The sequence below is a fragment of the Providencia hangzhouensis genome (assembly GCF_029193595.2).
Lineage (GTDB): Bacteria > Pseudomonadota > Gammaproteobacteria > Enterobacterales > Enterobacteriaceae > Providencia > Providencia hangzhouensis.
Map to the genome: position 1 here is coordinate 3,748,645 of NZ_CP135052.1, position 57,671 is coordinate 3,806,315.

General features: G+C 40.7%; 52 protein-coding genes (2 of these 52 only partly in view). 19 read left to right on the top strand and 33 right to left on the bottom strand.

Annotated features, from left to right (window positions below; genetic code table 11):
- Positions 1–185 carry the 3' portion of a DNA-binding transcriptional regulator Fis gene (fis, locus tag PZ638_RS17120; RefSeq protein WP_004258438.1) on the top strand. Its footprint begins 112 nt before the window's first position, so only the last 185 of its 297 coding nucleotides appear in the window; the start codon falls outside the window, past its left edge; it ends in the stop codon at positions 183–185.
- A 78-nt stretch (positions 186–263) separates the two neighbouring features.
- On the opposite strand, the gene PZ638_RS17125 is transcribed toward fis, so the two are convergent.
- Positions 264–1,820, bottom strand: a complete 1,557-nt coding sequence (locus PZ638_RS17125; RefSeq protein WP_094961487.1) for a methyl-accepting chemotaxis protein — start codon at positions 1,818–1,820, stop codon at positions 264–266.
- 472 nt (positions 1,821–2,292) lie between these two features.
- Between PZ638_RS17125 and PZ638_RS17130 the strand changes: the two genes are divergently transcribed.
- Both PZ638_RS17130 and PZ638_RS17135 read left to right on the top strand, forming a co-directional pair.
- Positions 2,293–4,428: a TonB-dependent receptor gene (locus tag PZ638_RS17130; protein ID WP_232368723.1), complete on the top strand. Its 2,136-nt coding sequence runs from the start codon at positions 2,293–2,295 to the stop codon at positions 4,426–4,428.
- Between the two features lie 20 nt (positions 4,429–4,448).
- The gene (locus PZ638_RS17135; protein ID WP_164456027.1) at positions 4,449–5,426 is read left to right on the top strand and encodes an energy transducer TonB; all 978 of its coding nucleotides are present in this window, start codon (positions 4,449–4,451) and stop codon (positions 5,424–5,426) included.
- A 91-nt stretch (positions 5,427–5,517) separates the two neighbouring features.
- Here the strand turns inward: PZ638_RS17135 and PZ638_RS17140 are convergent, their stop codons facing one another.
- The 7 genes from PZ638_RS17140 to PZ638_RS17170 form a co-directional block, all read right to left on the bottom strand.
- Positions 5,518–6,699 carry an aromatic amino acid transporter gene (locus tag PZ638_RS17140; RefSeq protein WP_239442687.1) on the bottom strand — a complete coding sequence of 394 codons (1,182 nt, stop codon included), beginning with the start codon at positions 6,697–6,699 and terminating at the stop codon, positions 5,518–5,520.
- A gap of 129 nt (positions 6,700–6,828) precedes the next feature.
- Entirely contained in the window at positions 6,829–8,232 is a 1,404-nt protein-coding gene (locus tag PZ638_RS17145) for a tryptophanase (protein ID WP_004908186.1), read from the bottom strand.
- Between the two features lie 531 nt (positions 8,233–8,763).
- Positions 8,764–9,420 (bottom strand): DUF799 domain-containing protein, encoded by a 657-nt coding sequence (locus PZ638_RS17150; protein WP_094961484.1) that lies wholly within the window; start codon positions 9,418–9,420, stop codon positions 8,764–8,766.
- Positions 9,417–9,770 (bottom strand): DUF4810 domain-containing protein, encoded by a 354-nt coding sequence (locus PZ638_RS17155; RefSeq protein WP_094961483.1) that lies wholly within the window; start codon positions 9,768–9,770, stop codon positions 9,417–9,419. Before PZ638_RS17155 ends, PZ638_RS17150 begins: the two co-directional genes overlap by 4 nt.
- Positions 9,771–9,779: 9 nt before the next feature.
- Complete coding sequence (locus PZ638_RS17160) at positions 9,780–10,454, bottom strand: CsgG/HfaB family protein (protein WP_094961482.1); 675 nt, start codon at positions 10,452–10,454, stop codon at positions 9,780–9,782.
- Positions 10,455–10,969: 515 nt separating this feature from the next.
- A complete protein-coding gene (locus tag PZ638_RS17165) occupies positions 10,970–12,100 on the bottom strand; it encodes a hypothetical protein (RefSeq protein ID WP_094961481.1) in 1,131 nt (376 codons plus the stop codon).
- Positions 12,097–13,350 (bottom strand): hypothetical protein, encoded by a 1,254-nt coding sequence (locus PZ638_RS17170; protein ID WP_242439594.1) that lies wholly within the window; start codon positions 13,348–13,350, stop codon positions 12,097–12,099. Before PZ638_RS17170 ends, PZ638_RS17165 begins: the two co-directional genes overlap by 4 nt.
- 276 nt (positions 13,351–13,626) lie before the next feature.
- Between PZ638_RS17170 and PZ638_RS17175 the strand changes: the two genes are divergently transcribed.
- Positions 13,627–14,340 carry a UTRA domain-containing protein gene (locus PZ638_RS17175; protein WP_004258469.1) on the top strand — a complete coding sequence of 238 codons (714 nt, stop codon included), beginning with the start codon at positions 13,627–13,629 and terminating at the stop codon, positions 14,338–14,340.
- Positions 14,341–14,428: 88 nt separating this feature from the next.
- On the opposite strand, the gene PZ638_RS17180 is transcribed toward PZ638_RS17175, so the two are convergent.
- The 7 genes from PZ638_RS17180 to hutU form a co-directional block, all read right to left on the bottom strand.
- Positions 14,429–16,111, bottom strand: a complete 1,683-nt coding sequence (locus PZ638_RS17180) for an electron transfer flavoprotein-ubiquinone oxidoreductase (protein ID WP_206277784.1) — start codon at positions 16,109–16,111, stop codon at positions 14,429–14,431.
- A gap of 11 nt (positions 16,112–16,122) precedes the next feature.
- Complete coding sequence (locus tag PZ638_RS17185) at positions 16,123–17,073, bottom strand: electron transfer flavoprotein subunit alpha/FixB family protein (protein WP_144139727.1); 951 nt, start codon at positions 17,071–17,073, stop codon at positions 16,123–16,125.
- Between the two features lie 15 nt (positions 17,074–17,088).
- On the bottom strand, positions 17,089–17,844 hold the full coding sequence (locus tag PZ638_RS17190) for an electron transfer flavoprotein subunit beta/FixA family protein (RefSeq protein ID WP_094961478.1): 756 nt from the start codon (positions 17,842–17,844) through the stop codon (positions 17,089–17,091).
- Between the two features lie 152 nt (positions 17,845–17,996).
- On the bottom strand, positions 17,997–19,436 hold the full coding sequence (locus PZ638_RS17195) for a purine-cytosine permease family protein (RefSeq protein WP_096864389.1): 1,440 nt from the start codon (positions 19,434–19,436) through the stop codon (positions 17,997–17,999).
- 275 nt (positions 19,437–19,711) lie between these two features.
- On the bottom strand, positions 19,712–20,851 hold the full coding sequence (locus PZ638_RS17200) for an acyl-CoA dehydrogenase family protein (RefSeq protein ID WP_094961476.1): 1,140 nt from the start codon (positions 20,849–20,851) through the stop codon (positions 19,712–19,714).
- The gene (locus PZ638_RS17205; RefSeq protein ID WP_094961475.1) at positions 20,848–22,032 is read right to left on the bottom strand and encodes a CaiB/BaiF CoA transferase family protein; all 1,185 of its coding nucleotides are present in this window, start codon (positions 22,030–22,032) and stop codon (positions 20,848–20,850) included. The genes PZ638_RS17200 and PZ638_RS17205 overlap by 4 nt, the downstream gene beginning before the upstream one ends.
- A gap of 57 nt (positions 22,033–22,089) precedes the next feature.
- The gene (gene hutU, locus PZ638_RS17210) at positions 22,090–23,757 is read right to left on the bottom strand and encodes a urocanate hydratase (RefSeq protein WP_112307611.1); all 1,668 of its coding nucleotides are present in this window, start codon (positions 23,755–23,757) and stop codon (positions 22,090–22,092) included.
- Positions 23,758–24,254: 497 nt separating this feature from the next.
- On the opposite strand from hutU, the gene PZ638_RS17215 reads away from it, so the two are divergent.
- Positions 24,255–25,145, top strand: coding sequence for a hypothetical protein (locus PZ638_RS17215; protein WP_112307612.1), 891 nt, complete (start codon positions 24,255–24,257; stop codon positions 25,143–25,145).
- Between the two features lie 198 nt (positions 25,146–25,343).
- Here PZ638_RS17215 and livF read toward each other — a convergent pair whose 3' ends face one another.
- The 5 genes from livF to PZ638_RS17240 all read right to left on the bottom strand — a co-directional run bounded on the left by livF (position 25,344) and on the right by PZ638_RS17240 (position 30,227).
- Positions 25,344–26,045, bottom strand: a complete 702-nt coding sequence (gene livF, locus PZ638_RS17220) for a high-affinity branched-chain amino acid ABC transporter ATP-binding protein LivF (protein ID WP_094961472.1) — start codon at positions 26,043–26,045, stop codon at positions 25,344–25,346.
- Positions 26,045–26,824, bottom strand: a complete 780-nt coding sequence (gene livG / locus PZ638_RS17225) for a high-affinity branched-chain amino acid ABC transporter ATP-binding protein LivG (RefSeq protein ID WP_004258513.1) — start codon at positions 26,822–26,824, stop codon at positions 26,045–26,047. The genes livF and livG overlap by 1 nt, the downstream gene beginning before the upstream one ends.
- Positions 26,821–28,092, bottom strand: coding sequence for a high-affinity branched-chain amino acid ABC transporter permease LivM (locus PZ638_RS17230; protein WP_094961471.1), 1,272 nt, complete (start codon positions 28,090–28,092; stop codon positions 26,821–26,823). Before PZ638_RS17230 ends, livG begins: the two co-directional genes overlap by 4 nt.
- On the bottom strand, positions 28,089–29,015 hold the full coding sequence (livH, locus tag PZ638_RS17235; RefSeq protein ID WP_004258523.1) for a high-affinity branched-chain amino acid ABC transporter permease LivH: 927 nt from the start codon (positions 29,013–29,015) through the stop codon (positions 28,089–28,091). The genes PZ638_RS17230 and livH overlap by 4 nt, the downstream gene beginning before the upstream one ends.
- A 102-nt stretch (positions 29,016–29,117) precedes the next feature.
- Positions 29,118–30,227 carry a branched-chain amino acid ABC transporter substrate-binding protein gene (locus PZ638_RS17240; RefSeq protein WP_004908157.1) on the bottom strand — a complete coding sequence of 370 codons (1,110 nt, stop codon included), beginning with the start codon at positions 30,225–30,227 and terminating at the stop codon, positions 29,118–29,120.
- A gap of 379 nt (positions 30,228–30,606) precedes the next feature.
- Between PZ638_RS17240 and panM the strand changes: the two genes are divergently transcribed.
- Both panM and gloA2 read left to right on the top strand, forming a co-directional pair.
- Complete coding sequence (panM, locus tag PZ638_RS17245; RefSeq protein WP_004258529.1) at positions 30,607–31,020, top strand: aspartate 1-decarboxylase autocleavage activator PanM; 414 nt, start codon at positions 30,607–30,609, stop codon at positions 31,018–31,020.
- Positions 31,007–31,393, top strand: a complete 387-nt coding sequence (gene gloA2, locus PZ638_RS17250) for an SMU1112c/YaeR family gloxylase I-like metalloprotein (RefSeq protein WP_004258531.1) — start codon at positions 31,007–31,009, stop codon at positions 31,391–31,393. Before panM ends, gloA2 begins: the two co-directional genes overlap by 14 nt.
- Before the next feature lie 109 nt (positions 31,394–31,502).
- Here gloA2 and rpoH read toward each other — a convergent pair whose 3' ends face one another.
- The 4 genes from rpoH to ftsY all read right to left on the bottom strand — a co-directional run bounded on the left by rpoH (position 31,503) and on the right by ftsY (position 36,215).
- On the bottom strand, positions 31,503–32,381 hold the full coding sequence (gene rpoH / locus PZ638_RS17255; protein WP_004258535.1) for an RNA polymerase sigma factor RpoH: 879 nt from the start codon (positions 32,379–32,381) through the stop codon (positions 31,503–31,505).
- 257 nt (positions 32,382–32,638) lie between these two features.
- Positions 32,639–33,616, bottom strand: a complete 978-nt coding sequence (gene ftsX / locus PZ638_RS17260) for a permease-like cell division protein FtsX (protein WP_004258540.1) — start codon at positions 33,614–33,616, stop codon at positions 32,639–32,641.
- Positions 33,609–34,274, bottom strand: a complete 666-nt coding sequence (gene ftsE, locus PZ638_RS17265) for a cell division ATP-binding protein FtsE (RefSeq protein ID WP_004258545.1) — start codon at positions 34,272–34,274, stop codon at positions 33,609–33,611. Before ftsE ends, ftsX begins: the two co-directional genes overlap by 8 nt.
- A 6-nt stretch (positions 34,275–34,280) precedes the next feature.
- The gene (ftsY, locus tag PZ638_RS17270; RefSeq protein ID WP_206277521.1) at positions 34,281–36,215 is read right to left on the bottom strand and encodes a signal recognition particle-docking protein FtsY; all 1,935 of its coding nucleotides are present in this window, start codon (positions 36,213–36,215) and stop codon (positions 34,281–34,283) included.
- A 276-nt stretch (positions 36,216–36,491) separates the two neighbouring features.
- On the opposite strand from ftsY, the gene rsmD reads away from it, so the two are divergent.
- Positions 36,492–37,073: a 16S rRNA (guanine(966)-N(2))-methyltransferase gene (gene rsmD, locus PZ638_RS17275; protein WP_004258577.1), complete on the top strand. Its 582-nt coding sequence runs from the start codon at positions 36,492–36,494 to the stop codon at positions 37,071–37,073.
- Between the two features lie 10 nt (positions 37,074–37,083).
- Complete coding sequence (locus PZ638_RS17280; protein WP_004258582.1) at positions 37,084–37,380, top strand: DUF1145 family protein; 297 nt, start codon at positions 37,084–37,086, stop codon at positions 37,378–37,380.
- A gap of 6 nt (positions 37,381–37,386) precedes the next feature.
- Here PZ638_RS17280 and PZ638_RS17285 read toward each other — a convergent pair whose 3' ends face one another.
- A complete protein-coding gene (locus tag PZ638_RS17285) occupies positions 37,387–37,737 on the bottom strand; it encodes a DUF2500 family protein (RefSeq protein WP_004258585.1) in 351 nt (116 codons plus the stop codon).
- Between the two features lie 121 nt (positions 37,738–37,858).
- Here PZ638_RS17285 and PZ638_RS17290 point away from each other — a divergent pair, with 121 nt between their 5' ends.
- The 3 genes from PZ638_RS17290 (at position 37,859) to PZ638_RS17300 (ending at position 42,217) form a co-directional block, all read left to right on the top strand.
- Entirely contained in the window at positions 37,859–38,488 is a 630-nt protein-coding gene (locus PZ638_RS17290) for a lysoplasmalogenase (RefSeq protein ID WP_004258589.1), read from the top strand.
- A 153-nt stretch (positions 38,489–38,641) separates the two neighbouring features.
- Entirely contained in the window at positions 38,642–41,044 is a 2,403-nt protein-coding gene (locus tag PZ638_RS17295; protein ID WP_144139714.1) for a zinc/cadmium/mercury/lead-transporting ATPase, read from the top strand.
- Between the two features lie 198 nt (positions 41,045–41,242).
- Entirely contained in the window at positions 41,243–42,217 is a 975-nt protein-coding gene (locus PZ638_RS17300) for an Rpn family recombination-promoting nuclease/putative transposase (RefSeq protein WP_004258594.1), read from the top strand.
- Positions 42,218–42,271: 54 nt separating this feature from the next.
- Here the strand turns inward: PZ638_RS17300 and tusA are convergent, their stop codons facing one another.
- On the bottom strand, positions 42,272–42,520 hold the full coding sequence (gene tusA, locus PZ638_RS17305) for a sulfurtransferase TusA (RefSeq protein WP_004258596.1): 249 nt from the start codon (positions 42,518–42,520) through the stop codon (positions 42,272–42,274).
- 168 nt (positions 42,521–42,688) lie between these two features.
- On the opposite strand from tusA, the gene PZ638_RS17310 reads away from it, so the two are divergent.
- Positions 42,689–43,357 (top strand): 7-cyano-7-deazaguanine/7-aminomethyl-7-deazaguanine transporter, encoded by a 669-nt coding sequence (locus PZ638_RS17310; RefSeq protein WP_004258598.1) that lies wholly within the window; start codon positions 42,689–42,691, stop codon positions 43,355–43,357.
- A gap of 94 nt (positions 43,358–43,451) precedes the next feature.
- Here the strand turns inward: PZ638_RS17310 and glpC are convergent, their stop codons facing one another.
- From glpC to glpA, 3 genes are read right to left on the bottom strand one after another with little or no spacing between them, the layout of a single operon-like run.
- Positions 43,452–44,645, bottom strand: coding sequence for an anaerobic glycerol-3-phosphate dehydrogenase subunit GlpC (gene glpC, locus PZ638_RS17315; RefSeq protein ID WP_144139711.1), 1,194 nt, complete (start codon positions 44,643–44,645; stop codon positions 43,452–43,454).
- Positions 44,642–45,937: a glycerol-3-phosphate dehydrogenase subunit GlpB gene (gene glpB / locus PZ638_RS17320; RefSeq protein WP_144139708.1), complete on the bottom strand. Its 1,296-nt coding sequence runs from the start codon at positions 45,935–45,937 to the stop codon at positions 44,642–44,644. The genes glpC and glpB overlap by 4 nt, the downstream gene beginning before the upstream one ends.
- Positions 45,927–47,582 (bottom strand): anaerobic glycerol-3-phosphate dehydrogenase subunit A, encoded by a 1,656-nt coding sequence (glpA, locus tag PZ638_RS17325; protein ID WP_004258606.1) that lies wholly within the window; start codon positions 47,580–47,582, stop codon positions 45,927–45,929. The genes glpB and glpA overlap by 11 nt, the downstream gene beginning before the upstream one ends.
- Positions 47,583–48,018: 436 nt before the next feature.
- Here glpA and glpT point away from each other — a divergent pair, with 436 nt between their 5' ends.
- Entirely contained in the window at positions 48,019–49,368 is a 1,350-nt protein-coding gene (gene glpT / locus PZ638_RS17330) for a glycerol-3-phosphate transporter (RefSeq protein WP_110591189.1), read from the top strand.
- A gap of 103 nt (positions 49,369–49,471) precedes the next feature.
- A complete protein-coding gene (glpQ, locus tag PZ638_RS17335; RefSeq protein ID WP_004258611.1) occupies positions 49,472–50,545 on the top strand; it encodes a glycerophosphodiester phosphodiesterase in 1,074 nt (357 codons plus the stop codon).
- A gap of 69 nt (positions 50,546–50,614) precedes the next feature.
- Here glpQ and epmA read toward each other — a convergent pair whose 3' ends face one another.
- Positions 50,615–51,592: an elongation factor P--(R)-beta-lysine ligase gene (gene epmA, locus PZ638_RS17340; protein ID WP_004258613.1), complete on the bottom strand. Its 978-nt coding sequence runs from the start codon at positions 51,590–51,592 to the stop codon at positions 50,615–50,617.
- A gap of 800 nt (positions 51,593–52,392) precedes the next feature.
- Between epmA and frdA the strand changes: the two genes are divergently transcribed.
- The 4 genes from frdA to frdD are packed head-to-tail and all read left to right on the top strand — an operon-like array spanning position 52,393 to position 55,695.
- Entirely contained in the window at positions 52,393–54,189 is a 1,797-nt protein-coding gene (gene frdA / locus PZ638_RS17345; protein WP_272674661.1) for a fumarate reductase (quinol) flavoprotein subunit, read from the top strand.
- Entirely contained in the window at positions 54,182–54,916 is a 735-nt protein-coding gene (locus tag PZ638_RS17350) for a succinate dehydrogenase/fumarate reductase iron-sulfur subunit (protein ID WP_004258616.1), read from the top strand. Before frdA ends, PZ638_RS17350 begins: the two co-directional genes overlap by 8 nt.
- 14 nt (positions 54,917–54,930) lie before the next feature.
- On the top strand, positions 54,931–55,326 hold the full coding sequence (frdC, locus tag PZ638_RS17355; RefSeq protein ID WP_004258617.1) for a fumarate reductase subunit FrdC: 396 nt from the start codon (positions 54,931–54,933) through the stop codon (positions 55,324–55,326).
- A 15-nt stretch (positions 55,327–55,341) separates the two neighbouring features.
- Positions 55,342–55,695, top strand: coding sequence for a fumarate reductase subunit FrdD (frdD, locus tag PZ638_RS17360; protein WP_004258620.1), 354 nt, complete (start codon positions 55,342–55,344; stop codon positions 55,693–55,695).
- 63 nt (positions 55,696–55,758) lie between these two features.
- Here frdD and PZ638_RS17365 read toward each other — a convergent pair whose 3' ends face one another.
- From PZ638_RS17365 to PZ638_RS17375, 3 genes are all read right to left on the bottom strand, one after another.
- Complete coding sequence (locus PZ638_RS17365) at positions 55,759–55,896, bottom strand: TetR family transcriptional regulator (protein ID WP_141240673.1); 138 nt, start codon at positions 55,894–55,896, stop codon at positions 55,759–55,761.
- A gap of 159 nt (positions 55,897–56,055) precedes the next feature.
- On the bottom strand, positions 56,056–57,240 hold the full coding sequence (locus tag PZ638_RS17370; protein ID WP_094961466.1) for an MFS transporter: 1,185 nt from the start codon (positions 57,238–57,240) through the stop codon (positions 56,056–56,058).
- Positions 57,241–57,291: 51 nt separating this feature from the next.
- Positions 57,292–57,671, bottom strand: partial view of a helix-turn-helix transcriptional regulator gene (locus PZ638_RS17375; protein WP_144396009.1) — the end only. The gene runs 403 nt beyond the window's last position; the window shows 380 of its 783 coding nt (coding positions 404–783); its start codon lies beyond the right edge, outside the window; it ends in the stop codon at positions 57,292–57,294.

Here is a 57,671-nt window from a genome sequence, read left to right on the forward strand (position 1 = left end):
ATTTTGCTCAATTAAATAATCAAGATGTTAATGATTTATATGAGCTGGTATTGGCTGAAGTAGAACAGCCTTTGTTGGACATGGTTATGCAATATACCCGTGGAAACCAGACCCGTGCAGCCCTGATGATGGGTATCAACCGCGGCACTCTGCGTAAGAAACTGAAAAAATACGGCATGAACTAATCCTAGTCGGTTAATGCAGTGTTTTTGTGAGCCCTCACTGTGATGCAGTGAGGGCTTTTTATTTGCAAAAATAATGTGCTAGACCGTTTGTATGGATAAATTGAACTGCTGAACCGCTTGTTGTAATTCTTGCGTTTGCCCCGCTAATGAACTAGCTGCAGTTGCCACTTGTTCAACTAAAGAGGCATTTTGCTGTGTAACGCCGTCCATCTGTGTAATCGCGACTCCAACTTGGGCTATTCCTTTGCTCTGCTCTTCTGAAGCCACTGTGATTTGCTCCATAATTGCTGTTACCTCATTAATTCCCTGTAAGATATTCTCCATCGTTTTTCCCATTTCATTCACCAAACCCGTTCCTTTCTGAACGCAAGCTCCTGAATCGGCAATTAGTCGTTCAATTTCCATCGCGGCTTCCGCACTGTGGCTCGCTAACTTGCGCACTTCCGCAGCGACTACCATAAAACCGCGTCCATGCACACCAGCACGAGCCGCTTCGATAGACGCATTGAGCGCTAAGATATTCGTTTGAAAACTAATATCGTTAATCATGTTGATAATATCTGCTATTTTTTGTGAGCTTTGGGAGATTTCAGTCATGGTCACGACAACAGAATCAACAATGCTATTCCCTTTATTAGCGACCACGAACGCTTCGCCTACTAATTGATTAGCTTGGTGTGTGTTTTCCATATTCAGTTGAACTGCAGCGGTAATTTCCTCCATACTCGCAGCCGTCTCTTCTAAAGCGGCGGCCTGCTCTTCTGTTCGAGATGAAAGATCGCTATTACCGTTTGAAATCTCACTTGCCCCCAGATAAATATTTTCACTTCCTTGTCGGATTGTATTGACCGATTCACTTAAATCTTTTCTCATCCCTTCAAGTATTGGAAATAATTTTCCTACACAGCTATTTCCGAACGGCTGTACAGGATGGCTTAAATCCCCTTTCGCAATTTGAGTAAAATGTTGCCTCAGTAGCCCTAATGGTTTTTGCATCATCTCTGCCATATAGCGATCCGTAAAAATGAGCATGAAGATCCCTAATATAGCTGTAACGATCATGACCACTTGTGTAATATCTATCACGCTATCGACATTCTGCCGAGTATGGCTGATCAATTCATCAGCCGTCTGATTAAATTGCTGAATTGAAGCGCCAAAAGCTCGGCTTAATGCAGGTGTTACATTATGGGCATGCGCTAAATATTTGTCCGAATCGTTGTCCATACTCAATGCGAGTTGAGGCGTGACGCCATCATCTAGCAGTGATTGCCAATTATTGATCACCAAATCTGATACTTCAGGATCCATCGGTCCAGGAGAAATCGACTTCATTTGCTCTAAATATTTCCCCATATTGGACATCGCTTCTTTTACAGGGGCATAATCCACATCTTTCCCTTGGCTTTTACTTTCCATGACTCGAGTTAGTCGTGTGACAAAACGAAAATACTGATCATTTCCTTGACTAAGGACGGTCATTTGTTGCACCAATTGCCTATCAATATCATTTCCATCAGCAATGCGTGATAATGACCAACCACTGTATACATTCGTTCCCCCCAAGATCAGGCACAAGATACTTAATAATACGAAGACCACAGTGCGGATTGAGTAATTTCGAAGTTTCTGCATAGAATTTCTCTTTCGCTGGGATAAAATAAGGATATTTAACTTTATCGGCACTATAGAGAAATATTTTAACCACTGTATTTGGTTGATTTTTACCCAAAATAAGTAAAAGCACTTATATTTCAAAAGGGTTACTATTTGATTTTGGAAATCAAAGAATAATAAAAATTTGAGATTAATATGAGGAATTTGAAGTAGATCGCTAAATGCAAACATCCAACCTGGGTAAATGAACCATCCTTATCGCTATTATCACACCTAACCTAGCGCAAAAATTGCTACCCACTCAATTAGACACTCCGCTAAGTCAACAGCTTATTTTCACTTAAATCAAATAATTAGCTACAGAATAAATTTGTTTAAATTAATTGATCTTGAAACTAACAATAATATAATAAGATTGATTATCATTTGCATTATCATTACAAAAGGCAAGCCTACTCCAATGAAAAACATTTCCTCCGTTGGAAACAATATGGTTAAATTTAAGCCAAGTTTTATTTGTTTCATTATTTTATCAACACTTTCTTTTACGACACATGCAGCCAATAAAGAACTTGAATCACCACAACTTCAAGAAACAACTGATGCTATTGAGCTACAAGATAGTTATGCACGACCTGACTATGTTGAAATAGAACGTTTACGAGACACCAAACAAATTATTGTTATTTCAAAAGAAGATATTCAAGGCAAAGGAAACCGCACAATCTCTGATGTGCTTAAATCCGTTCCTGGTATTAGTGTCGATACCTCTGGACAAGGTAATATTGACTTGCGGGGACAAGGGGCTGAAACCTCACAACGTAATCTACAAGTGTTACTTGATGGGGCTCCAATTACCACATTAGCAAATCACCCTTATACCACTAACTACGATATTATTCCCGTTGAACAACTTGAGCGTATTGAAATCATTCCCGGTGGCGGAAGCGTTATTTACGGCTCAGGGACTGCAGGTGGAGTCATTAATATAACGTCAAACCTGAGAAGTATGGCTAATCCCAAAACAAGTGTTTTATCTGAATGGAACTCAGAAGGATATCGCTTAAATGCTAATTTGGGAGCTCGGGTGAGTGATACCTTTTCAATTTTAGGTACTGCCAGTAAACTAAACCGTGATCTTTACTATAAAGATACCTACCGTAATTCAGAATATTATTCACTAGGCGGTAGATGGGATCTGACTCCAGATCAAAGCCTCATGTTGAGAGGAAGTCATCTCACTGAAAGTTCTCAGTACGTAAAAACGCTCACATCACGTAATATCAAAAAGTATGGTAAAGACTACGTTCCACCAGACAAAACCGTCACTGTCGGTATTGATGAGAATGGTAAACTAATTAAAAAAACGATCAGTGGTTATTTGATCGGTGACCGCGAAGTCGATAGCTATAATTTAAGTTACCAAAATGCATTTACGGAAAAACTCAATTTTGCTACAGATGTTTTCTACACTGATGGTTTTTATACTAATAATGCCAACTGGGAACAAAAAGTTAATCAAAAAAGCCACGGAACAAAAATCAAATTAGATATCGGCTATCTCGATGATAGCAATCTACTTTTTGGCGTAGATTATGCCAAACAAAAGGCTTCTATTCATTATATTGGGAGCTATAAAAAAGATAGTAAAGGCCGATATTATGGGGTTCCTCATAATTTTGATTATGATAAAACAACAAAGGCAATTTATGCTCTTAACAGTCTTAAATCAGATCAATTTGTATTTACTCAAGGGTTGAGACGTGAATTGTCGGAATGGTCATTTGATAAAAGTGGCACAGTAAATGGGTCTGGCACTTCAGACCGTTGGAATACGGCAGCTGAACTTTCTCTTGCTTACCTTTATCGCGATACTGGCCGAATTTATGGGCGATATGAACGAGGCTACACCCTTCCCGATGGCTTGCAAATCAGCGACCAATCTGTCGTTAATGGTGAGAAAATTTATACTCCGACTAAGGCCGAAGATGAGAAATATGACTTATTTGAGGTCGGTTTAAGAGATAAATTAGCATTTAGTACTGTCAATATCACATTCTGGACATCTAATACGAATAACCAGCTAAATCGTATTTATCTCACTAGTGTCAATGATGCTAAGACAATGAATTTGTTGAAAACTCGCCGTTGGGGAGCCGATGTTGACTTCCAACAAACGCTCGGTAATTTCACCTTCCAAGAATCATATTCATGGCTCAGAGGACGTTCTGATTATAACAATCATGGCCGCCAGTTTTTGGAAGAAAACGGCAAAAATACCATTGATTACACGAAAAGTGGTTTAACTAAAGTGCCAGAGCACTCCGTTAAACTAAAAGTAAAATACGATTTTACCGATGATTTATCGGGAGACATTCAGTATACCTATTATGGTTCGTACAATAATTTCCTTTCTGATGCCAATAAAGAAGAAGATGGCGTAGTTAAATCACGTGAACTCATTGACCTCAGTGTTCGTTACGCGCCGATTGAACACATCGAATTATATGGCGGGGTCACTAACTTAATGAACAAAACTTACTACGACTATGTTACCGCAGGTTATGGCTCATTAATTCCTGGAAATGAGCGCTCATTTTTTGCAGGCATTAAAGCTACCTATTGATTAAAACAGGAAATGTTTCAGTGACTATAAACCCGTTTTTTCGTTATAAACTTGCTTTAGCACTGTCACTCGTTATCCATATTATTGCCATTATGTTTATCGCCCTACAAACAGGTAGGGCGGTACCTATAGTCGAGGGTGTGGAAACGATAACTCTATCTCTAGGGGGACAAATGGGCTCCTCAGGGGGCACAGGAGAGCAGAGTAATAAAAAACAAGTGCAATCACATGAAGTTATATCAGAATCCCCTTCAAGGGCTGAAGCTGCTTCCCAACAGAAGCAGATGAGCAAGTCTCAACCTAATGAAAGTGAAATACCTTCAAAAACTCAACTTAAAAATTCATTGATTCCTGTGAATGTTCCCGTTGATAACACGGTTGAATCGCCTTTACTCACACAAAAAACAAAAGAAAAAACAAAACCGGAAATCAGTCAGTCCGTACAAGGGAAAAAGCCAAAAGAACAAAGTAAGCTACTGAACAATAACACTAAAAATAACACAGAAAATCAACTTATTGCCAATAAGATAAGCCATGAAACGCAGCAAGGCTCACAAGAAGCAGCTAAAGAAATACCACTCCATTCAACTGCTGAAAATCAATCTTCCACAAGCCCATCAGCTTCAGAAAGTGGTCAAAGTGGTAAAGGGAATAATAGATTATCTGGTAATAGCCAATTTGCTGCTAATGGTGATGGCAGCTATACCGCACTCGGTTCGAGTGGTATTTCCTATACAATTTTACAGGATGCGGCTCCTAGGTATCCGAAAGAGGCTCGTTCCTTAGGCTATACAAAAGTTGTTAAAGTGCAAATTCGGTTATTAGTTGGATTAGATGGTCAAATTGAATCCGTTGAAATACTAAATAACAAAATTCCTGATTTAGGTTTTAGAGAAGAAGCGGTTAAAGCAATTAAAAAAATGGCCTTTAAACCCATTATTTATCAAGGTCAAAATATTAAAATGTACTTTAAAAAAACCGTTATATTTCAATATTAGCCTACAATCCGCCATATCGTTGGATAGAAAAAAGGTACAGCGAACCCTCACTGTACCTTTGCAGTTATTTTACAGCTTGTATTTTGAAAAATTAACGGTATATCGGTAACAAATTAAACTGCGCTAACAATTGGCAAATAATGCCGACTACTCCAAAGGCGATAACGGCATAGATTAACCCTTTTCCGCCCCACACTTTGAATCTCGAATCAGGAAAACGCTCTCTTACCTTTAATGCCATAACTGCAGGGCAAATAATCGCCCAGATACATGCAGCCATACCTGCATATGCTATTGCGATTAAAAAACCATTTGGGAATAACATGCAAAGAATAAGAGGAGGCAAGAAGCATAATAATGCAGATTTCATTCTACCTGATGGGTTGTCCTTAAAATTCAACGAAGCAAGAATGTAATCAAATAACCCAATTGCAACACCTAAGAATGAGCAAAATACAGCACTAATAGAGAACCACAGTAAGAATGTCGCAATATTTTTGCTATTCAGTACCGCATATAGTGATTCAATAAAAGCATCTAAATTACCACCTTTATTAATTATTGTTAAAAACTCTGCCCGCGGCAGATTTCCCATTGTCCCCATGATCCAGAGAAAATAGAGCACCAATGCCAATACACAACCGATAACACAACTTTTAACGACCTTTCTTTCATTCTCATGATACAGCTTATACAAGCTACAAACATTCCCATGATAACCAAAAGAAGTAATTGCATAAGGAATAATAATAAAAACAAAAGGTAATAACGCTGTTTGTCCTCCTTCAACGGGGGAAGTTAATAGTAAATCTGTTTTTACGATAAAAAATAAACCGGAGAAAGCTAAAATAAACAGAATTATTTTAATGAATAAAAATAATGATGTTAGACGACTTGCCCCTACACCACTCCACCAGATGCTCGCACCTAGAATTAATGTAAAAATAATAAATATTAATCTTAAATTAATATTGTATCCGTAAATGGCGGCAGCTTCTTTAATAACTGAACCTGCTGCTGATATATAGGCATAAATTAGTATGTAGAGTACAAATATTAATGCCATATTTGCAATATAGCATGCCCATCTGGGTAATAATTCTTTAGAGATAAAAAAGTAATTTGTTCCTGCTCCATATTTCGATATACATTCTAAAATATAAATCCCTGAATGAAACATAAAAAAGCAAACAACTAACAAGATAACTACAGAGTTAATAAACCAAGCTCCAGCCATAATAGTAGGCAAGCTAAACATCCCCGCCCCAATCATGGCACCGCCTAGCACAAAACCCCCTACCATTATGGAGGGTTCTTTTTTGGCTGCCGAATTATTCATGGTGTTTACCTTAAGAATAAGGATGAGGTTCCCGCATTGCACGGGAACCATACGAGCGACCTATTATTTAATTGGTTTTAATCTAGCAGTAAAGTGTCTTAATACTGGCGGTTCATATTCAAAATCCAGCCCTTTGAGGGTTGCAAATTTATCTTTTAAACCAATCAGAGCATCTGCAATGTAATCCATATGGTCATTGGTATAAACACGTCTTGCAATGGTTAACCGCATAAACTCCATATCTGCGTGTTTTTGCTTACCAGTTTCAGGATCACGCCCTAATAAAAATGAACCAATTTCAACCGCACGGACACCTGATTCTAAATAAAGTGCGTTAATCACCGCTTGGGCAGGGAACTGATCACCAGGAATATGAGGAACCAGCTTTTTACAATCGACAAATACGGCATGTCCCCCTGTAGGATATTGAATTGAAATTCCACCTTCACGTAAGCGGTCACCTAAATATTTAACTTGGCCAATACGATAATGTAGATATTCTTCTCCAGCCCCTTCTTCAAGACCTTGTACCATTGCTGCCATATCACGACCCGCTAAACCGCCATAGGTCACGAAGCCTTCCATTGGTACACAGCGTTGTCTTGCCAACGTAAAGATTTTCTCGTCATTTTTAATACAAACCAACCCACCAATATTTAATAATGGGTCTTTTTTCGCTGACATCGTTAATGCATCAGCATATTTATACATATCAAGAATAATTTCTTTAATAGTCGAGTTTTTATATTTAGGGTCGCGCTCTTTAATAAAATACGCATTTTCACAGAAACGTGCAGAATCCATGACAACAAAGATATTATGCTGTTTAGCTATTTCATAAACTTCTTTCAAATTCGCCATTGATACTGGCTGACCGCCTGCACTATTACAAGTTACAGTAGATACAATTGCGACTACGTTTTCTGCACCATGCTCAGCAATATTATCTTTTAATTTTTGGATATCAAAATTGCCTTTCCAGTCATCGTAAGTATCCGAGTCATAGGCTTTTTCGGTAACAATATTAATTGCTTTACAACCGTTTAATTCAACATGAGCTGCTGTTGTATCAAAGTGGAAATTAGAAATAAAGACTGGTTTTTTAGCTCCACCTTGTTCCTGTTTTACTTTTAATAAAACAGGGAATAACATATTTTCAGCACCACGACCTTGGTGAGCAGGAATGACATAATCATAGTCAAACATCTCTTTCACTTTATCTTTTAAATCATAATAGTTACGAGATCCTGCATATGCCTCATCACCGGTGATCATTGCTGCCCATTGGTGGTCACTCATCGCATTGGTGCCTGAGTCAGTTAATAAATCAATATAAACTGCACTACTTGGTAATAAGAATGGGTTATATCCCGCTTCTTTTAACGCCGCTTCACGTTCTTCTCTTGATGGAATACGGATATTTTCTACCATTTTAATACGGAATGGTTCTACAATTCTTTTAGCCATGATAATACCTTTAATTTTTCATTAAATAATAAATATTAGAGATCTAACCTATAGTTAAATAAGTTAAAAAATTTTAAGAAAGGAAAAGAGAAAGGTTATTTGTTTGGAAAGAAGAAGGCTAAAGAAATATCAATATTGAACCATTTCTTCATATAGAAGAAATACCTTGATATAAGTGATTCGTTTAACAAGAACATACTATGACTCCTATCAACGAGGAATTAGTACAACCGACTATTATTATATATATAACAGTTGGGTTACCAAAGTAATCGCTATTGTCATAATATTGTACCTATATCACACTATTAGTGAGATAGACTAGAACAACTTGATTCAAGTCACAGTATTAACCCATATATTAAATAAGAGTTTAATATTATTATTTTTAGTTTAATCATCCCAATTAAAAAACGTATAAACAATGTAACACGATAATTAAATAAGTTAATTTCACTTAAATAACATTTAACTTAAATAAAATGGGCAAAATATTTTATTCTATTTTGCCCATTATTCAATAATTAATAATTACTGAGCATCTTTACCATATTTAGGCGATCTAGGCCCATATAAGATACCATTAGGCTTACCTGCAGATAATAACCTGACACTTGTTATACCTGCAATTGCATAGCTTTTATCTGTCATTGTATCTACGATTTGGTTAACAACAGCAGATACTAATGCCCCAATAATACCATTTGACGAGGAATTATTTTCAGCACTAGATGCAGTCGCTGAGCCACTCCATAATAACGTTCCTGTTCTAGCGTCAACCAATTTCGCATCCGCAGTGACACGAGTATCACTAGAAATAACCTGATAACTTGTACCGTATTCAGTGATATTCAAGTAAAGTACGGCATCATTACCAAAAATTTCGCGCAATTTTGCAGGTGGAACAGCTTGAATGTCACCTGCATTTGTCATCCCATTTTGCTTAAATGTTTCCTCAACAACAGCAACAGGGAAAACATAGTAGCCAGCCTCAGCTAAAGGAAGAGTCGCTTGTGATAATAAACCATGACTTGCTTGTACTTCTGGTGAACTGTTTTGTGGTAATAGCACCAGAATACTTTTAGGCTTACTTTGATTAAATGCCGTGTAATCAACTTTAGTTGGCTGAGCACATCCCGTTAATAACCATGTCATCACCAATCCGCAGACTATAAGTAAATGTTTCATTTTACTTTTCCTTTATTTTTCATGAGAAAATCCATGTAAGCCGCAGATTCTGGATACAATGCTTTTTCCGCAGTAAATTCTTGCATTGCAAGATCAACCGCTCCAGTTGTTGAATACAATAACCCTAAATGCGCATGCAACCCTGGCGGAGTTGCTAAACCTTTTGCTTTGCTCATTTCCAAATTCTTTTTCAAAGCTTGAATTTGTTCTTGAGGGCCAGTTTCTGTTTGTTGGTAATATTGGTAGACCGTTGTTTGATAACCATCCCAGTTATATAGTGGTTTGGGTTCATTAGCGCAGCCATTTAATAAAATTACGCCGGCTACCATAGCCAATAATTTAATTTTCATCGTATTTCCTTATTTAGCTGGCTGCCATGCACCACTTTCTATACCAGAAACTAAGTTATTTACCGCTTCCCTAATTGCTAAATCTAATACTTTACCATTCAATGTTGAGTCATAACTGGCAGTGCCACCAAAACCAATCACTTCTCTATTTGATAATTCATATTCACCAGCACCTTGTGAAGAAAAGACCACTTCAGATGTTTGAACATTAACAACGTTTAAATTGACTTTGGCGTAAGCGACCTGTGATTTACCACGACCTAAAATACCGAATAACTGGCGATCCCCAACTTCTTTTCGCCCAAATTCAGTAACATCACCAGTAATTACATAAGTTGCACCTTTTAACTGTTGCGACTGACCTTTAATACCAGCTTCTTCTTTAAGTTCTTGCATATTTGCACGGTCTAATACATTAAAACGACCCGTTTGCTGTAAATGTGTCATCAAAATGGTTTTAGATTGATTACCTAAACGATCAACCCCATCAGAGAAAATGCCATTCATATAACTAGAACGATTATCAAATTTCCCTATTGATATTGGGCTTTTTGGGCCTGAATATTGAGTATTATATGTCGCAACTTTTTCTACGGCTAAAGAACGAGAAGATTCTTTAGCACAACCACTTAATAATGCACTTGCAATAAGAATAGATGCAATGCTGATTTTGGATATATTCATTTAGCTATCTCAATTAAAATAAAATTAGAATTAGAATTAATTTTGCATTGCTATTTTGCATTAAATGAAAAGTAGGGTCTAGTCAATCTTACTTATTTTTTATCTGACATTTAGTTTGTTTTTTAATGACTGCAATACTCATAAAGTAACCAAGGTTTACTAATATTTAATCAAATGGTTGATTAAATATTAATACATCTATAAAGAATAATTAGCTAGTAATCTTTAATGATGATATTGAATATCATCATCTATAGTTAATACTATATATTATTAACTACATTTCTTTTATTTTTATTATATATTTCTAATTATACAACTTACTTCCATATAATGAGTTAAAATCGTTTAATTTTTATCTATTTTTAGTCTATCATTAAAACGTACTCTTCCTCTCCTTAAACTGCAAACTATACCTATTTTAGTATTAGCTTAACCTTTAAATAACAATAACAAAAAAGATAGGGAAAACCCTATCCTTATTGAATGAGAACACACTAAATCATCTTTACGCATCAATGCAATGATTGATAAGAAACTTGTGCTCCTTTAGTCAGCGCACTTTCATTTGAATAAGTACTTTCTATTTCAATCAAGGATTGGTCCGCCATATTGTATATTTTGTTATACAAAGGAAACTGAGGACGATAACGGATCTCTTTCGTGGCAAAATCCATCATTAAATATTGTTGCGAACCTCTAACTATATTCGAAACAATTAAACCTTGATTGCCGACTTCTAAGCTGTTCATGTGGTTATAACCGCTTTCTGCCATCACCTCAAAATTACCATTAGTATGAAATTGCATCAAAGAAAATAAGCGACGTGAGGGCTCTTGAGCAACCACAAAAATATCACCATTACGATTTTGTGCTGATTCATTGATCCTGACAGGCAGCCATTTACTGCTAATAACCTGTTTTGTTGGGATATCCATAATAACTTCTAATGATCCCATTTGGTTGCCATAGCTATACCACATCACTATTTTATCTCGATATGTTGCATAAGAAAAATTTGAATTTCCTTCAATTTCTTCAGGATATAATGACTTGGCTAAATCACGAACATTCATAAAATGTTCCCATGTCATTCCTTTATCAGCGCTGATAAAAATATTTTCATTATCCGCAACAACATAGAAAGGAGAGCTTTTAGATAAGTAGATTTTTCCCATAATCAACGTTGAAAATAGCTTGCCAGTTTTTTTACTCCAAGGTGTAAATTCACTCACTGAAAAATCAGTTAAGTTAATTTTTTGATAGCCATCACTGAACATCATTAAACATTGTTTTCTTTCACAGACTGCATTATAAAAACTTTGATCGCTATAAGTAATAAAATGCACGCCATTATTATCTGCAAATAAAATCTGGTTATCATATTCACTTGAAGGCATATAAGTATTATAAGACGAGTAATAATAATTAGAGCGGCCACTTTTTTGAGCTATAACTAACATCCCATTTTCTGCTGGAAATGTTGTTGCAAAATCATAACTACCAATCGGGAAGCTATTTTCATTGTGGTTTTTCCACTGCCAATCAACCGTACCAGTACGAATAAAAATAATAAAAGTGAAAGCGAGGCTTAATACAAACACCAAAGCCAAAAAGAGAAAACGTTTACTCAGAAATGGGTTCATGAGCGCACCTCCGTCACATAATCCGTTTGGCCATTCTTACGACGTAGATGCTTCAAAATATATTGCGCTTGATAATACCCATTTCCACGCTGAGATAATTTAAAATATATCGCCACGCACAAAGCAATAAGAAAACTGATACCGAATAAAATCGTTACTGCGAAACTGATAAATAGCACACCTGTATCCACAATATTAACCCAGTCCCAATAATCCCAATATCCACCTTTCTCTAGGGTTTCAGAAATTGATAACCCTCCGGCCATAAAGACAAAGAACATTAAAAGTAAGCAAATGACCCCCCACAGCCCGAAATAAAAACCTCGTTCTTGAGGAGCCCCCTTACCAATCAAGCTATAGGCAAGCCCGTCTTGGTGATTGTAAATACCAAAAATGACCTGCTCTTTTGAATGCGCTTGGATATTTTTATGAAAAACTTCAAGCTCATCACCTTGAGCAATAAATAGATTGTGGTTGTTGAATAAGGGTTCATTTGCTGAAATTAGAACATCCATATGGCTTTTATTAATCTGCAAACCAACATGATTGAGCTTTTGTTCTGCATCCCCCGTAGCAACTGTTAAGCTGAGGGTTGATGTAATATTAACCTTCCCACGGGTGACGAGTAATGACGCTTTATCACGATAGTTATCTGCTGATTTACGTAATTTATTGGCTTTATTTTTTAAGCTTTTAATTCCTAAAATTTCAATTTGTTGCTCTTGTTCACTCTTTTGATATTGCCCATCAATAACTAAATCCAACGCTTTTAAAATTGATTTTCGTTTTGGACTTAAAATATGCTTAGTCTCGGCCAGTGCAAGAGCAAACAAAACTATTCCACCAAAGGCAGCACAACCTAAAAGTGAGACTAAGATAATCATTAAGAAGCTATCATCTGCATTAATAAAACAGTAATACACTGCAGGTATCAGGGCCATTAAGGCTAACGAAATTAAATACTGTTTTCCTAGTGAGCGATTAAAACTAATGGTTCTATCTGGCTCAAGTCGACCATGCTTTTCATGGTAAACCCACTCAGCCCAATAACTGCCATCATTCATCTCTTCTGCACAAATAACCAAGGTATCGCCTTGTTGTAAGCGTTCTAAAAAAATTTCACTATTTGAAAAATCACCTTGATTAAAGAAAAATACTTTTTGGGAGGCAATCAATCTTACCATTCCCATTGGGCTGACATTTTGATAGTCACATTGAGTAAGACTGACATGGAAATATTGAACTCGCATGAATAAATGCCTATTTCGCTAAGTAAATTTAACATTATGATAATAAATAAAGGTATATAGCCCTAGTAAAACTTACCTTATAATTAAATAATTCAGATAAGGACGAGCACCTTAAACAGCTATTTAACTCAGGTTAATCATTAGAAATAGGTATCTCCTACTAGCAAAGCCAGTAATTACTGATAAACTTGCATTCAATACAAAGTTTGTGAGTGAAATGTGGCAATAAAACAATGTTACCACTCCTTCCTTTAACAATAATTTTGAATAACAGCGATGACATTACAACCTGCATATAAGCAAATTCAGTCTTACATTTTACGCAGTATTGATTTAGGTATTTTTAAGCCTGAAACACAAATACCGACAGAATTAGAGCTATGTGCTCAATTCAATGTAAGCCGTATGACCGTGAATAAAGCCATTTCAGAGTTAAGTCAAAAAGGGATCCTACATCGTATTGCGGGCAAAGGCACATTTGTCGCCACTCAAAAACATGAGCTCCCCGTAACAAAAGCGTTTGATATTTTTGATGAGATCTCAACAAGTGGTAATAAATATAGCGGCCACCAGCTGCAACTAAAGATTATTCCCGCATCAGCAGAAATTGCACTACAGCTCGGGATTAGTGAAGGAAGTGATGTGGGCTATTGTAAAGTACTACATTTTGAAAACGATATTCCTTTAATGTTAGAAGAACGCTATGTTAACCACGCCATTGTGCCCGACTTTGTTAAGCAAAAATATGGTGACACTGAAACTCCTAGCGGTTATTTGCAACGCCATTTTCCTGTCAGTGAAATGGAACATACCATTGAAGCTGCATTAGCCACAAAATCTATTGCTCAATCATTATCAATTAAAGAAAACTCACCTTGCTTACAACTTAGCCGTCGCACTTGGACAGGTAACACTCTAATTAGCTATGTTAATATGATCACAGCTGGCTCGCGTTACAAATTAAAATTACATTCTCGAATTGAGAATTAATGCAAAAATAAAAAAATGGGGCAAAATTGCCCCAAAGCGACTGATAAAACAAAAATATCAAGCACAACTACATCACAATAAATTCGTTTTACATTCCTTGATAAATAGGCCCTTCCCCTCCTTGGGGAGCAGTCCAGGTGATATTTTGTAACGGATCTTTAATGTCACAAGCCTTACAATGCAGGCAGTTTTGCGCATTAATTTGCAGTTTTTCCTCGCTTTTATTCCCTACAATTTCATAAACTCCCGCGGGGCAATAACGCGTCTCGGGCGCAGCATATTTCATTAAATTAACTTGGATAGGGACATTAATATCAGCCAGTTTTAAATGGCAGGGTTGTTCTTCTTCATGGTTAGTATTCGATAAAAATACGGAAGAAGACTTATCAAACGTTAATTTACCATCGGGTTTTGGGTAATCTATCGGTGTAAAACCCTTGGCTTCCTTTATTCCTTCATGATCCGATTGTTTTAATTTCAACGTCCACGGGGTACGCCCCTTAAATAACAGTTGTTCTGCACCAAATAGCATTGAACCAACCACTAGCCCTTTTTTCATATAGGGCTTAAAATTGCGTGTTTGATAAAGCTCTTGATATAACCAGCTCTCTTCAAATAGCTGGCGAAATTGCTTTTTAAACTGTAAATAATCAACCATTCCATTCTGGTTAGCACTGAACCAAGCTTCTGCTGCTAATAACCCACTTTTCACCGCACAATGGGTGCCTTTAATTCGGGCTGCATTAAGAAAACCTGCATCATCACCAATTAACACACCTCCGGGAAAGCTTAGTTCAGGTAACGCGGCTAACCCACCCGCCACCATCGTTCTAGCACCATAGCTGATCCGTTCTCCACCCGATAAGAAATCACTAAAAGCAGGATGGGTTTTTAAGCGTTGAAACTCATCAAACGGTGATAAATACGGATTTTCATAATTTAACCCGACCACCAAACCCACTGCGACTAAGTTATCCCCATAATGGTAAGCAAAGCCACCACCATAGGTGTGGTTATCTAGCGGCCAGCCAACGGAATGGACAACTAACCCTGCTTGATGTTGCTCTTTTGGAATTTGCCAAATTTCCTTGATCCCCAAACCATAGGTTTGTTTACCGCTCTCTGTGGCTAAATTAAAATGATTTATCAATTGCTTACCTAGCTGACCACGGCATCCTTCCGCAAAAAAGGTCATTTTTGCCAGTAAATTCATACCCGGTTGGTACATCTGTGTTGGGTTGCCTAATTTATCAAGCCCCATATCTCCAGTTGTGACGCCTATCACTTGGTTTTTATCATCAAATAACACCTCCGTGGCAGCAAAACCGGCAAAGACATCAACACCTAATTCTTCTGCCTCCGCGGCTAGTGCAGCACTTATCTCCCCTAAGCTACCAATGAAATTATCATTGTTTTTCAAACAGTTTGGCAATAAAGAGAGGGGTAAATGACTCGCTTTGTTTTCTTTTAGCCATAAAAAACGGTCATGACTTACAGGTGTTAAAGAAGCCGAAACCTTTTGCTGCCAATCTGGTAGCAATTCATCGAGAGCACGTGGGTCTATCACTGCACCAGATAAAATATGAGCTCCTATCTGTGCACCTTTATCAATTAAACAAACCGAAATTTCTGTTCCTTTCTTTGCCGCTAGCTGCTTTAAACGTATTGCTGCAGATAACCCCGCGGGCCCACCACCGACAATCAGGACATCGAACTCCATCGATTCCCGCTCGGGAGCCTCGTTTATTTTCTCAATATTGTCGATAGCCATGAGCCCCTCCATTACGCCAATGCTTTGTCAAATTCAGGTAAGATCTCAAACAGATCGCCAACAATGCCATAATCCGCAACTTGGAAAATCGGTGCCTCAGGATCACTATTGATAGCAACGATCACTTTGCTTTCTTTCATTCCTGCAACATGCTGAATTGCCCCCGAAATTCCTACAGCTATGTACAAATCAGGTGCGACAATTTTCCCTGTTTGTCCTACTTGGTAGTCATTTGGCACAAAACCAGCGTCTACCGCAGCACGTGAAGCCCCAACCGCAGCTCCTAGCTTGTCAGCTATCGTTTCCAATAACGCAAAATTTTCACCTGAGCTCAAGCCTCTCCCGCCTGAAATAACCACTTTTGCAGAGCTCAATTCCGCACGGCTAACTTGAGTTAAAGATTGGCTTTTTAATTGACTACGCAGCAGTATATCGGCAAGGGAAACTTTCTCTATTTCAGCACTATTTTGCGTTTCATATCCCCCTGAAAATGCCGAACTACGCACCGTAATGACCACTTTCTGGCCATTGTTTTGTACCGTTGCTAACGCATTCCCTGCATAAATAGGTCTAATAAAAGTTTGTGAATCAATAACTTGAGTAATATCTGAAACTTGTGCGATCCCTAACTTTGCAGCAACCCGTGGGGCAATATTTTTACCAAATGTCGTCGCTGGAAACAGTAAATGAGTATATTCTCCTGCAATATTCACCACCGCATGAGCCATCGGTTCTGCAAGTTGGTTTTTAAGGTTATCTGATTGTATTTCTAGGACTTTACTCACGCCTTTTATACTCGCAGCTAGCTGAGCGACCAATTCTGTCTCACCTCCTGCAACTAATAAGTGCAAATGGCCACCTGCGGTGAGAAGTTGTTCTGCAGCGTTAATACTATGATAAGTAGAGGTTTTTATTGTTTGATTATCATGCTCGACAACCACTAATACAGATATTTGGCTCATAGGTATTTTCCTCGATTAAATCACTTCTTTCGCTTGTAATGCACTGACTAGCTCTGTCGCACTGCTTAGCAATGTACATTGCCCCGCTCGTTTTTTGGGTTCTGAGACACTAAGTGTTTTAATTTGCCCTAATGGGGTAAAATCCATATCAGTAATATCGATAATATCTAACGTTTTTTTCTTCGCTTTCATGATATTAGGTAAAGTTGCATAACGAGGTTCATTGAGCCGTAAGTCTGTTGTGATGACCGCTGGCAATGGCATTTCTAACGTTTCTAAACCACCGTCAATTTCCCTCGTAACTTGCAGTGATTGCCCTTCAAGCTTAACTTGAGAAGCAAATGTCGCTTGCGGGTAATCCAATAATGCGCTGAGCATTTGGCCTATTTGATTGCAATCATCATCAATAGCTTGTTTGCCTAATAAAATAAGATCTGGCTGTTCCCTTTCTACGATTTGTTGAAGTAAACGCGCTATATCCAGTGGCTCTAGTGTTAACTCCCCAGATCTTTGTACTAAAATCCCACGATCAGCGCCAATCGCCATCGCACTACGTAATGTTTCTTGATAACCAATGTCACCGATGGAAACCGCAATCACTTCTGTTGCTTTTCCCGCCTCTTTTAAACGCACAGCTTCTTCGACGGCAATTTCATCAAATGGGTTAATTGCCATTTTGACATTCGCCAATTCAACCCCTGAACCATCGGCTTTTACTCTTATTTTGACGTTATGGTCTATCACTCGCTTCACTGCGACTAAAATTTTCATAGCAACTCCTATCCCAATTCTTCAACGATTGGTGGGTATGGTAATGTTCTAAAACCGTTTTTTAGGTTGAGAGAAACCGTAACAGTGATAGTTACACTGCTACTGGCTATCTCAATTTTTACGCTTTTTAATGCTAGTTTTTTATGAAATGGTTATTTTGTTGTCGGTAATATCAACCGATCTGCGACTGACATAGGCCATTTTTTAATCGCAACATAGTAAAGAATACTTGTTGCTACTAAGCCAACAATCCATGAAATATCGACACCACCGAGTTTTTCGACTAAAGGCCCGGTATAAAAACCTGTTGATATAAATGGTAATTGTATTAATACACCGGCAATGTAAGTGAATATCCCGACTTTATTCCAACGCCCATAGCGGCCATTTGGGTTTGCAAGTTCGGGAACGTCGTAGCGACCTTTAGTGACCCAATAGTAGTCAACTAAGTTAATTGCACTCCAAGGGGTAAAGAATGCAAGTAAAAACAATAAGAAAGCAGAGAAGAGTTTTAAAAATGAGTGCTGGCCCGCTAACCCAAGTAGTGTTGAAAAACTGACCATTAGAATAATAAAGAACAACCTTTGGCCACGAGAAATTTGGCTTTTCCCACGGAAACCACACCAAATCGCAGCCATAGACATAAAGCTACCATAGGCATTCAATGCAGTTATTGTCACTTTCCCATAGAAAATACTGATATACAGCAACGCCGCGATTAAACCTGTACTGCCTAAGCCCACAATATACGAGACTTCATTACCGGCAAACTTATTACCAGCAAGCGCTGCGGCAAAAACCCCTAAAATCATTGAGGCTTGCGTACCAATTACTGTGCCTGAACCCACAGCCAAGAAGGCTTTAATTGTCGGGGTTTTAGTCGGTAAATAACGAGAATAGTCAGCAACATAAGGCCCAAATGCAATTTGCCAAGAAGCAGACAGTGACATCGCTAATAAAAAGTTCGTCCAGCTAAAATGGCGATTTTCCAGTAATACCGAAACATCATTCATATAAAACAGACGGAAAAATAGATAAAAGAACGTAATCACGCCGATAACGCTCGCTACTTTCCCTAAAATATGGATGATGCGATAACCACAAATTGTAATGCCGATAATCACCACACCAAAAATAATAATTCCAACCCAATCAGTCACATGTAACAACTGACCAACCGCTTGCCCTGCCAGCACGGTACCACTAGCAGAAAACCCGACATACATCATGCAAACTAATAAAATAGGGATGACGGCACCGTATACGCCAAACTGTACACGACTCGAGATCATTTGTGGTAACCCCAATTTCGGCCCTTGCACCGCATGCAAGGCCATCACCGCGCCACCTAATAATTGGCCAATAAACAAGCCAATTAATGACCAGAATACATCTCCGCCAAGCACGACTGCCAAGGCCCCCGTTACAATTGCCGTTATTTGCAAATTAGAACCGAACCAAAGTGTGAATTGGCTCGATAAAGTGCCATGGCGCTCGGACTCTGGAATGTAATCGATGGAACGCGCTTCGATTAAGGGTACATTCTCCTGCCGGTTTTTTTGCCCTGTAGCGATGTCGTTTGAAACTGTCATGGTAACTCCTCTTTAAGCAAGGCTGGCTTAAAGAATGAACCAATTAATCGTAATGGAACCGCAATAACTACAATTGTAAGGTACAGTTATTAAGCATTACGCTGGGTGATGTTTTATCTGTTATTCACCCTGAATAACTAATTGAAATACATTCTTAAACCTGATTGTTGTTGTGTTTTTAATTCCATGATCCTGTTGTCAGGTAGTGCTTCCTATGGTGCTCCATAAACCAGTAAACGCCTGTCCCGCTTACTCGGCTCAATACTTAAAATAACTTAGTGGGCGTCTAAAACGGCACGTGAAATAATAATTTTTTGTATTTCTGATGTCCCTTCAAAAATCCGTAAAATCCGTGCGTCACGCACATAACGTTCAAGAGGGAGGTCACGAATATAGCCGTAGCCGCCATGAAGCTGTAAAGCCGCATCCGTTACAAAACCCGCACACTCAGCAGCAAACAATTTCGCCGTCGCGGATTGCAAACTAAAACGCTCCCCTGAATCACGTAATTCCGCAGCTTGCCAGGTCAACATACGAGCCGCCTCCAATTGCGTGTGCATATCCGCAATACGCCATTGAGTTCCTTGGTATGCAGCTAAGGGTTTTTTACCAATTTGGCGTTCTTTTACCCAGCCTAAAGCACTTTCCATCGCGGCTCGAGCAATACCTAGTGACGTTGCAGCCACTTCAACACGCCCTTTATCTAAAACTTCCATGGCGGTGTGGAACCCTTTATTTTCCTCTCCCAGTAATGCAGATTCAGGTAGCCAACAATTCAATGCTAATTCATAAATGGTGCTACCCCGTAACCCCATCGTTTTTTCAGGTTGAGAAAATGCCACACCTTCAGTGCCTTTAGGGATCATAAATGCACTGATGCCACGGGCTCCCGCTTCAACATCGGTTTTAGCATATAACACAATAAAATCAGCCTCTTTGGCGTTTGTGATATAGTGTTTATTTCCTCGAATACGCCATCCGCCATTTTCACGTACAGCCACAGTACGCATATCCGCAGGGTTAGAGCCCGCAGCCGGCTCAGTTAAGCCGAATGCACCTAATAATTCCCCAGCAGCGGCTTTTGGTAACCAATGATTTTTTTGCTCTTCTGTCCCACCAATTAAAATTGAATCTGTCGCCAAAAAATGTGCCGTTAGAGCCGATGACGTCGATGCACAAGCTGCTGCGACAGCTTCCACGACCTGGCTCATCGCCACACTACCAATACCAAAACCACCATACTGTTCAGGTAAATTAATTCCCCAACAGCCCATTTCCCCTAGCGCTTGTAAACTTTCAGCACAAAAGGTTTCGGTTTCATCGTATCTTTGTGCATTCGGCTGTAAAATGTCATGGCAAACTTTTTCTACCGCATCTACAACCGCTTGTTCCGTTTCATTAATATCAAAACTCATTGCATCGTCTCCGCATTTTTAATTGTTGTTTTCGCTGGTTTATAAGCTAAGTTTGCCTCACCTAATTTCGGGGCACGGCGGGTCGAATGAGGTTTCTTTCCATTAAAAAAAACCGGTTGAGAAACCAATGGTGTTCCTCCATCATTCAGGTACGTCAGTACTTGCCTCACTTCGGCGTGTTCGCTTTGTGTGGCTTGGTGTAAATTATGAATTGGTGAAGCAGGAACGCCCGCGTTTAATAATATGTCACATACCTCTTCAACCGTTTTTTGGCGTGTCCAACTTTCGATTTCTTTTCTAAGTTCAGCTTGATACTGCGTTCGGCTTGGGTCATCACCGTAGCGCGGATCGTGGCATAACTGAGGTTTTTCCATACATTCGCAAAAGCGTTGAAATAGTTTTTCACTCGCAATTGCGATAACGACTAAACCGTCTTTTGCCTGATAGGTATCGAATGGCGTGGATACTGGGTGGCGGTTCCCCACTAAGCTCGGGGCCTTATCATTTGCAAATAAGTTTGAAAGCCCAGTTAACTGCATGCTCAATAAGACATCTACCATCGCCACATCAATATACTGTGCCGCTTCGCCATGACGCTCTCTCGCAAATAGCGCACTACTTATCGCCCATGACGCAAACATCCCTGCACACACATCGCCAATTGACTCACCGCTACGTGTTGGCCCTGTTTCTGGGAAACCAGTGACACTCATTAGGCCTGACATCGCTTGTGCCACAATGTCATAAGCCGGGTAACTGGCAAGTGGGCTGTTTTGCCCGAACCCTGAAATACTGGCGTAAATTAATTTAGGGTTGTGCTGCTTTAAGCTCTCAAAATCGATACCAAGTCGTTGAGTCACACCAGGGCGAAAGTTTTCAACCACCACATCACTTTCTTTAACTAATTGAAATAAAATCGCTCGGTCTTCATCCGCTTTAAGATCCAATTCAATACTGCGTTTACCTCGGTTAATCAAACCGTAGTAAACACTTTCGCCATCAATAAATGGCCCTAAATGGCGGCTGTCATCACCGTGGTTGGGCACTTCAATTTTGATCACTTCAGCACCAAGATCGGCCATCATACCGGTGCAATAAGGACCTGCTAACACACGGCTTAAATCGATCACTTTGATCCCCGCCAGTGGCCCTTGTCTTTTCTGAGTTAACACAGCATTCATACTGAATTCCTTATATTCCAGAAGGATGCCGACCCATTAAGCAGCCGGCAAAGGACATTACTTCACCATCGGCAAGTTCAAGCCTTGCTCTTTCGCACAGTTAATGGCGATGTCATAACCTGCATCTGCATGGCGCATAACGCCCGTTGCAGGGTCATTATGTAAAACGCGCGCTAAACGTTTATCAGCAGCGTCCGTTCCATCACATACAATGACGACACCTGAATGCTGTGAGAAGCCCATGCCAACACCACCACCATGATGTAAACTAACCCATGTTGCACCACCAGCGGTATTTAACAGTGCGTTCAATAAAGGCCAGTCTGATACGGCATCAGAGCCATCTTTCATGGATTCCGTTTCACGGTGTGGACTCGCAACAGAGCCTGAATCTAAGTGATCACGACCAATGACAACAGGGCCTTTTAATTCACCACTTTTCACCATTTCGTTGAAAGCACGGCCTAATCTTTCTCTGTCTTTTAAACCGACCCAGCAAATACGAGCAGGAAGCCCTTGGAATGCGATACGTTCACGTGCCATATCGAGCCAATTATGTAAGTGTTTGTCATCTGGTAATAATTCTTTTACTTTTTGGTCTGTTTTATAGATATCTTCTGGGTCACCTGATAACGCGACCCAACGGAATGGTCCAACACCTTCACAAAATAGCGGGCGAATATAAGCAGGAACAAAACCTGGGAAATCAAAGGCATTGCTAATCCCTTCATCTTTTGCCATTTGGCGAATATTGTTGCCGTAGTCAAAAGCTGCTGAGCCACGTTTTTGCATCGTTAGCATCGCATCTACTTGTACTGCCATGCTTTTTTTCGCAGCTTTGGTCACTTCAGCAGGGGCAGTTTGTTGTTTTTCACGCCATTGGGCGAGTGTCCAGCCCTGTGGTAAGTAGCCATGTACTGGGTCATGAGCACTCGTTTGGTCGGTCACTGAATCAGGGGTGATATTGCGTTTCACCAATTCACTGTAAACATCAGCCGCATTACCTAATAGCCCAACAGAAACGGGTTGGCCATTGGCTTTGGCATCGTCGATATATTGCAATGCTTCATCAAGAGAAGTCGCTTTTTTGTCTACATAACGGGTTCTTAGACGAAAATCGATACGGCTTTCATCACACTCGACCGCTATCATGCTAAAACCTGCCATAGTTGCTGCTAATGGCTGTGCTCCTCCCATCCCTCCAAGGCCACCGGTTAAGATCCAGCGCCCTGCGGCGTTGCCATTAAAGTGCTGTTTAGCAAGTGAAACAAAGGTTTCATAGGTGCCTTGAACGATCCCTTGAGAACCAATATAGATCCAAGAACCTGCCGTCATTTGGCCATACATCATTAAGCCTTTGCGATCTAACTCATTAAAGTGATCCCAATTCGCCCAGTGAGGAACAATATTTGAGTTCGCGATCAACACACGCGGAGCATCTGGATGGGTAGGGAACACACCAACAGGCTTACCTGATTGCACGAGTAATGTTTGGTCATCTTCCAATGTGGTCAGCACATCTAAAATTTTGTCATAACATTCCCAGTCACGTGCCGCACGGCCGATGCCGCCATAGACCACTAAGCTTTGAGGGTGCTCAGCAACATCTGGGTCTAAATTATTTTGGATCATGCGGTATACCGCTTCTGTCAGCCAGCTTTTACAGGTTTTCTCACTGCCACGTGGTGCGCGGATCACTCGAGTTGAGTCAGTACGATTTAACATGGTTGTATCCCCTATCATCCATTTTTAATTAACTTTAAATTAACAATTTTGTTTGTAATAATCTGCGAGATACCCAGTTAGTGGCGATGCACGTGCGTCTTCAAACTAATTAATTGATTATAAATCAACAGATTATTTTTATATCAACTTGCTCGAGATTATCTATTCATTGAGAGTATTTATCGATGATTTAAATATATATACATTTACTTCACAAAGTATATACATTTAAATTTGAAATTTTGTAGGAAGTGTGAAGGTTGGAATACGAGGGAAGTTATACAACAACAAGTAGCTGTATGTTTCTAGAGGGAAAGTTGTATATACATTTGTTTTTGTGTATAGAAACAAGCAAATAACAAAATTGAGAGTCGCTTCACAGAACGTTGTAACGATGTATAGAAGTAGATGCGCTATTCATTAGCTATTCACGCTTCTTGCAATTATTTCTTCTAAAAACAGGTTATTTTTCCTCCTGTTTAAAATTGGAGAATTTTATGAGCATCGACATTGCTAATTTTTTTAATCGGGTAAGAAATTATTTTATCCCTAACAGCAAGAGAAACCTTGATATCACAAAAATAAATAAAACTCAGTTATCACTTCCTGCTTCAAAATTTAATTCTATACCTAAAGTTATTAATACCGAAGAAGAGGCTATTCAGTTTGCTGAAACTCATTATTTCTTACCTGAAAATTTCATACATAGAAAAGGGTGTGATACCTCACTAAATAATTTAACAACAGATAATCAACGAGTTGAATTAAAAATCAAAAAAGATATAAATTCTTTTTTTAATTCAAAAATTAAAGATCACAGTGAGACATTAACAAAAGTAAACAATAATTTAATTCCCTCTAGTCAACCAACAAAAAAACATTCATCCTTAAATCAAATTGGCCTTGATATACCAAGAATGAATATTTTTGTTAAAAATAAAGATAATAATCCAACTAAACTACAATCCATAATTGATATTAATAAATACCTAGGAAAATTACCGCCTTCACATATATGCCATATTTGTAATATTGCAAATCAAGCCCATTTGGCAGAAGGCACTATTAAAGCCTCGGAAATGATAAGTAAAACCCAATCCGAATTTTTATTTCAAGATCATGGCAAATCATCAATCATGATTAATATTTTAGATAATAATAGCTATCAGGTAAAATCTGAAGGTTACTTTAATTTAATCAATACAAAAACTGGAAAAAAAGTTAATAATTCAGAGGTTATAGCAGAAACGACGACTCATTTTACATTTGATGAACAGGATAAGTTAATTGCTGAAAAACAGGACAAGTTAACACTAAAAATAAAAATTGAAACGAACCCACCACATCTATCACTCGATAGCATAGCCAATAGCAATTTAATGATTTAATAAATAATTCACGTTGTGGCTAGGCGGCAAAATGAGGATATCTCGGGGAGCATACACAAGTATGCGCCCCAAATAGCTGAATGAAGCCAACAACACCACAGCATGAAGTATGACGAAAATTGGGGAACATACATAAGTATCTGCCCCAACTAACCTAATGAAACCAACAACGCCATAACACGAAGTATGACGAAAATTTTAGCCGCCGAGATACGCGCTTCTAACCGCCTCATTGGCTAAAAGTGCTTTACCGCTGTCTTCTAACACAATATGCCCATTTTCCAACACATAACCACGGTCTGCGAGCTTCAACGCTTGGTTGGCGTTTTGTTCGACAAGGAAAATCGTCATTCCTTCTTCACGTAGCTGTTGGATTGTATCGAAAATTTGCATAATGATAATGGGGGCAAGGCCTAGGGATGGCTCATCAAGCAACAACAGCTCTGGCTGGCTCATTAAAGCACGGCCTATCGCTAGCATTTGTTGCTCACCACCTGACATCGTTCCTGAACGTTGACTTCGGCGCTCATACAGCCTTGGAAATAGCTTATAAACCCGCTCAATACGTTCTTGGTACTGCTGGCGATCAGCAAAAAAGCCCCCCATTGCGAGGTTTTCTTCCACAGTCATACGAGAAAATACACGCCGCCCTTCTGGTACTAGAGCAATGTCTTCACGCATAATTTTCGAAGTGGGCAATTGAGTGATATCCACGCCTCGGTAAATGACTTGGCCTTCCGATGCTCGCGGATCGCCACAAAGGGTACTGAGCAACGTTGTTTTCCCAGCGCCATTTGCTCCGATTAGCGTAACAATTTCGCCTTTTTGAATATTCAGGCTGATCTGATGCAGTGCCTGAATTTTTCCATAATGGGTAGAAACTTTTTTAAACTCTAGCATCAGTAAGCTTCCCCCAAATAGGCTTTTATCACATCTGGATGTTGGCGAATCTCACTCGGTGTGCCATTCGCCAATGGCGTTCCTTGATTCACGACATAAATACGATCTGAAATTCCCATGACTAATTTCATATCATGTTCAATTAATAGAATTGAAACATTATGATGAGTACGCAACTCAGCAATTAAGTCATCCAAATCATTGGTTTCTTTAGGGTTAAGGCCTGCCGCAGGTTCATCCAGCATTAAAATTTCAGGACGAGTGACCATACAGCGAGCAATTTCTAACCGACGCTGCTGACCATAGGCTAAATTACCCGCTTGGCGATTTGCAAAGGGGAGTAAATCAACACGCTCAAGCCATTTTACCGCATTATCAAGCGCTTCAGACTCTGCTCGACGAAATGCAGGGGTTTTCAATAACCCAGAAAAAATGCCACTTTTTAAATGTTGATGCTGCGCCACAAGTAAATTTTCAATCACCGTCATTTCTTTAAACAACCGCACATGCTGAAATGTTCGGATGACACCAAGGCGTGCAATCGCCTGCCCGGTCAGTCCCTCAAGATGTTTTTCTCGATATAAAATCGTGCCACTGGTCGGCTTATAAAAACCGGTTAAACAGTTAAAAATGGTGGTTTTACCCGCCCCATTTGGGCCAATCAGTGAGACGATTTCCCCTTGATTAATAGTTAACTCAACATTATTGACGGCAAGTAACCCACCAAAACGCATTGTTAAGCCATTCACTTGTAACAAAGGCGTGGTTATATGACTCATACGCCCTCCCCTTCTGGGACTTTTTTCACCTGCATTTGACGGCGTTTCATCGGTAATAGGCCTTGTGGTCGCCAGATCATCATCAGCACCATTAGCGCCCCTAATAGCAGCATGCTGTATTGGTTAAGGTCACGCATCATTTCCCGTGATACAACTAAGATAATTGCGGCTAAAATAACGGAGGTTTGTGAACCCATTCCTCCTAAAACGACGATGGCTAACACAAATGCCGATTCCACAAAGGTAAAAGACTCTGGACTGATAAAACCTTGCCGTGCGGCAAATAACGTCCCTGCAAACCCTGCAAAGGCTGCACTGATAGTAAATGCGGTTAATTTTATTCGAGTTGGACTTAACCCTAATGAGCGGCAGGCAATTTCATCTTCGCGTAATGCTTCCCACGCACGACCTAATGGCATACGCAGTAACCGATTGATAACAAATAAGGTTAAAACCACTAATAGTAAAGCGACAAAATACAGGAAGATAATTCGGTCACCTGGGCTGTAATCTAAGCCGAAAAAGTTATGGAAGGTGTCCCAACCCTCTTTCGCGGTACGGCTAAATTCCAAGCCAAAAAACGTCGGTTTCGGTAATTGGCTGATCCCATTTGGCCCACCCGTGATTTCGGTATTATTCAGTAATAAAATACGAACAATCTCCCCAAAGCCAAGCGTCACTATGGCAAGATAGTCACCACGTAACCTTAGCACAGGGAACCCTAGTAAAAAGCCCGCTAACGCAGCGGTTAAACCTGCAATCGGTAAACTTTCCCAGAACCCAAAACCATAATAATGATTTAATAAACCAAAAGTATAAGCTCCGATGGCATAAAAACCGGCATACCCAAGAACCAGTAATCCTGATAACCCGACAACCACATTTAGCCCTAAGCCTAGCATCACATAAATTAATGTTAGGGTGGCAATATCCACGCTTCCGCGAGAAACAATAAATGGCCAAATAATGGCAGCAATAATAATTATAACCGCAAGGATTTTTTGCTTGGTTGTCGAACCATCAAAATCAGGAATAGCCCACGCCTTCTTAGGAACCCCTTGCCAAACTTTACTCAACGTTGGGCGAACCAATTGATAAACAAAGATCACCACAATGCCAGCAATGATCCAGTTCCAACGCACAGAATCCCCAACTGTCACGATCAGTTTTGTGCCATCGAGCGCAAGTTGCAAGCCCATCATAAACAGCGCCAGCACGAAGAAAGTCGAGGAAGCAACAACGGCATTAATCCAATTTTCTTTTCTCATACTTTTTCGACCTCCGGGCGTCCCAGAATGCCGGTTGGCATGATTAATAACACACCTATCAATAAACCAAATGATACAACATCTTTATATTCTGTACTTAAATATGCAGAGGTCATTGCTTCTGCAACGCCTAAGATTAACCCGCCTAACATAGCACCCGGAATACTCCCAATTCCCCCTAGAACTGCCGCGGTAAATGCTTTCATTCCTGCCATAAAGCCAATATATGGGTTAATCACACCATAAAATTGCCCCAGCAGTACACCAGCTACAGCAGCCATTGCCGCACCGATAACGAAGGTCAATGAAATAACTCGATCGGTATTAATACCTAATAAGCTGGCCATTTTAAGATCTTCCGCACAGGCTCGGCAGGCTCTTCCCATCTTTGAATAGCGAATAAATAGCGTCAAAGCTAACATCGCAAGCACGGTAACCACCCAGATGGTCAATTGCATCTTAGTCACCGTGGCTTCAAAACCATCGCTTTCACCTAGAACCCATTGCCCTGTGATCAAACTGGGTAGAGCTAAATCACGCGAACCTTGTGACAGGCTGACGTAGTTTTGTAGGAAAATAGACATCCCGATCGCAGAGATCAACGCAATCAAACGCTTAGAATGTCGAACTGGCCGATAAGCAACGCGTTCAATACTCCAACCATAGGCGCTAGAGACCACGATTGCCGCAATGAAGGCCGCAGCAACCAAGATCCAGCCGATATCGATCCCAAGCATCATTAAGCCTGCGATCACAATAAAAGAGACATAGCTACCTATCATGTACACTTCGCCGTGGGCAAAGTTAATCATCCCAATGATGCCATATACCATCGTATAGCCGATAGCTATCAATGCATAGGTACTGCCAAGGGTTAAACCATTCAGAAGTTGCTGAATAAAATAGAGAATTTGATCTGACATAAGACTATCCTTTCGAACTACTTGTCCTATATAGAGAGCAGAAGCCGGAAGCAAGTTACTCACTTCCGGTTCTTATTCACTATGCTGGAACACTGCTGAGTACTATTTTACAGAGGTGGATGTCCCATCTTTGTGCCACTCAAATACACCGAACTCAAACCCTTTCAGGTCACCGTTTGGCTGCCAGCTTAATGTTCCCATGACCGTTTCGACCGGGTTTGCTTTCAAGTCTTTCACTAAATCTTCAGGCTCGATGCTGCCAGTACGCTCCATTGCCGTCGTTAAACCTTGGATAGCAGCATAAGTTGTCCAAACAAATGGCCCTGTTGGGTCTTCTTTCTTCGCTTTGATGGCATCAACAATCGGTTGGTTAGTCGCGACCTGGTCATAGCGTTTTGGTAAAGTTACCAGCATGCCTTCCGAAGCATCACCTGCAATATTCGATAATGAAGAGTTACCGACGCCTTCAGGCCCCATAAAGCGAATATTCAAGCCAGCTTGTTTAGCTTGGCGTAAGATTTGCCCCATTTCTGGGTAATATCCCCCAAAGTAAACAAAATCCACATTCTCTTTTTTCAATTTTGCGACTAAAGCAGAGAAGTCTTTGTCACCCGCTGTTACCCCTTCAAACATCACTTCTTTAACGCCGGCTTTATTGAGGCTTTCGCGTACAGAACGTGCTAAACCTTCCCCATATTGTTGTTTGTCGTGAACAACAGCAATACGGGTTGGCTTGATATCTTCCATAATAAATTTAGCGGCTGTTGGTCCTTGGTCTGAATCCAAACCTGTTGTACGCAACACCATCTGGTAACCACGCGTGGTTAAATCCGCATTGGTTGCTGCCGGGGTGATCATAATGACGCCTTCATCTTCATAAATATCGGATGCAGGCTGTGTTGAAGAGGAACATAAATGCCCAATAACATGGCGGATACCATCGTTAATGACTTTGTTTGCTACCGCAACCGCTTGTTTTGGGTCGCAAGCATCATCATATTCGACTGCCACTAATGTGTTTCCATTAATGCCACCTTTAGCATTAATATCTGCAATCGCTTGGCGCGCACCTGTAAATTCCATATCACCATATTGAGCCACAGGCCCTGACATCGCGCCAACAACCGCTATTTTAATTTCCTTTGCCCATCCTGCTGAACTGAATGCCATCGCAATACAGCCCGCTAATAATGCTTTATTCATATTCTTCATTTTATCGTCCCCGTCTTCATGGTTCTGAGTGTTTGTGTTTGATTTATAGTAGATTATTATGGTTGACAGGTACAATGCCTGATATTTCAAAATACAGCGAATAAGGCTATATATTTCATAACATTAAACAAGATAATTATGCTAAATAGCAAATGGATATGGCAGGTTTTTACATTAGAAGCAGAATAAAAAACTGATGTGTTAAAGTAGGTTTTTTGTAAATACTAGTGTTATATTCGGGTTAAATTTAAATTAATCCGAGTGAAATTCGGAAAATTCAGTATCACCAAATTTTTCTCTCTAAAATCAAAAAATCGGTTGTAGATCACTCTGGCAGGATGAGTGACTGCAACTCTTACAGGGAAACAAACAAAATATCATGAGACTCACTATTATCCCGCTGGTCAATCCTACTGAGCAACAATATCTGGACTTACATAAAATCTGGCCTGACCAGAGCCCTTTTGAGCTAGCCAAAATGTGTAAAGCAGGTGAGCAATTTTATGCAGCTCGCTTTAATGACCGCCTTCTTGGCGCAGCAAAAATTACTGTGGATCATAGCACTGCCACTTTGTGGGATTTTTGTGTGCGAGAGGTCACTCGCCGACGAGGTGTAGGATCATATTTATTAGAAGAAATTTGCCAAACAATCCCTGATATTACACTATGGAAATTTGACATTAGTGGGGTTGCCCTGCAAGAAAAAGAAGCAATGCAGCTTTTCTTGTCGGCAAATGGCTTCAATGCCACCGCACAACCTGATATATGGGAAAAACAGCATGAAGTTAAATAAAATTCATCATGTTGCTATTATCGCATCCAATTTTGACGTCAGTAAGGATTTTTATTGCCGTATTTTGGGCTTAAATTTACTTGAAGAACATTACCGTCCAGCAAATAATTCGTGGAAAGCAGACTTAGCTTTTGGTGAGCATTACCAAATTGAGTTATTCAGTTTTGTTAATCCACCAGCGAGACTAAGTTACCCCGAAGCCACAGGGCTACGTCATTTAGCCTTCGGTGTCGATGATTTAGATAAATGGGTCGCTTATTTAACTGAACAAGGTGTGGCTTGTGAAGCAATACGGGTTGACCCCTACACGCAAAAGCGTTTTACATTTTTCACAGATCCAGATGGCTTACCGCTAGAGTTATACAGTGATTAATTGAACAATTAAAAATGTAAAAGTAGAAATGATTATCTGCATTTATCCACCTCTTAACAGGCAATAAATGCAGATAATTTTAGTGAGCAACGAATTAGCCAGTAATAAATTACATTTCGCTGTCTTCGTCTTCTTCCATCGCCAAACGTAACTTCTTCATGGCGTTCTTTTCAAGCTGACGAACGCGTTCTGCAGAAACGCCGTATTTATCAGCAAGTTCTTGCAACGTTGTTTTGTTGTCATCGTCTAACCAACGAGCTCGGATGATATCCTGACTACGCTCGTCCAAAGAGTCTAGTGCATCTGCTAAGCGATCAGTTGCATGGCTTTCCCAATTATCATCTTCAATTGAGCCAGCAAAGTCTGATGCTTTGTCTTGTAAGTATAAGACTGGGGCTACCGGACCACCAAAATCACTGCTGTCATCGTCATCTGACATATCAAATGCCATATCTTGTGCAGCCATACGTGATTCCATTTCACGCACATCTTTAGTACTTACCCCTAACTCTTGGGCAACCATATCGACTTCGTCCTGGTTAAACCAACCAAGACGTTTTTTATTCTTTCTTAAATTAAAGAATAACTTACGCTGCGATTTTGTCGTCGCGACTTTCACAATACGCCAGTTACGTAAAACGTATTCATGAATTTCAGCTTTGATCCAGTGAACCGCAAAGGAAACAAGGCGAACGCCAACTTCAGGATTGAAACGACGCACCGCTTTCATCAGGCCGATATTACCTTCCTGAATTAAATCAGCTTGCGGTAAACCATACCCTGCATAACTACGAGCAACATGAATAACAAAGCGCAAATGCGATAAGATCAGTTGCTTTGCAGCATCCAGATCACCATGGTAATGCAGCCGTTCAGCAAGTTCCTTTTCTTCCTCAGCGGTAAGCATCGGGTAAGAGTTAGCCGCCCGAACGTAGGCTTCAATACTCCCCTGTGGAACAAGAGCTAATGATTGCATGTCTTTGGTCATTCAGATCCTCAATAAAATAATAGAAAACAGATTAGTTTGTATTGATAACCGCATTGGTTAACCATGAGGCAAACACTTTTAGTCTACCAGTTTAACCGCGTTAAATAAATTATATACAAAATTTGTTAACAGTAGGTCAATGTAGGACAAAACAATTCAGACTAAGTTCATTTTTAACGCAAATTTGCAATGGAATCAAAGAGTCATGACATAATTAAATCATGACTCTTTAATAAAAATGATGAGAAAACAACTCGTTACTCAGGTGTAAAGTGTCGTAAATGTTGAAGTGTTGCTAACCATGCTGCTATCCAACCAACCATAGCCGATAACAATAGAATCAATAAAGACTCTTCCCATAACAACCCTTCAATCTGAAATTGTGTACCAAACACACTGGCTACTTTTGCAACACCGTCTGCTAACTGCCAAACAAGTAGAAAGGTCATAATCAAGGAAATAATGGCACCTAATGCGCCCAAGACAAGGCCACCATTTAAAAATGGCCTCATGATAAACCCATCGGTAGCACCAATTAACTTCATCACATTGATTGTATCACGGCGAGCAAAAATATTGAGCCGTACGCTATTTCCTATCACAAGGAACAGTGACACAATCATTAAAATCCCAATGACAGAAGCAACTTTCCCCACCAAACCTGTTAGTGCGGCTAACCGTGCAAACCAGCTATCATCCATGCGAACTTCTTCAATGCCATCGACTTGGCTAACCCTATCACGCAGTGTTGTTAATACATCAGAACCTTCAAAATCAATTTTAGGCGTAATTATAGCTACCGCAGGCAGTGGGTTCTCCTCTAGCATGTCGAGCGCAGTACTAAAACCAGACCAACTGCGAAACTCACTCATGGCTTGGTCACGTGAAAGATAATTCACATGGTCAACCCCATCAAGCGCTTGCAACTGCGTTACCACATTTTGCCCACCTTGTTCATCAAGAGATTTATCCAAATAAACAGTGAGTTGTGGTGTTGGGTACCATTGCTCCGCAGCTTGCGAAACATTTTTCCACACAATATAGCAAAGACTCGGTAACGTGAGTGAAATGGCAATAACCATGATAGTCAAAAAGGTGGCTAAAGGCTGTCTAAGCATATCAGCGAGCGCATTCAACCACGAATAACGCCACTGCTCTTTCCAACCGCCTTTTAATGCTTTACTTTTCGATTGCTTGGCTCGTTCCGGCTTACTTTTTCGGACATTCTTAGCCATGTTGACCTCCAAGCATACGGCCTTCACTTAATGTAAGAACACGGTAGTTACGGCGCTCAATCAATGCAATATCATGGGTTGCCATTAAAACGGTCACCCCTACACGGTTGAACTCTTCGAATAAACGCATTATCCCTTCTGACAATTCACCATCAAGGTTACCTGTTGGTTCATCCGCTAATAACATCGTTGGCTTATTCACTACCGCTCGGGCAATACCGACACGCTGTTGCTCCCCACCAGATAACTGAATTGGAAAGTTTTTAGCTTTGTCCAATAACCCGACTTTATCTAATGCCGCAGAAACTCGGCGACGAATATCTTCGGTACTGGCACCAGAAATGATTAGCGGCATTGCGACATTGTCATATACCGTTCGATCAAAAAGCAGGTGGTGATCCTGAAAAATCATCCCGATCTGCCGACGCAGAAACGGGATCTCTCGATTTTTCAAGCGGCTGATATCATGACCATTGAATAAAATATGACCCGCACTTGGGCGTTCAATACCACAAATCAGTTTAAGTAATGTACTTTTACCTGCGCCTGAATGGCCTGTTAGAAATGCCATTTCTCCAGGTTGAAGATGAAAATCAACCCCTTGGAGTGCTTGGCGGCCACCGCGATAAGCTTTACTAACGTGTTCAAAGCGAATCATCGAAAATTATTCCTCTCGGGCAAATAGAGCCTCGATAAAGTCATCTGCTTTAAATGGACGTAAATCTTCAATACCCTCACCAATACCAATATAACGAATTGGAATACCAAATTGGTCGGCAATAGAGAAAATTACGCCACCTTTTGCTGTGCCATCGAGTTTAGTCAATGTGATACCTGTTAGACCGACCGCATCATCAAAAAGTTTTGCCTGACTTACCGCATTTTGTCCAGTACTTGCATCTAGCGTTAACATAATTTCATGGGGAGCATTTTCATCGAGTTTTTTCATTACCCGAACAATTTTTTTCAACTCTTCCATCAAGTGCGATTTATTTTGTAAACGTCCAGCGGTATCTGCAATTAAAACATCAACCCCTTTCGCTTGTGCTGATTGAATTGCATCAAAAATAACAGATGCAGGGTCTGCACCAGTATGTTGGGCTACCACAGGGATCTTATTACGCTCACCCCATACTTGAAGTTGCTCAACGGCTGCTGCACGGAAAGTGTCCCCCGCGGCTAACATGACGCTTTTTCCTTCCGACTGATATTGACGTGCTAATTTACCAATTGTAGTCGTTTTCCCGACCCCATTAACACCAACCATAAGAATAACATAGGGTTTTTTATCTTCAATCACGAGTGGTTTATCCACTTTCGCTAAAATATCAGACATTTCCTCACGCAATTTGCCATATAACGCTTCTGCATCCTTGAGTTCTTTACGGCTTGCATGTGCCGTTAAGTTATCAATGATTTTACGAGTGGTATCAACCCCGACATCGGCAATCAATAGCTGTTCTTCTAGCTCTTCAAATAAGTCATCATCAATTTTTTTACCTGAAAACAGCCCAAAAAAACCTGAACCTAAATTCTGGCGAGTTTTTAATAACCCTTTCTTTAGCCTAGCAAAGAAACCTTCTTTTTTAGGTTTTTCTTGCTCTGTTGGTGAATTATTTTTTTCTTCTTCTAAACGTAAGCGCTCAGCTTCAGCTTCTTCCTCTGCAATTCTCGCTTCTTCTGCTGCTTGGTGCTCACGTTCCGCTTGTTCTTCGGCTAAACGGGCTTCTTCGGCTGCTTGACGTTCGCGTTCGGCTTGTTCTTCCGCTAAACGTGCTGCTTCTGCTGCTTGGCGCTCGCGTTCGGCTTGTTCTTCCGCTAAACGTGCCGCTTCTGCTGCTTGGCGCTCGCGTTCAGCCTGTTCTTCGGCTAAGCGTGCCGCTTCTGCTGCTTGGCGCTCGCGTTCAGCCTGTTCTTCGGCTAAGCGTGCCGCTTCTGCTGCTTGGCGTTCGCGTTCTGCTTGTTCTTCGGCTAAACGTGCCGCTTCTGCTGCTTGGCGTTCACGTTCCGCTTGTTCTTCGGCTAAACGTGCGACTTCTGCTGCTTGGCGCTCACGTTCCGCGTGTTCTTCGGCTGCTTGAATGACAGCTAACTCCGCCTGACGGCGTTGCTCTTCGGCCTCCTCTGCCGCTTGAATCGCAGCTAGCTCAAGCTGACGCTGACGTTCCATTTCTTCTTCAGCAATACGCATTGCTTCAGCTTCTTGACGCTCACGCTCAGCTTTTTCTTCCGCTAGTTTTTTCTCTTGGGCTTCCTGACGCGCTTGTTCTGCTTGCTCTTGGGCGGCTTGGAGTTCTGCTAGTTTCGCTTCTCGCTCACGTTCTGCTTGCTCTGTTGCTGCCTCAATCTCAGCTTGCTGTGCTTCATACTGACGTTCAGCTTCGTCTTCAGCGGCTTTAATCGCGGCTTGCTCTGCTTGATGTTGGCGTTCTACTTCGGCTGTTGCGGCATCTACCGCAGCTTCATGGGTTGATTGTTTTTCAACGTCCTTGATTATATCATTATCATTCTGTTGAGCTTCTTGTTGCTGGGTTTCTTCTTCATTTTTACGCCCAAACCCCAACCATGAGAAAAAACCTTTTTTCTTGTCTTTAGCCATTTGCCACTACACTCCTCGCGGTAAAAATATGGCACTCGATAATCAAATCGCAATAAAATTATATGCAGTCTACCATTTCATCGCTCAGCAACACATATCTGAAAGAAAAATCCTGCCAATTTAATCTGAATTTTCGTGTTAAAACTGTGAAAATGAAGCACTATAATTGAAATACAGCCAATCAGAGATAACAACACTGCAACTTATCGCCTGACAGGTATACAATAGTAACAATCAAATTTAAGTACATAAACCCGTTAAGCAACAATAAACATTATGGCAAAAAAACCACAATCTCCCTCTTTAGGGCAAATTCGTATTATCGGTGGGAAATGGCGCGGAAGAAAGCTGCCAGTTCGTGATAGTGAGGGCTTGCGCCCAACCACAGACAGAATTAAAGAAACATTATTTAACTGGTTGATGCCAATTATTCGGGATGCGCGTTGCTTAGATTGCTTCGCAGGCAGTGGTTCTCTGGGCTTTGAAGCACTTTCTCGTTTTGCAGAAACGGTCACCTTTATTGAGCTCGATAAACAAAACGCACAATTACTGGCTGAAAATAAAGCTCGCTTACAAGCCGATAACGCAACCGTAGTGAATCACAATAGCCTAAATTTTTTAAGCCAAGCAGGTATACCTTTTGACGTCGTTTTCATTGACCCACCATTTCGCAAAGGGCTGCTCAATGAAACCATTCAATTGTTAGAAAAAAACCAATGGTTAGCTGAAGAAAGCTGGATATACGTTGAGTCAGAAGCGGAGTCACCACTTACTGACATCCCAGCTAATTGGCAACTTCATCGCGAAAAAATAGCAGGGCAAGTCGCATATCGCCTTTTTATTCGAACTTCACTTTAGGGACAAAAACATGTTTATCAATATTGGACGCCTGCTCATGATTTGCGTTTGGGGCTTTATGGTCTTTAATCTCGTCCACCCATTCCCTAAACCATTGAAATATTTTATGGATATTGCAATGGTTTTTATGATTTTCATGCACGCACTACAAACTATTTTCCTAAAAGCAACGCTGCCAAAAGGAGAGAAAATCTCTGGTTTAGTTCAATTACGCATTTTCTTTTTTGGCGTATTCGAAATGCTAGCCATGCAGAAAAAAAATAAAGCCGATTTAGAAGAAGCAAAGAAAAAACAATCAGGTGAATAACTTATTCTACGCTGGCTCAAAACGAATAAACCGAGTACCTTGCATAATGAGCTTGCCTTCATGGCCAAGCTCAACGCCTTGATACTGTTCTTCCGTTACAATAGTTTTAATAATTTCGCCGCTTGATAGCGTTTTAAAGTGAATCTCATAGCGAAAAGTTTCAGGTGAAACAACATCCCGCTCTCGAGAACGCATGTTAGGATAAGGGTAGTCTTTTTTGCTATCAACCTTTACTAAGTAGCTTACAGGCAAAGCGTTATCATTAAGTTCATTTTGCTTGCGTTGGTCAAAAAAACGCTTAGTGGCGAGCACCGCAATAATCGCTAAAACGATAATCAGTAATATTGGCTTATTCATAATGTGTGCATTTTGCTTAAAAAGTCCGTCATGATAGTTTATCTTATTTAACTAAACAGGACACGTTTCTAAGTTACCGGATCCCTGCCGTGTCATTCATTGAACATATAAGGATGTGTATATGATTAGTTGGCCATTCCTCGCTGTACTCTTTTCCGGTTGGTTATATGTCGATGCCGCCTATCGAGGACCCGGGTGGCAACGTTGGTTATTTCGCCCAATCACACTGCTACTTTTATTACTTTGGGGTTGGAGCTCCGACGACCTTAACCTGCAAAATTATCTTATTCTTGCGGGGCTGCTAGTTTCTCTCGTTGCAGATCTTTCTCGCATGCTTTCAAGTGAGCACTTACTAGCTTCCGTCGCGTTGATGTTCTTGAGTTATTTGATTTATACCATCAGCTTCGGAATGCAATTTAATTTCGGGCTCTATCTACCTTGGCTTGCCGCACCTCTGATTGTCGCTGCCGTTACTTTAGTTTTCATTTGGGGCAAGCTTGAAGGCCTACAAGCTATTGTTTTTGCATCATTAATAATGTGCATGATTATGGCATGGGTTGCTGGTGACCAATATTTTGGTCTCGGTCGTGAATACAACTTCTCAATCATGATTGGCGCATCACTGCTATTTCTTTCTAACTGTATTTGGCTAATTGCTCGATTCCGTATTCCCTTTAAAGCCTCAAAAGCCGTTGTTGCAGCACTATACTTCCTTGGACAGTTTTTCATTGTGCGAGCGATTTACTTATAATCACACCTTTTAGTCATACCATGCCAATTGATAAAAAGTGCTATTTGAGAATTTTATCAATTGGCCGCCCTATTTTTGTTTGACTCTGGAGTAGACTCCAGAGTGTAAACTTATCCGCAATGATAGAACACATTGTTTGATAAGGGGGCGCTTATGCACTCACATTCCCATAAAGAAACACATAATCACACAAGTAGCTGCTGCTCTAGCAACAGTTGCTGTTCATCTACTGTAGCGGGCAATAGCCAAAAAGTTAGTGATGACTCACATACTCATGAACATGGCAGTGTGAAGAAACATCCTGACGACGATGAAGGCACTCACCGGCACAGTGGTGAATGTCATTCAACTCATGATCACGCCGCCAATGACCATTCTGGTCATGATCACAAACATGGCAATAGCTGCGGGTTAACTGCGGATATCAGCAATGAAGTTGAGCCTACCCAAGCGGCAGGCCAGCGCTTTAGCTGGATCATCCGTGGTATGGATTGCCCAAGCTGTGCAAACAAAATTGAAACTGCAGTTAGGCAAATAAGTGAAGTAAAACAAGCCAAAGTGTTATTTGCTACGGAAAAACTGGTGGTTGATGCTAACACCGATATTAGTGTAGCGGTGCGTTCTACCGTTGAAACTGCGGGTTATGAATTACTTGAAGTCGGTGGCAACAGTGCGGCAACTATCGCGCCACCACAAAGCTTACTCAATGAAGCTAAGCCCGTTATTATATTAGCGATTTTAATGGCGATTAGTTGGGGAATTGAGTTTATCAATCCACAGTTGGGTAATATCGCCTTTATTTTAACCACTCTATTTGGGTTATACCCGATCGCACGTAAATCATTGCGCTTAATGAGAACGGGTTCCCCTTTTGCTATCGAAACTTTGATGTCCGTTGCCGCAATAGGCGCAATCTTTATTCAAGCAACAGAAGAAGCCGCAATGGTTATCTTACTGTTTATGTTAGGCGAAATGTTGGAATCCTATTCTGCCGGAAGGGCCCGACGAGGGGTTAGCGCCTTAATGGCACTGGTACCAGAAGACGCCGTTTTAATCAAAGATGGGCAAAAAACAACGATTCCTGTTGCGCAATTACGACCAGGAGACATTATTGAGATTGCACCGGGTGGGCGTTTACCTACCGATGCGGTGTTAGTGTCAGGTTTTGCCAGCTTTGATGAAAGTGCGTTAACAGGTGAGTCCGTTCCTGTAGAGCGTAATGTCGGTGAAAAGGTGGCTGCAGGCTGCTTATCTATTGATAGAGCCGTTCAAATGCAGGTGGTATCAGAGCAAGGTCAAAATGCGATTGACCGCATTTTACAGCTAATTGAGGAAGCTGAAGAACGCCGTGCGCCGATAGAACGCTTTATTGACAGCTTTAGTCGAGTTTATACCCCAATCATTATGCTTATTTCAGCACTAGTGATTATTATTCCACCAATATTCTTCAGTGCACCATGGGAGACTTGGATTTACCGAGGTTTAACACTGTTATTAATCGGTTGTCCTTGTGCATTAGTGATTTCAACCCCTGCGGCGATAACGTCTGCACTGGCAACAGCAACACGCCGAGGTGCATTAATTAAAGGCGGTGCGGCACTTGAACAACTGGGCACTATCACGACAATTGCTTTAGATAAAACAGGCACACTCACGGAAGGTAAACCTCATGTCACTGACCTTATTCCTGTAGAAGGCATGACCGAAATTGAATTAGTCCAAATTACCGCCTCCGTTGAAGTGGGTTCACATCATCCTCTGGCAAAAGCGGTGGTGAATAAAGCAGAGGCGTTATCGTTAGGCATTGTTGAAGCACAAGTTCGTAAAGCATTGGCTGGAAAAGGAGTGGAGGGTGTACTTGATGGTAAGCGTATACTAGTGAGTGCGCCAAACCGCCTTGATATTCCACTCGATAGTGAATGGCAAAATAAGGTCGAAACATTAGAAGCTGAAGGAAAAACGGTTGTTGTCACACTCGAAAATGACCGCGTAATTGGTTTAACCGCACTGCAAGATACATTGCGCAGCGATGCAGTAGATACGATGAGCATGCTGAAAGCGCTCAATGTGAATGCTGTAATGCTAACAGGCGATAACCCTCGTGCTGCAAGCGCTATCGCGGGCCAATTAGGCATGGAATACCGCGCAGGGTTATTACCAGAAGATAAAGTGACGGCAGTTATGGCCCTTAATCGTAACCACAGCACAATGATGGTCGGTGATGGTATTAACGATGCCCCTGCAATGAAAGCGTCTAGTATCGGTGTTGCCATGGGTAGTGGTACTGATGTGGCATTAGAGACCGCCGATGCTGCATTAACCCATAACCGTTTGACTGGACTTGCAGAGATTATTGCATTATCTCGTGCGACTCGGAAAATTATTCGTGAAAATATAGCGATTGCCTTGGGGCTAAAAGCAATATTTCTGGTGACCAGTTTATTGGGAATTACCGGGCTTTGGGTCGCCGTACTTGCTGATTCAGGTGCAACAGCACTCGTCACTGCGAACGCTGTACGTTTACTGCGAGTCAAGTTACCTCAAGTGAAAAAATAATTTATACCAATTGATTTAAACGCCACACTAAGTGGCGTTTTTATTTACAACTATTCCAATATTTTGTTGTATTACAATATGTTAAATACAACCTTAATTAGAGAATTAGGACTAACTTTTTCTCCATCAGTCTCAATCTTCGCTAAAATACGTTTTGTAAATAGATTATTTCGGCATGACGTTTAGCAGGTACTTGGCATGGTAAAAAATCACAGTTCAACACCACATGATGCTGCATTTAAAGGGTTTATGTCTAAAATTGATAATGCACGTGATTTTTTTGATATCCATTTACCCGGCCATATTAAGCAATTATGTGATTTCAAAACATTAGCGATAACAAACTCTTCTTTCATTGATAACCAGCTACGCACTCGTCTTTCAGATGTTCTCTACACTGTCGAGACACAGCAAGGTGAAGGGTATATTTATATGTTAGTTGAGCACCAATCAACACCAGATAAACTAATGGGTTGGAGAATGATGCATTATGCATTCCTTGCCATGAACCAACATTTACAACAAGGTCATCGTGATCTACCGCTGGTTGTGCCTGTTTTATTTTATCATGGGAAGATAACGCCTTATCCATATGCTAAACCATGGACACACTGTTTCCCATGGCCAGAAATTGCATCAAACTTATATAGTCAGCCATTTCCGCTCGTTGATATTACTGTTATTGATGATAACGAACTCGTAAATCATCGCAAAGTTGCCGTCATGGAACTCGCAATGAAGCACAGAGACTTAAGAGATAACATAGAAAAAGTCACGCAGTTACTAGCTGAAGCGATGAATCAAAATTATCATCATAGTGATGACATCATCACTATTTTCAACTATTTATTTATTACTATGGATTCACCTCATTTTGAGACAGTGGTTAATCAACTTATATACCAATTAGAAAATAACCAAGAGGCTATTATGAACATCGCGCAACGATTAAAAAATCAAGGGTTACAAGAGGGAATTGATATTGGTGTAAATAGAGGCATTGATATTGGCGTAAATAGAGGCATTGATATTGGTGTAAATAGAGGCATTGATATTGGAGCAAACAAAAAACAACATGAAGTTGCACTTAAAGGTTTGCAACTTGGTACAAGTATTGAACTTATCTGCCAACTTACTGGGTTAAGCTATCAGGAAGTATTAAGCCTACAATAATATCCCTACCTCTTGGCAGGGATTAACATACAAAAAGAAATTAGCTAGTAACAACTAGCTCGATTTTTTACGCAACAAATAACGATATGGTGCGTTGTCAGCCTCTACTGCTAATAAATCATGCTCCATAAAGCGGCAAAAACCTGGGATATCACGTGTGGTTGCTGGGTCATCAGCAATAATTAACAACGTTTCACCATCGGCCATGTTACGAACCGTTTTACGCACTAACATCACAGGCTCAGGGCAACGCAGCCCTAGTGTATCAAGGGTTTTCGTTGGGTTAGCAAATAAATCAGACATTAAAAAACACTTCTAAAAGGGATCAATAGACTGATTATATAATAAAATATCCATTGATAAATGAACAGTTTTGCATTTGTTGCGCAACAAGAGTATGATGCGCTGCTCCCAAGTGTTGGGATGTATTTCATGGGTTCCCTCACCCCATTGTGACTAAAAAGGTACAATATGTTTGATTTTACTGCGCAGCAAAAAGCCACTGCGTTAATTTGGCTTTCGTTATTTCATATTTTAATCATTACTTCTAGTAACTACCTCGTGCAGTTGCCAATTAATATTTTTGGCTTCCATACCACTTGGGGTGCGTTTACTTTTCCATTTATTTTCTTAGCTACTGATTTAACCGTTCGTATTTATGGCGCGCCGCTTGCACGCAGAATTATCACTGCAGTTATGCTGCCCGCATTACTGATTTCATACGTTATTTCAGCTTTATATTTCCAAGGTGAATGGCAAGGTTTTACCGCATTATCTGAATTTAACTTATTTGTAGCACGTATTGCCGCAGCGAGTTTTATGGCTTATGTACTGGGTCAAATATTAGATGTCAGTGTTTTCAATCGATTACGCCAAAATGCACGTTGGTATGTAGCACCTGCCTGTGCAATGTTCTTTGGTAACTTGATTGACACTATCGCCTTTTTCTTTATTGCTTTTTTCCGCAGTAGCGATCCATTTATGGCTGCAAATTGGGTAGAGATTGCTTTAGTTGACTATGTCTTTAAGCTACTTATTTGCATGCTATTTTTCTTGCCTGCTTATGGTGTGCTTTTGAACTTTATCTTGAAGTCTTTCTTTGCAAACTCAGATAAAAAACAGTTAGCCAATCAACACTAAAAACAAAAAAAGGAGATAGTTAAATGCTATCTCCAAATAAGTTTAACTGAGCTAAAACAAAAAATAACAACCCTACAATTCGATAAGTAACAGATCACAAAGCTTTTGCTAGAAGTGAAATCGGGTGCTCACACTTCTTACTCGTCGACATCTCAATCTGCCACTTACAAGTTTCGCAGTCTGTGATCACCATATCCGCGCCACTTTCTTCAATTTGGCGGAATAATCCTGCTCCTATTCCTTGAGAAACCTCATAGTTTTCTTTTTTGAAACCATAGGTTCCTGCGATACCACAGCATTGTGAATCCAACACAATTAGCTCAACCCCTGGTACACGTTTAATTAACTCTAACGTATAGGAAGTCCAACCCATTTTTTCCATATGGCATGGCGTGTGATAAGCCACTTTTAAAGGCGTATGTTTCAGTTTGAGTTCACGCCCCTCTTCAAGTAAACGATAAATATAACGCGTTGCGAGCTCGATGTTATCCCTCATTGCAGAAGTATCAACATCAAGTACATGCGTATATTCATCACGGATGGTAAACGTACAGGTTGATGAAGTTGCAACAACAGGTACATGTTTTTCAAGGATAGTTTCTTGCAATGACTCTAAATTAACATTGGCTTGGCGCTTCGCCTGTTTCATAAAGCCATTCGCTATTAATGCCACACCACAACATTTTTCACGTTTAAGTAGCTGAACACCAATATTCATGCCGTTAAAGACTTTAATTAAGTCTTTACCTAATTGAGGATGGTTATAATTCACATAACAACCATGGAAGAACGCAACTTGCTCTTCAAATTTAGCTTGTTCAGCGGCTTGTTTTGCATACCAACGGCGGAAAGTCCCAAACGAATATTTAGGTAATTCACGGCGGTGATCTATTTTCAATGCTTTATCAAGGAGTTGACGTACAGGTTTTAACCCTGTAATAGTATTGACAACTGGTGCAAATGGCGTCGATAACGACCCCATTAAATCCGTATGGCTGAGAATAGCATCACGAATTTTAGGTTTCTGTTGGCTGTAAGTATTACGCGCACGAGCAATAATATCGCCAATCTTCACATCCGATGGACAAGCGACTTCACAACGCTTGCAGTTAGTACAATATTTCAATGCCTCGTCATACAGCATCGGATCTTTTAAGCGTAAACGCTCACCGTCTGGCCCTGCTTGCTTAGGACCAGGGTACAGAGGGTTAACCTTTGCAACAGGGCAATAAGTGGTACACACAGTGCATTTAATACAGCTTTCAAAGCTTGCATCTTGAATACTCATTGTGCCACCTCCACCTGCATAGTTTTATTCTTACTCAGTTCATTAATAATTTCATTAGCGGCATATAATGCGCTAATTATCGATACGCCCGCACCACAACCTTGAGTGAGAGGGTCAAAACCGCCTAAAACGGCGCCGGCCACATAAAGATTAGAAATGGCTTTCCCCTCTTTTTGTGCGCGTAGCTTTTCATCGGTTTTCACACCAAAAGCCATATAGGGCTGGGAAGCGAAAAACTCTTTGTTAGTCCATTTTGCACGTTCTGAAATTTCACACAGGTCCAATTGCATCAAAGGCTCATAGACACGGTCAAACTCAGCCACCAATCCATTATTAAAAAAGCTCCCCGTCGCCAGAACAAAATGCTTAGCTTTTAAAGAGATATCGCCATGATTACGAGTCTGGACAGATTCAATTCGGCCATTAACACAATTCACCGCGGTAACTTTATCACCAGGCATCACAATTCCACCTTGGCGACGGAACTGACGCAGTAACATTTCATGCAAACGAATCCCCAATAGCGAAGGAGGAAGAGTCGGTAGTAAAAATAATGGCTTACCTAAGCTCATTTGTAATTCATGTAAAGGTTCATCACTATCGAGTCCGATACAGGCTGGCATAAAAATCGCCTCTGCATCTGTGACCAACGGAGAAATTTCAGCGACCATTTGTGCCATATTTTCTGGTCTATCAAGCCAACGAGCAACATTAACCGCTCTAAACTCACTCGGGTTTTCTCTTAATCGGTCTAATAATGGTAAATGCACATAATGCGATGTTGCTTGTAACCCCTCACGTTGTAGCTCATCAGCCACCATCTGAGGTTGAAAATCCAAGAAACCTTCGATACCAACCACAGCAATCTTGCTAACATCCATTTTATGGTGCAAACCGACAGTCGGAACAGACTCAGGACTAAGCCAAGTCATCCGTTTATGGCCCAGAGGTGTAATACGATAATGGTTTTCTTCACAAGAGCCTTTTAAATGAACTCCTGCTTGCTGCAATATTGACTGAGCCATATGCGCTAGCTCAGTAACTTGTGTTTTTCCGATTAAACTATAAGGGTGTGCTGGCGCCTGTTCCTTTAGCGCATCAAGCATTTCTAGTGGTTTTTCAGCCACTTGTCCATTTGGTAAATGGGTTAATAAATCCAAGGAGCCTGATGAAAAATGTAATGCATTTTGCCCTGCACTAACAATTGCACAAGATAGACCAGACTGGGTCAAACGGATACCGCTCATTAATCCAGCTAAACCGCCGCCCATTACCACTACATCATATTTCATTGTCCGCCTCCTTCTGTGCATCCTTGCCAAGTGTCGCTTCATTCATGCCACATAACCCGTGATATACCCAGCTGGTAAATTCACTTTCACGCAATGCGTCACCCCAAGCAATTGGACGTACACCTTTCCAACGTTCATTAAGGAAGTGACTCAGTTGTTGCTCTGTTTCATGAGGCGTTGTGACATTAAAACGATTGAGTAACCCCGCAGCACGGCAAGCACATAATTCACCTTGGCAAGTTCCCATCCCCACACGAGTGCGACGCCTTAAATCAAGTAAATTATTCACCGTTAATGAATTAACGGCATAGCGCACTTCACCAGCAGTAACGGCTTCACACTCACAAACTAAACTTTTATCGAGCCTATCCGTACTGAGAATTGCAGAAGCCCTGTCACCATGACGGTAAACCGCTGAGCCACGAATAGGGGCTGGGATAGAAACAACATTGCGTAAGGCTTCTTCTGCACTATGTTGCGAGCCCGGTAGTGGCGCTTCTGCTGTTGTACATTTAGCACTGTGGCCTAATTTTTCACAAACTTTATCAGTAGCCCACTCAGCCATCAGACGATATGTCATTAACTTACCACCAGTGATAGTGATAAACCCTTCTAAGCCATCGCGCTTAGCATGGTCTAACAGCACAATACCGCGGCTGACATTACGCCCTGATGGGTCATCATCACTGGCAACTAATGGCCGAACACCTGCATATGCACGTAAAATGCGTGTTGTAGCAAGTGCTGGCGATAGCATTGAACCTTCACGAATAAGAATATCCACCTCTTCAGGGGTGACATACATATTATCAATTTGGTCATATTCAATATGAGTCGACGTGGTCCCAATCAGGGAAATCGTATCGCCGGGAACTAAAATATCGGCATCTGCAGGTTTGCGGCAACGGTTTATCACCATGTTGTTCAAGCGATGGCCTAAAATTAATAGCGCCCCTTTCGCAGGGAACATTTTAATTTTTAATTCACCATACTCTGCGATTTTTTGCCCCCAGATCCCGCCAGCATTAACGACAATTTCCGCGTAAATATCATATTGCTTCTTGGCGTGGTGATCATAAACCGTAACGCCACGTACGGTGTCGCCATCACGAATCAAACCAATAACTTCATGATAAGTTAACACTTTCGCGCCATGCTCTCTGGCATCTAACATATTTGCCGCAGTCAAACGGAATGGGTCAACCGTGCCATCAGGAACACGAACCGCACCTATTAGATGTGGGTTAACAGAAGGTTCAAGGCGAATAGCCTCTTTGGGGTCAATTGCAGTCGCATCAATACCCGCAGCTTGGCAAGCCGTAATGAATTGTTGCTGATACTCTAAGCTGTCTTCAGGTAAAGTAATAAACAAACCATCAGTTCGCTCTATACAGTGATGCGCGATACGTTTTAAAATCTTGTTCTCTTCTATACATTCTCTGGCGGATTCACCATCTGTGACTGCATAACGCGCGCCACTATGAAGTAACCCATGGTTACGCCCTGTCGCGCCAGTCGCAATATCATGCCTTTCGAGTAAAACAGTTCTTAGACCTCGGCGAGCGCAGTCACGAGCGACTCCTGCACCTGTTGCGCCACCACCAATAATGATGACATCCGTCTCAGTCACAGATGAGCCATTCATGTCGCATTCCTCACATTAATAAACATTTCTATAATCGATAAGTATAGATTCTATTTTTATAATCTATTATTAAATATAGCCCAGAAACGCGATCAATGTTTGATAAGGAACAAAAACGAAAGCAATTGATGCATATTCAGTGTTCAAAAGAACAAAATCGTGATGAGAATCACAAAATAATTAACATTTCTAGTTCCATTCTATTCACAAATGTCATTTACTATGCAACTTCATAAACAAAATCAATAATTGTGCGTTGGATTACAGATAAATTGTTTTTTAACGACTACAATTTAGAGCAATTAAGAAAATAAAGACTCTTAAATTACTCGATTACTTTCGTTTTTGTTACTTCACCAATAATAAACACTCAATATTTCTCTGAAATAGAGAAATGGAAGTGTAAATAAAAATTAGCATGCCATCGGAGGCGTATATGTTAAGCATTTTTAAACCAGCACCTCATATAGAGAGGCTGCCAGCGGATAAGATAGATCCTGTCTATCGTAAGCTTCGCTGGCAGATCTTCATGGGTATTTTCTTTGGTTACGCAGCGTATTATCTAGTCCGAAAGAACTTTGCGTTAGCGATGCCATATCTTGTTGAACAAGGTTTCTCTAAAGGTGACCTTGGTTTTGCATTATCAGGGATCTCAATTGCTTACGGATTTTCTAAATTTATCATGGGGTCGTTTTCCGACCGTGCAAACCCGCGTTATTTCTTACCAGCAGGTTTGATTCTCGCCTCCGCAGTGATGTTAATTATGGGCTTCGTACCATGGGCAACATCAAGCATCATGGTAATGTTCGTATTACTGTTCCTTTGTGGTTGGTTCCAAGGTATGGGTTGGCCTCCTTGTGGGCGTACCATGGTTCACTGGTGGTCACAAAAAGAACGTGGCGGTATCGTTTCGGTTTGGAACTGTGCACACAACGTCGGTGGTGGTATCCCTCCATTACTGTTCATGTTAGGTATGGCATGGTTTAACGACTGGAAAGCTGCGCTGTATATGCCTGCATTGGCTGCTATCCTTGTTGCAATCATTGCATTTGCGTTAATGCGCGACACCCCGCAATCTTGTGGTCTTCCTCCAATTGAAGAATACAAAAACGACTATCCAACAGACTATAAAGCGTCTGATGAAGAAGAGTTAACTGCAAAAGAAATCTTCATGAAGTATGTTTTCCCTAACAAACTGTTATGGATGATTGCGATTGCGAACGTGTTCGTTTACTTACTGCGTTATGGTGTTTTGGACTGGTCTCCAACTTACCTGCGTGAAGTTAAACACTTCGCAATGGACAAATCTTCATGGGCTTACTTCTTATATGAATACGCAGGTATCCCAGGTACGTTACTGTGTGGTTGGATGTCGGATAAAGTCTTCCGTGGTAACCGTGGAGCCACTGGTGTGTTCTTCATGGTTCTGGTAACCATTGCAACTATCGTGTTCTGGATGAACCCAGCTGGTAACCCAAATGTTGATATGGCATGTATGTTGATCATCGGTTTCCTAATCTATGGTCCTGTTATGTTGATTGGTTTGCACGCCCTTGAACTTGCACCGAAAAAAGCAGCAGGTACAGCCGCAGGATTCACAGGCTTGTTCGGCTACCTCGGTGGTTCTGTAGCAGCAAGTGCTATCGTTGGTTATACCGTAGACTACTTCGGTTGGGACGGTGGCTTCGCAGTCATGATCGGTGGTTCAGCACTGGCCGTTGTTCTACTGTTTATCGTGATGTTGAGCGAAAGCAAACATAAACGCGAATTAGCAAACTCACAATAAACATTCATCAAATGTTCATTGTTAATCGCTAGACTCGTGGGCTATATCAAAAAATGATGTAGCCCATTTTTTTACCCAAATAAAGTGCCAAGGAGATATAATCATGAGCTTTCCATTAAAAACATTGGTGGCTAGTATGGTTTTAGTGATGTCAGTGTCTGCTGTAGCTCAAGCTTCAAGTAAAGTTGTCATTGCACATCGTGGTGCAAGTGGTTACTTACCGGAACATACCCTACCTGCAAAAGCAATGGCTTACGCACAAGGTGCTGATTTTCTTGAGCAAGATTTAGTTATGACGAAAGATAACGAGCTCGTGGTCTTACATGACCATTATCTCGATCGCGTGACAGATGTTGCTGAACGTTTCCCTGACCGCGCTCGTAAAGATGGCCGTTACTATGCGATTGACTTTACCCTTGATGAAATCAAATCACTCAATTTTACAGAAGGATTTGATATTGTTGATGGTAAAAAAGTGCAAAGCTATCCGAACCGCTTCCCAATGGGCAAATCAGACTTCCGCGTTCATACTTTCCAAGAAGAGATTGAATTTGTTCAGGGATTAAACAAGTCAACGGGTAAGAATATTGGTATCTACCCAGAAATTAAAGCCCCTTGGTTCCACTTACAAGAAGGCAAAGATATCACCAAAAAAACACTCGAAGTCCTTAAAGAGTATGGCTATACCACCAAGGATTCCAACGTTTATCTACAGTCATTTGACCCTAATGACCTAAAACGTATCAAAAATACCTTGATGCCAGAAATGGGAATGGATCTTAAATTAATTCAATTGATTGCTTACACCGATTGGAATGAAACTCAAGAGCAAAAACCTGACGGAACTTGGGTTAATTACAATTATGATTGGATGATGAAACCCGGTGCCATGAAAGAAATTGCGACCTATGCAGATGGTATTGGCCCTGATTATCATATGCTAATTAGTGAAGAATCCACGCCAACTAATATCAAAGTGAATGGCATGGTTAAAGAAGCTCATGATAACAAAATGGCAGTTCATCCGTTCACTATCCGTGTTGATAAGCTGCCAAAATACGCCAAAGATGGGCAACAGCTTTATGACATTATTTATAACCAAGCCGATGTCGATGGCGCCTTCACAGACTTCCCTGACTTAGGGGTTAAGTTCTTGGAACAGCAGAAGCAAAAATAGTTTTCTGAACCAAAAACAAGAATGCAGCCATTTCATTTGGCTGCATTCTCTTCAAGTTAACCGTCTTAGTTAAGCAATAGTGACAGGGAATGCGATCACATCACTGATTTTGTCTGCATTTAATGCAATCATTATCAGCCTATCAACCCCAACTGCTACACCAGAACAATCGGGTAAACCATGCTCTAAAGCCGCCAATAAGTGCTCATCAATAGGCGCAGTAGGGAGCCCCATTGCCGCACGCTTACGGTTGTCTTGTTCAAATCGCTGGCGTTGTTCGCTTGCATCGGTGAGTTCATGGAAACCATTCGCCAGTTCCATCCCTTTATAATACACCTCAAAACGCTCAGCTACGCGGTGGTCTTCCGTGCTAATCACCGCAAGAGAAGCTTGAGTCGCAGGGAAATGATACACGACTGCAGGCTTTTCTTTACCAATATGAGGCTCAACGCCCATGGTAAATAGCAGTTGAAGTAAGGTATCTTTATCTTCTTCCTGATCCGCAATATTGCTCAAATCTAAACGGGCTGCAACCTCACGTAATTCGCTTTTTTCAGCGGACAGCGGGTCAATATCCAAATAACGTAAAAACGCTTGTTGGTAAGAAAGTAGCTCTGCACTCTCACATTCTAAAACTTGTTGCAGTAAATCATCCACTTCATTAATCAAACGATACATATCAAAATGCGGACGATACCACTCTAACATGGTAAATTCAGGGTTATGATGTCGCCCTGCTTCTTCATTTCTAAAGCTACGACCTAACTGATAGATAGGGCCACTACCTGCCGCTAATAAGCGTTTCATGTGGTATTCAGGGCTAGTCATTAAATATAAATTAATGCCTTGTGCCGCACCAGGACCCACAAAACGCGTTTCAAATGGAACAAGATGAATGTCAGTGACTGTTGCCTGACTCATTGCGGGGGTTTCGACTTCAAGTACACAGCGATCAGTAAAAAAACGTCTGACTTCCGCAATTATTTTTGCGCGCTGTAACAGGTTAGCGATGGGGGCGGTTGGCTGCCAATTCGCTATATCACTCATTAAGATGACTCCAAAATAAACTTAGTCGTGCAGTGTACCCACCTCACTTGCAACACACAATGCATTTACACTGATAATGCACATTTATCTGGGCGTAAGTACTTGTAACTGTCGACATGATGAGTAAGTAGAGATAACCAGATTATCTCTTGCTTTATACGATTAGGCAAAGCCTTTACTTTGAGCTATACATCGAGTTAATGAGGAAAGATAAAGAAAATAGTCAGAAACATGATTATTTCTTATGTTATGTGACATAACTGTTACTAAAAAAGCGAAACGATTCGCTTTCTCAATCTATTTTAAAATTTTCTCTTCGAAATTGAGCTTCTTCTAAAAATAAATAGTGAGACTCCTCGCAAATTAGCATTCAATATGAATGAAACTCTTCAGCTATAATAATAGTATTATTCACTTATTATTGGTAAAACCTGACTAATTCCCTTGGTTTTATACACTAAAATTTTATGTAAATTTAATGATAATTATTTGAAATTCCTTTTTATTCGATGTTAACAGCCTAGAAAATCGAGCAATGTAAAAACAATTTATAAAAAGAAGATCTACCTCACACTTTATCGCTAAATTTGGCCAAAACCCCCCTCTATATCAAATTTATCTTGAGTACTATTCGCTATAATTCACAGCATGATAAGTCATTATTAGCTATTATATTATTTACTATTAAAAAACAGATATTTCGTAGTTTAGCTTTAAGTTGAACTGAAAATGACGTAGCTAATTATCAAAAGTATTTAAAAGAATTTATCAATTTTACACTTGAACAATGGAGAAGCGCAGTGCAAACCTTCAATGCCGATTTAGCGATTATCGGGGCCGGGGGCGCAGGCTTACGTGCAGCAATTGCTGCCGCTGAAGCAAATCCCAATATCAAGATTGCTCTGGTCTCAAAAGTATACCCAATGCGTAGTCACACTGTGGCCGCAGAGGGGGGATCAGCAGCAGTTACTCAGGCTCATGACTCCTATGACTATCATTTTAATGATACTGTAGCTGGTGGGGACTGGCTGTGTGAGCAAGATGTTGTCGACTATTTTGTCGAACACTGCCCAATAGAAATGACCCAACTAGAGCTATGGGGCTGCCCGTGGAGCCGTAAACCAGATGGTTCAGTTAACGTTCGCCGTTTCGGTGGAATGAAAATTGAGCGTACGTGGTTTGCTGCTGATAAAACTGGCTTCCACATGCTCCATACCCTGTTCCAAACTTCATTAAAATATCCACAAATTCAACGTTTTGACGAACATTTTGTTCTCGATATCATTGTTGATGAAGGCCAAGTCCGTGGTCTTGTCGCGTTAAATATGATGGAAGGAACAAAAGTCCAGATCCGTGCGAATGCCATCGTGATGGCAACTGGCGGTGCTGGACGCGTTTATCGCTACAATACCAATGGCGGTATTGTAACCGGTGATGGTATGGGTATCGCATTCCGCCATGGCGTGCCGCTGCGTGATATGGAATTTGTTCAATATCACCCAACTGGGTTACCGGGTTCTGGTATCTTAATGACCGAAGGTTGTCGTGGTGAGGGCGGGATCCTTGTCAATAAAGACGGCTATCGCTATCTGCAAGACTACGGAATGGGGCCTGAAACTCCACTGGGTAAACCTGAAAATAAATATATGGAACTGGGTCCACGTGACAAAGTTTCCCAAGCGTTCTGGCACGAATGGCGTGCAGGTCGCACCATCAGTACCCACCGCGGTGATGTTGTTTACTTAGATCTTCGCCACCTTGGCGCAGAAAAACTGCATGAGCGTTTACCATTTATTTGTGAATTGGCGAAAGCCTACGTGGGTGTTGACCCAGTAACAGACCCAATTCCTGTTCGCCCAACCGCTCACTACACCATGGGTGGTATCGAAACGGATCAACGCACAGAAACACGCATCAAAGGCCTATTTGCTGTCGGTGAGTGTTCTTCTGTTGGCTTGCACGGTGCAAACCGTTTAGGTTCTAACTCATTAGCTGAATTAGTTGTATTTGGTCGTCTGGCAGGTGAAGAAGCCGCTCGCCATGCTGCTGAAGCAACACCAGCCAATGCAAATGCTATCGAAGCCCGTACTCGTGATATCGAAGCTGACCTCAGCAAGCTCATGAACCAAAAAGGGAAAGAGAGCTGGTCGAAAATTCGTGACGAAATGGGTATTTCAATGGAAGAAGGCTGCGGTATCTACCGTACCCCTGAATTAATGCAAAAAACCGTCGATAAAATTGCTGAGCTGAAAGAACGCTTCAAGCATGTCGAAATTACCGACCATAGCAGCGTATTTAATACTGACCTACTGTACACCATTGAATTAGGCTTTGGCCTTGATGTGGCGGAATGTATGGCTCACTCTGCAATCAACCGTAAAGAATCACGTGGTGCACACCAACGTCTCGATGAAGGCTGTACTGAGCGTGATGATGTTAATTTCCTTAAACATACTTTGGCATTCTATAACCCAGAGGGCTCCCCTCGTTTAGAATACAGTGACGTGAAAATCACGAAATCTCAGCCAGCTAAACGTGTTTACGGTGCCGAAGCTGAAGCTCAAGATAAGGCGAAGAAGGAGCAAGCTAATGGATGATATGAAACACCTAAAAATGGAGATCATGCGTTACAATCCGGAAACGGATAGTGAGCCCCATTTGGTGACGTATGATGTCCCTTACGACGAGCAAACTTCTTTGTTAGATGCGTTAGGCTATATCAAAGATAATCTCGCTCCAGACCTGTCTTACCGCTGGTCCTGTCGTATGGCGATTTGTGGTTCTTGTGGCATGATGGTGGACAAAGTGCCTAAACTGGCTTGTAAAACATTCCTGCGTGAATACCCGCAAGGCATGAAAGTTGAGCCATTAGGTAACTTCCCAATCGAGCGCGACCTTGTTGTTGATATGACTCACTTTATTGAGCGTTTAGAGGCGATCAAACCGTACATTATCGGTAATGACCGTAAACCTTCTGAAGGCCCAAATAAGCAGACGCCTGCCCAGATGGCGAAATACCATCAATTCTCAGGCTGTATCAACTGTGGTCTGTGCTATGCAGCTTGCCCACAATTTGGACTGAACCCAGAGTTCATCGGTCCAGCCGCGATTACATTGGCAGAGCGCTACAATTTAGATAACCGAGACCATGGTGCGAAAGAACGCATGACCTTGTTAAACGGTGACAATGGTGTCTGGAGTTGTACGTTTGTAGGCTACTGCTCTGAAGTCTGTCCTAAGCATGTCGACCCTGCGGGTGCGATCCAACAAGGTAAAGTTGCCAGTGCGCAAGACTTTGTTATCGCCATGCTGAAGCCACGATAAGGAGAATTGAAGTCATGACAACAAAACGTAAACCCTATGTAAGGGAAATGAAGGGCGATTGGTGGCAAAAGCTAGGTTTTTACCGCTTTTATATCATGCGTGAAAGTACTTCAGTCCTTCAAGTCTGGTTTAGTATCTTAGTCCTATATGGAGTATTTGCACTCAAGAGTGGCCCTGAATCATGGGCTGGCTTTGTTGGGTTCTTAAGTAACCCAATCATTCTTATCATTAACATTATTACTTTGGCAGCAACATTATTGCACACCACCACGTGGTTCAATCTTGCACCAAAAGCCGTCAGTATTATTGTGAAAGATAAGAAAATGTCTGATGAGCCTATCGTTAAAGGCTTCTGGGCTCTCACGATTGTTGTTACGGCAGCAATCTTAGCTATCGCATTGTTATTTTAATCTAAGGAGAATCTGATGAATCTAACGCCTAAACGTTCCGATGAGCCGATTTTCTGGGGATTATTTGGTGCCGGTGGTATGTGGAGCGCCGTAATTGGCCCTGCAATTATTATTCTGTTAGGGATTTTAATTCCTCTCGGTGTTGCACCAGAAATGCTTAGCTATGAGCGTATTATGGCATTTAGCCAAAGCTTTATCGGCCGCGTATTCTTATTACTGATGATTATTTTACCAGTATGGTGTGGTATGCACCGTATTCACCATACGCTGCACGACTTTAAAATCCATGTCCCTGCGACAAAATGGGTTTTCTACGGCGGCTCAGCAATCATTAGCGTTATTGCAATTATTGGTGTATTTACTCTGTAAATAATTCAATCACACATTATTTTAATAAAAGGTATGACAGCACATTGTCATACCTTTTCTTTTTTAGGGCTTAAAGCCTCGAATAAGTGATTCTAAACCAAACAAAAATGCTTCTGTTCCATCATCATTATCCATGATTTGAACAGCTTCCTTTAATAACAATGACATCGCCTCGTCTTGTTCAACATCTCTCTCACCCATTGCCGCTAAATGCTCTTGCTGCTCAAGTTAATCAAGCTAACCAAGGTAAATTACAAGGAATTTTAGTCAGTTTAGCCAATGCCCCTGGAGTAATTGGCCCATTAGCTTTAATGTATTGATATTTAACCCCCCTTAAGGGGGATCAAATCATAACTAACACTAAACAGGATTTGGTTTTGGCAACCAAGTAGATATAAAGTAGGAAAGCCCACAAACCGCAACAAATAGCCCAACATAACCTAAGTTAAAGTGACCTAAATAACCGACGACTAAAGGCGTTATCCCCCCGATAGAGGCAGAGGCGCCATTGTACCCTACGCCTAGTATTGTTGCCTGCCCATTAGATTTATCCATCAGTACGGCCGATAAATTACACAATATCATCGCTGAATATACGGACATAACGACTTGAGCGAAAAAGACGAGAAGTAAATTATCTAGCTGCAATGAAAAATAGAGTGGTACTGAAAGCAATACCATCCCAATGACTCCCATATTAAAAACAGATTTAACTGAGCTATATTTATCGGTTAACCAACCACATATCAGCATAAAAATTAACAATAGACCGGACGAAAATATTTCATAAAAACTCTTTATCTCGTCTATCATTAATTTTTCAATAATTAATGAAGTTGATAAATTTTGAGAGTAGAAAGTGACAGTACCAGGAATGGTAAATAAGAAAACCCAAAATACATGGAGCCAACTGAATATTGGTTTTTCATCTAATTCACTTTTATAATCCGGTAATTTTGCTCTAAACCAAAAACTAATTAAAATATTAATTAAACCAATTAATAGTGGGAGCCTCCAGCCAATTGACTGCATCGCTTCTTCAGAAAATGTGTTCTTTAACATGAAAACGACAGCTAATGATGCGATTACTCCACATAAAGAACTACCAACAATAATTGATGAAACTCTAGATTGAATATTCCCATCTAAATCCTTAAATAAATAAGTGATTAAAGAAGGAAATTCCCCAGCAAAACTAAAAGAAAGTGCTAATTGCAAAATTAATATCACAAATGGCGTATAGTTTCCTAAAAACTCAATAGGTAACAGTGCCATCATTAATGTTGCCGTACCCGTTATCAGGCTTGTTAATACTAAAGCGGATTTTTTTCCTACCGTATCTGCATACCAACCAATAACATATCCGCCTAATGGGCGGATTAAAAAACGCAACGCAAAGATACCCCATACCATTTCTGTCGCTTGGGCATAACCCAGTTTAGTTAACTCCATACTTAAATAAGTAGATATTGCCGCAAAAACTGCAATATCATAGTATTCCAAAGCATTACCAACAACCGCACCAAACCTGAATTTCCATTTCATTTTTATCCCTTTTCTATTAATGAATTTCCTTGTCGTAAAATATTCTGACCATTAAGGATAACTCACCAGAGACTCCAAACAAGCAAGGGTAATACCATTTTCTTTTAATGCCTGAAATAAACCACTAGGTGAAGTGTAAGAGCAACCTAATTTTTCTTTAATACGTTGAATACGCTTATTCTCTGTCGCTTCTGAACAACCTTGCATATAACTAATCTCCTTTACACGGCAATGTGATAATAATAATCGGATAGTTATTATTTCTTTACGAGTAAAACGTATATTACCAAAGCGCATATAAGGGTGAATATCTAAAGGTTCAAATTCTTGTTCACTACGTTTATTAACTATATTCACTGGGAATTTAATTTCCTCACGCAATGGTAAAATAGTATAATTATCTTTATCTTTTTTCCATGATTCATATGCAA

What these genes read in the sequence shown, in the direction of transcription:
- PZ638_RS17125 (WP_094961487.1), bottom strand. Translation starts at nt 1,820, where the DNA reads ATGCAGAAACTTCGAAATTACTCAATCCGCACTGTGGTCTTCGTATTA.
- PZ638_RS17130 (WP_232368723.1), top strand. Translation starts at nt 2,293, where the DNA reads ATGGTTAAATTTAAGCCAAGTTTTATTTGTTTCATTATTTTATCAACA.
- PZ638_RS17140 (WP_239442687.1), bottom strand. Translation starts at nt 6,699, where the DNA reads ATGATTGGGGCGGGGATGTTTAGCTTGCCTACTATTATGGCTGGAGCT.
- PZ638_RS17145 (WP_004908186.1), bottom strand. Translation starts at nt 8,232, where the DNA reads ATGGCTAAAAGAATTGTAGAACCATTCCGTATTAAAATGGTAGAAAAT.
- PZ638_RS17150 (WP_094961484.1), bottom strand. Translation starts at nt 9,420, where the DNA reads ATGAAACATTTACTTATAGTCTGCGGATTGGTGATGACATGGTTATTA.
- PZ638_RS17155 (WP_094961483.1), bottom strand. Translation starts at nt 9,770, where the DNA reads ATGAAAATTAAATTATTGGCTATGGTAGCCGGCGTAATTTTATTAAAT.
- PZ638_RS17160 (WP_094961482.1), bottom strand. Translation starts at nt 10,454, where the DNA reads ATGAATATATCCAAAATCAGCATTGCATCTATTCTTATTGCAAGTGCA.
- PZ638_RS17165 (WP_094961481.1), bottom strand. Translation starts at nt 12,100, where the DNA reads ATGAACCCATTTCTGAGTAAACGTTTTCTCTTTTTGGCTTTGGTGTTT.
- PZ638_RS17170 (WP_242439594.1), bottom strand. Translation starts at nt 13,350, where the DNA reads ATGCGAGTTCAATATTTCCATGTCAGTCTTACTCAATGTGACTATCAA.
- PZ638_RS17175 (WP_004258469.1), top strand. Translation starts at nt 13,627, where the DNA reads ATGACATTACAACCTGCATATAAGCAAATTCAGTCTTACATTTTACGC.
- PZ638_RS17180 (WP_206277784.1), bottom strand. Translation starts at nt 16,111, where the DNA reads ATGGCTATCGACAATATTGAGAAAATAAACGAGGCTCCCGAGCGGGAA.
- PZ638_RS17185 (WP_144139727.1), bottom strand. Translation starts at nt 17,073, where the DNA reads ATGAGCCAAATATCTGTATTAGTGGTTGTCGAGCATGATAATCAAACA.
- PZ638_RS17190 (WP_094961478.1), bottom strand. Translation starts at nt 17,844, where the DNA reads ATGAAAATTTTAGTCGCAGTGAAGCGAGTGATAGACCATAACGTCAAA.
- PZ638_RS17195 (WP_096864389.1), bottom strand. Translation starts at nt 19,436, where the DNA reads ATGACAGTTTCAAACGACATCGCTACAGGGCAAAAAAACCGGCAGGAG.
- PZ638_RS17200 (WP_094961476.1), bottom strand. Translation starts at nt 20,851, where the DNA reads ATGAGTTTTGATATTAATGAAACGGAACAAGCGGTTGTAGATGCGGTA.
- PZ638_RS17205 (WP_094961475.1), bottom strand. Translation starts at nt 22,032, where the DNA reads ATGAATGCTGTGTTAACTCAGAAAAGACAAGGGCCACTGGCGGGGATC.
- hutU (WP_112307611.1), bottom strand. Translation starts at nt 23,757, where the DNA reads ATGTTAAATCGTACTGACTCAACTCGAGTGATCCGCGCACCACGTGGC.
- PZ638_RS17215 (WP_112307612.1), top strand. Translation starts at nt 24,255, where the DNA reads ATGAGCATCGACATTGCTAATTTTTTTAATCGGGTAAGAAATTATTTT.
- livF (WP_094961472.1), bottom strand. Translation starts at nt 26,045, where the DNA reads ATGCTAGAGTTTAAAAAAGTTTCTACCCATTATGGAAAAATTCAGGCA.
- livG (WP_004258513.1), bottom strand. Translation starts at nt 26,824, where the DNA reads ATGAGTCATATAACCACGCCTTTGTTACAAGTGAATGGCTTAACAATG.
- PZ638_RS17230 (WP_094961471.1), bottom strand. Translation starts at nt 28,092, where the DNA reads ATGAGAAAAGAAAATTGGATTAATGCCGTTGTTGCTTCCTCGACTTTC.
- livH (WP_004258523.1), bottom strand. Translation starts at nt 29,015, where the DNA reads ATGTCAGATCAAATTCTCTATTTTATTCAGCAACTTCTGAATGGTTTA.
- PZ638_RS17240 (WP_004908157.1), bottom strand. Translation starts at nt 30,227, where the DNA reads ATGAAGAATATGAATAAAGCATTATTAGCGGGCTGTATTGCGATGGCA.
- panM (WP_004258529.1), top strand. Translation starts at nt 30,607, where the DNA reads ATGAGACTCACTATTATCCCGCTGGTCAATCCTACTGAGCAACAATAT.
- gloA2 (WP_004258531.1), top strand. Translation starts at nt 31,007, where the DNA reads ATGAAGTTAAATAAAATTCATCATGTTGCTATTATCGCATCCAATTTT.
- rpoH (WP_004258535.1), bottom strand. Translation starts at nt 32,381, where the DNA reads ATGACCAAAGACATGCAATCATTAGCTCTTGTTCCACAGGGGAGTATT.
- ftsX (WP_004258540.1), bottom strand. Translation starts at nt 33,616, where the DNA reads ATGGCTAAGAATGTCCGAAAAAGTAAGCCGGAACGAGCCAAGCAATCG.
- ftsE (WP_004258545.1), bottom strand. Translation starts at nt 34,274, where the DNA reads ATGATTCGCTTTGAACACGTTAGTAAAGCTTATCGCGGTGGCCGCCAA.
- ftsY (WP_206277521.1), bottom strand. Translation starts at nt 36,215, where the DNA reads ATGGCTAAAGACAAGAAAAAAGGTTTTTTCTCATGGTTGGGGTTTGGG.
- rsmD (WP_004258577.1), top strand. Translation starts at nt 36,492, where the DNA reads ATGGCAAAAAAACCACAATCTCCCTCTTTAGGGCAAATTCGTATTATC.
- PZ638_RS17280 (WP_004258582.1), top strand. Translation starts at nt 37,084, where the DNA reads ATGTTTATCAATATTGGACGCCTGCTCATGATTTGCGTTTGGGGCTTT.
- PZ638_RS17285 (WP_004258585.1), bottom strand. Translation starts at nt 37,737, where the DNA reads ATGAATAAGCCAATATTACTGATTATCGTTTTAGCGATTATTGCGGTG.
- PZ638_RS17290 (WP_004258589.1), top strand. Translation starts at nt 37,859, where the DNA reads ATGATTAGTTGGCCATTCCTCGCTGTACTCTTTTCCGGTTGGTTATAT.
- PZ638_RS17295 (WP_144139714.1), top strand. Translation starts at nt 38,642, where the DNA reads ATGCACTCACATTCCCATAAAGAAACACATAATCACACAAGTAGCTGC.
- PZ638_RS17300 (WP_004258594.1), top strand. Translation starts at nt 41,243, where the DNA reads ATGGTAAAAAATCACAGTTCAACACCACATGATGCTGCATTTAAAGGG.
- tusA (WP_004258596.1), bottom strand. Translation starts at nt 42,520, where the DNA reads ATGTCTGATTTATTTGCTAACCCAACGAAAACCCTTGATACACTAGGG.
- PZ638_RS17310 (WP_004258598.1), top strand. Translation starts at nt 42,689, where the DNA reads ATGTTTGATTTTACTGCGCAGCAAAAAGCCACTGCGTTAATTTGGCTT.
- glpC (WP_144139711.1), bottom strand. Translation starts at nt 44,645, where the DNA reads ATGAGTATTCAAGATGCAAGCTTTGAAAGCTGTATTAAATGCACTGTG.
- glpB (WP_144139708.1), bottom strand. Translation starts at nt 45,937, where the DNA reads ATGAAATATGATGTAGTGGTAATGGGCGGCGGTTTAGCTGGATTAATG.
- glpA (WP_004258606.1), bottom strand. Translation starts at nt 47,582, where the DNA reads ATGAATGGCTCATCTGTGACTGAGACGGATGTCATCATTATTGGTGGT.
- glpT (WP_110591189.1), top strand. Translation starts at nt 48,019, where the DNA reads ATGTTAAGCATTTTTAAACCAGCACCTCATATAGAGAGGCTGCCAGCG.
- glpQ (WP_004258611.1), top strand. Translation starts at nt 49,472, where the DNA reads ATGAGCTTTCCATTAAAAACATTGGTGGCTAGTATGGTTTTAGTGATG.
- epmA (WP_004258613.1), bottom strand. Translation starts at nt 51,592, where the DNA reads ATGAGTGATATAGCGAATTGGCAGCCAACCGCCCCCATCGCTAACCTG.
- PZ638_RS17350 (WP_004258616.1), top strand. Translation starts at nt 54,182, where the DNA reads ATGGATGATATGAAACACCTAAAAATGGAGATCATGCGTTACAATCCG.
- frdC (WP_004258617.1), top strand. Translation starts at nt 54,931, where the DNA reads ATGACAACAAAACGTAAACCCTATGTAAGGGAAATGAAGGGCGATTGG.
- frdD (WP_004258620.1), top strand. Translation starts at nt 55,342, where the DNA reads ATGAATCTAACGCCTAAACGTTCCGATGAGCCGATTTTCTGGGGATTA.
- PZ638_RS17365 (WP_141240673.1), bottom strand. Translation starts at nt 55,896, where the DNA reads ATGGGTGAGAGAGATGTTGAACAAGACGAGGCGATGTCATTGTTATTA.
- PZ638_RS17370 (WP_094961466.1), bottom strand. Translation starts at nt 57,240, where the DNA reads ATGAAATGGAAATTCAGGTTTGGTGCGGTTGTTGGTAATGCTTTGGAA.